The organism is Vogesella perlucida, from assembly GCF_979366545.1.
The window spans coordinates 1-46,487 of sequence record NZ_CEETRO010000015.1 but is presented as its reverse complement, the minus strand read 5'-3'; the positions used below and the strand labels follow the sequence as shown (position 1 = coordinate 46,487).

The window sequence follows — 46,487 nt, the reverse complement described above, 5'->3', positions numbered from 1 at the left end:
TGCGATGACACAGACTGCTAGCAGTGTGGAGGGGGCGGGGCAGGTCATACAGGATTTGGCCGAGAAGTCGCAAAATATCCGGCGCATTATTACCGCCATACGCGAGATTGCTGATCAGACCAACCTGCTTGCATTAAATGCTGCTATCGAGGCTGCACGAGCAGGGGAGATGGGACGTGGTTTTGCCGTGGTGGCTGATGAGGTGCGCAAGCTAGCGGAGCGCACTGGGAAGGAGACCGTGGAAATTGCCAGTCTGATAGAGACAATGACAGCCGGTACGAATGATGCATCCAGCCGAATGCAGCAAGCACATAGTCAGATGAGTGAAGGGCTACAGCTGGTGCAGGCCAGTCTGGACGAGTTGGGGCGTATTCACCAAGAGGCTGATCTTAGCGCAAGTAAGAGCCAGGACACTGCAGCCGCCATGCAGCAGCAGTCGGCTGCCAGCAATGAGGTAGCTGTTAATGTCAGCCGTATTGCATCACTGGCAGAGGACAATGCCGCTATTGTGGATGAGGCAGCCCAACTGGCCAGTCAGCTCAAGCAGACTGCCACTACCCTGGTTGGTTACGTTGACCGCTTTAAGCATACATCCAGCTAGTTCCTAGCTATTAAATGAGCAAAAGCGCACTGTCCGTAGTGCGCTTTTGCTTTTATATAGCATCGTGCTGTTTGCCGGTTGTGTCTGTCTTGTCGTTGGAGATGGTGTGTGGTCGTTGTCTCTGGCGTGTGCTGATGATTTTTCATGACAAAGAGATTGGGTGTGGCGGATAGTGGCTTGATGCTCTCAGATCAAGCAAGCTTGTACCAAGACACTAGGTATCTCATTTATGCAGGCAGCTGCGCTGGTTAGATCTGGTCTGTCTAGCTTTAACTACTCAGGGAGTGCCGGATACGCCGATTTAGGTCTAAAGATCTAGCTGGTCTACGCACTCTAGGTCAGAGGTGTTGAATGTACTTCCTGATATTCTTTCCGGGCTCAAGGGGTACGCAGCGGCGAGTCAGTGTTGCTGTCGTAATGTAGATCAATCCGGAGTTAGCAGAACGATACGTCGCGAAGATATTTAGTCTGGCTGTTGCGTAGTGCTGCTGATTCTGAAATAGCAGATTAGGTCATTTAGCGTGCAGATGTGTGATATGGCTACACCACTTCTTGTGTTGGCGGGTTGGTCCGGAAGTGGCAAGACCACGCTGCTGGAGCAGTTGTTACCCTGCTTGACCGCAACCGGTTTGCGCGTGTCCGTGGTTAAGCACAGCCACCATGCGGTGGATTTCGACACCCCAGGCAAGGATAGCTACCGCCACCGAGCAGCCGGTGCGGCACAGGTAATGCTGCTGGGTGAACGCGGCCTAGCCGTCTATGAAAACCTGTCAGCGCCCTTAGACTTGGCAGCACAACTGGCACGGCTGCACCCGGTAGACCTGGTGATTTTGGAAGGGCAGAAGTGGCTAGCGGTGCCTAAGCTGGAGGTACACCGCTCGGCGCTGGGTAAGCCCTTGCTGCAACCGGACGATCCAGACATTCTGGCGGTAGCTAGCGACGCTACCTTGCCGGCACTGGCAGTGCCACAACTCGACCTCAACGATATCGATGCCATTGCCGCCTTTGTGCTGCGCTGGTGGGAGCAACAAGCATGAGTAGCATCCGCATCCTGTACTTTGGTCGCCTCAAAGACGCCGTCGGTCGTGCCGACGAAAACCTGGACTGGGCTGGTGGTAGCACCAGCCAGTTGCTGGCGCAACTGCGCAGTCGTGGTGAGGCGTGGGCCGGCGCGCTGGCTGAGGGCCAGGTGTTCCGCCTGGTCGTCAACCAACAGATCGTGCGCGGTGACGCCGACATCCCCGTCGGTGCCGAAGTCGGCATTCTGCCGCCGGTAACGGGGGGCTGACATGCATTGCGATATCACCATACAGACCGCGCCGTTTGACCTGGGCGCCGAAGAAGCGATGCTGCGTGCGCAAGCTGGCGATGCCGGCGCGCTGGTGGCGTTCCAAGGCATGGTGCGCGGTCACGACGCCGCCATCCCGCTGACGGCACTGTTCCTGGAGCACTACCCGGGTGTGACCGAAGCCGAAATCTGCCGCATCGCCGAGGACGCCGCCGCACGTTGGCCGCTGACGGCGGTGCGGGTCATTCACCGCGTGGGCAGCCTGGCGCCAGGCGAGGGCATCGTGCTGGTGCTGGTGGCGTCCGGCCACCGCGCGGCGGCGTTCGCCGGCGCGGCCTTCCTGATGGACTACCTGAAAACCGAAGCGCCGTTCTGGAAGCGCGAACACTTTGCCGACGGCAGCCAGCGCTGGGTGGACGCCAAGGCCAGCGACGGCGACGCCGCCGCGCGCTGGGCCTGAGCCACGGCTTGGGCGCCACGCCGTCGGTGTAACGCCCGAACGCTTCCCATACCGCGAACCCTGCGCGGGCACCTGGCCGGCAACGCATGCGGCCAACCGTGCCGCAGCCTGGCGGCCTTGGCCCGTGCCAGCGTTGCCCGGTACCCCCGCATCATCACGCCCGGGCCAGCCTGGTACTGCACCGTTTGCGCGCTGATCGCCGCACATCACTAATCCTTCCGGCGTAGGCCACACGCCATTCGCTGCGTTGCCGGCTAGGCCATCGGCAGGGGCGGGCTTCCTCCTCCGGCCAATACCCGTACAAGTTGACGGGGCATAGCATGCCCCTGACTCTTCCGTACAGGTAACGCACCATGTCTTCCCGCGCTTACAAGCAATACGCGGTGCTCGCCAGTAGCACCGTGGCCTTCACCGTCTGTTTCATGATCTGGATGATGTTTGCCGTGCTCGGCATTCCGATCAAGCAGCAGCTGGGCCTGAGTGAAACCCAGTTCGGCATTCTGGCCGCCACGCCGGTATTGTCCGGCTCGCTGATCCGTGTGCCGCTGGGCATCTGGACCGACCGTTTCGGCGGCCGCATCGTGCTGTTCGTGCTGATGCTGGCCTGCGTGGTGCCCATCTACGCCATGCAGTTTGCTACCCAGTACTGGCACTTCCTGGCCATCGGGCTGTTTGTCGGCTTGGCGGGCGGGTCGTTCTCGGTGGGTACCCCGTACGTGGCGCGCTGGTTCCGCAAGGATCAGCAAGGCATGGCGATGGGCGTGTTCGGTGCCGGCAATGCCGGTTCGTCGCTGACCAAGCTGGTGGCGCCCGGCATCATCGCGGCGGCCGGCTGGCAGATGGTGCCTACCGTGTACGCGGCCATCATGCTGGTGACGGCCATCCTGTTCTGGGTGTTCTCGCACCACGACCCGCAGCACCTGGTGTCCAGCAAGGTCAGCCTGGGCCAGCAACTGGCGCTGATGAAAAACCCGGCAGTGCTGCGTTACTGCCAGTACTACTCGGTGGTGTTCGGTGGCTACGTGGCGCTGGCGCTGTGGATGACCAAGTACTACGTGGCCGAGTACGGCTTTGACATCAAGCACGCGGCGTTTCTGGCGGCCTGTTTCTCGCTGCCGGGGGGCGTGCTGCGCGCACTGGGCGGCTGGCTGTCCGACCGTTACGGCGCCTACAAGGTCACCTGGGGGGTGATGTGGGCGTGCTGGGTGGCGTTCTTCATCCTGTCCTACCCGCAAACCCACTTCATCATCCAGACCGTCAACGGCCCGCAGGGCTTCGATATCGGCCTGAATGCCACCTGGTTCACATTGCTGCTGTTTGGCGTGGGGGTGGCGATGGCCATCGGCAAGGCGTCGGTATTCAAGTTCATTGCCGACGAATTCCCCGACAACATCGGCGCCGTGTCCGGCGTGGTGGGCCTGGCCGGCGGCCTGGGCGGCTTCTTGCTGCCCATCCTGTTCGGCCTGCTGGTGGACCTGACCGGCGTGCGTTCCAGCTCCTTCATGCTGTTGTACGGCACTGTCTGCGTCAGCCTGGTGTGGATGCACTTCTCGTTCAAGCCGGTGGCGCTGGCCGCCGCCAAGCGCTAGGGCACCTGTTTTCTCGGTCAACATACCGGGGCGGCAGGGGCCGCCCCGACAAGGGAGCGAATCATGTCTGAACACGTCCTTCATCGCTGGGAGCCGGAAAACCCGGCGTTCTGGCAACAACAAGGCAAGCCGGTGGCGCGCCGCAACCTGTGGCTGTCGATTCCGGCGCTGACACTGGCCTTCATCATCTGGCAGGTGTGGAGCGTGGCGGTGCTGAACATGCCGAATATCGGCTTCAACTACACGCAGAACCAGCTGTTCTGGCTGGCCGCGCTGCCGGCGCTGTCTGGCGCCACGCTGCGCATTTTCTACAGCTTCATGGTGCCGATTTTCGGTGGCCGCAAGTGGACCGCCATCTCCACCGCCAGCCTACTGATCCCGGCCATCGGCATCGGCTTTGCGGTGCAGGACACCTCCACCAGCTACGTCACCATGCTGATCCTGGCGCTGCTGTGCGGTTTTGGCGGCGGCAACTTCAGCTCGTCAATGTCCAATATCAGCTTCTTTTTCCCGAAAGCCGAAAAAGGCACCGCGCTGGGCCTGAACGCCGGCCTGGGCAACCTGGGTGTGTCGGTGGTGCAGTTCGTGGTGCCTATCGTCATCACCATGGGCCTGTTCGGCAGCTTTGGCGGCGAGCCGCAAACCTGGGTAAAAGGTGCGGCCAGCAAGCAGATGTGGCTGCAGAACGCTGGCTTCGTGTGGGTGCCGTTTATTGTGCTGTCCACGCTGGCGGCCTGGTTCGGCATGAATGACCTTGCCTCGGCCAAAGCGTCGTTTGCCGATCAGGCGGTGATCTTCAAGCGCAAGCACAACTGGCTGATGTGCTGGCTGTATATCGGTACTTTTGGTTCCTTTATCGGTTTCTCGGCGGGCTTCCCGTTGCTAGTCAAAGGCCAGTTCCCCGATATCGACCCCACCAAATACGTGTTCTTCGGCCCGCTGGTGGGGGCGTTGGCACGTCCGATTGGCGGCTGGTTGGCCGACAAGATCGGCGGCGCTCGCGTGACTCAGGTGGTATTTTTACTGATGATCGCGGCTGTATTTGCTGTAATCGGTTTCCTACCTCACGCTGGCCAGGGTGGTAATTTCCAGGGTTTCTTTGCGATGTTCCTTTGTCTGTTTGCGCTGACGGGTATTGGTAATGGTTCCACCTTTATGCAAGTGCCAGCCATCTTTCTGACACTACACAAACGTATGGCAGGTCGTAGCGAATCAGCACAAAAGCAGGCAGTGGCCGATGCAACTAAGGAGGCGGCTGCGGTGCTGGGCTTTTCCGGTGCCATCGGGGCCTACGGCGGTTTCTTCATCCCCAAAAGCTACGGCACGTCGATTGCGCTGACCGGTGGCGTGGAGGCCGCGCTGTACGCCTTCATCGCCTTCTACGTGACCTGCGTGCTGGTGAACTGGTGGTTCTACGCCCGCAAAGGCGCGGAGATTCCGTGCTGAGCTGAAACGTCTTCTCCAAGCGGTGCGACGCACTGCTTCGTCTTTGGCGCCCTTTGGGGCGCCTTTTTTTATGGGTTGGCCACTACGCCGGACGATGTAGCGTGCGCTGCCGGTGTGGCGCACGACTACGCCTTTGGGAGTAGGGGTGGCTCCTCCCTCTGCCGCGCCGGTTTGCCACCAGTGGGGAATGGGATGCGCGCTGGCCGGCGCCTAAGCTTGGCAGCGTGAATCGGGGTATCCGCATACCGCTTGCGGCCAACCTAAGCAGGCCGCAGCGGCGGCAAACACACGGAGGCAAAATGAGCCACTTTCTCGACAGACTAAATTTTCTTGGCAAGGTAAGGTCCACCTTTGCTGATGGCCACGGCGCAGTAGTAAACGAAGATCGTAAGTGGGAAGACGGTTACCGGCAGCGCTGGCAGCACGACAAAATTGTGCGCTCCACCCATGGCGTAAACTGTACCGGCTCTTGCAGCTGGAAGGTTTACGTGAAGAACGGGCTGATTACCTGGGAAACCCAGCAGACAGACTACCCGCGCACGCGGCCGGATCTACCTAACCACGAGCCGCGCGGCTGTCCGCGTGGTGCGTCGTACAGCTGGTATGTTTACTCGGCACAGCGTGTGAAGTACCCCATGGTACGTGGCCGTCTGATGAGGATGTGGCGAGAGGCCAGGCAGAAGATGGGTGCTATTGATGCCTGGCAGCTCATTAGCCAGAATCCTGAAACTGCCAATCAATATAAGAGTAAACGTGGCCAGGGTGGCTTTGTTCGTGCTAGCTGGGACGAAGTAAACGAAATAATTGCGGCAGCAAACGCGTTCACCATCAAAAACTATGGTCCTGACCGCGTTGTAGGCTTTTCACCCATTCCAGCGATGTCGATGGTGAGCTATGCCGCGGGCAGCCGTTACCTAAGCCTGATCGGGGGGGTGCCGCTATCGTTTTATGACTGGTACTGCGACTTGCCGCCAGCCAGCCCGCAAATTTGGGGCGAACAGACTGACGTAGCCGAATCGGCAGATTGGTATAACAGTAACTACCTGATGGTGTGGGGCTCCAACATTCCGATGACGCGTACCCCGGATGCCCACTTTTATACCGAAGTGCGCTACAAGGGCACCAAAACGGTGGCCGTCTCGTCCGACTTTGGCGAAATGGCTAAGTTTGGCGATATTTGGCTCGCACCGAAGCAGGGTACCGACGCGGCATTGGCCATGGCTATGGGCCACGTTATCTTCAAAGAATTTCACCTCGATAAGCCATCCGACTACTTTACCGGCTACATACGCCAGTACACCGACATGCCGATGCTGGTGACGCTGAAAGCTCAGGATGGTCGCTATGTGCCGGACTACTTCCTGCGTGCATCCAACCTGGTGGACAACCTGGGCCAGGACAACAACCCCGAATGGAAAACCCTGGTGCTGGACGAGCTTAGCGGCGAGCTGGTAGCGCCCAATGGTTCGGTGGGCTTCCGTTGGGGCCAAAGCGGCAAGTGGAATCTGGAAGAAAAAGACGGTGCCGGCAATGGCCGCGACATCAAGGCCCGCCTGTCTCTGATCGACCAGCGTGACGCCGTGGTGGGTGTGGGCTTCCCATACTTCGGCAGCGAGCATGACGAGCTGTTGGAGCGTAACGTCCCGGTAAAACGGGTTCGTCTGGCCGACGGTAGCGACGCGCTGGTGGCCACTGTGTTCGACTTGATGGCGGCCAACTACGGTATCGACCGTGGTCTGGGCGGCGGCAACGTGGCGCGCGACTATATGGACGACGTGCCCTACACCCCGGCTTGGCAGCAAAAGCATACCGGCGTAAAACCAGAGATGGTGATCCAGGTGGCTCGGGAATTTGCTCGTAATGCCGACGAGACACATGGCCGCTCGATGGTAATCGTCGGCGCCGCGCTGAACCATTGGTATCACATGGATATGACCTACCGCGGCATCATCAACATGCTGATGATGTGTGGTTGTATCGGTCAGAGTGGTGGTGGCTGGTGCCACTATGTGGGCCAGGAGAAGTTGCGCCCGCAGACAGGATGGGCACCGCTGGCTTTTGCCTCTGACTGGGTACGCCCATCGCGCCAGATGAATGGCACTAGCTTCTTCTATGCCCATACCAGCCAGTGGCGTCACGAGAAACTGGGTGTTGGTGAAATCTTGGCTCCTACTGCCGATGGCAAAATGGGCAATATGGCGCTGATCGACTACAACGCCAAGGCCGAGCGCATGGGCTGGCTGCCGTCTGCACCACAGCTCACCACCAACCCGCTTGACGTGGTGCGCGACGCTGAAGCCGCAGGGCAAGACCCGGTGGCCTACGCCGTGTCGCAGCTGAAATCTGGCAAGTTGGATATGAGCTGTAACGACCCGGACAACCCGAAAAACTTCCCGCGTAACATGTTCGTGTGGCGTTCCAACATCCTGGGTAGCTCTGGCAAGGGCCACGAGTATTTCCTCAAATACCTGCTGGGTACTCAAAACGCGGTAATGAATGGCGAGGAAGGCTGCATCAAGCCTACCGAAATCAACGTGCGACCGGCAGCCGAAGGTAAACTCGACCTGTTGGTTGTGCTGGACTTCCGCATGTCCACCACTTGCCTGTATGGCGACATCGTGCTACCGACGGCTACGTGGTATGAGAAGGATGACCTGAACACTTCCGACATGCATCCCTTCATCCACCCGCTGTCCGAGGCCGTGCAGCCGTTGTGGCAAGCTCGCAGCGACTGGGAGATCTACAAGGGTTTTGCCAAGGCGCTCACTAACGTTGGTGGTGACTACCTGGGTACCCGTAAGGATCTGGTACTGACCCCGCTAATGCACGATACGCCAGAAGAGCTAGGCCAGCCGTTCGACCCGCGCGACTGGAAAAAAGGCGAGTGCGAACCAGTGCCTGGCAAAACCATGCCCAAAATGACGGTGGTTGAGCGCGACTATCGCAAGATTTATGACAAGTTTACCGCTATTGGCCCCTTGCTGGAAAAAGTGGGTAACGGCGGCAAGGGTATCGGTTGGAAAACTGCGCACGAAGTAGATGTATTGCGCGGCCTCAACAAGACGGTGCAGGGCGGGGTGGCCGACGGCCAGCCGCGTCTGGATAGCGCTATCGACGCTGCCGAGATGATCCTGACACTGGCTCCGGAAACCAATGGCCACGTGGCGGTAAAAGCCTGGGATGCGCTGTCCAAGGTAACCGGCCGTGATCACACTCACCTGGCCTTGCCGCGCGAGCACGACAGCATCCGCTTCCGTGACGTACAGGCCCAGCCGCGCAAGATCATCAGTTCGCCAACCTGGTCCGGTCTGGAAAGCGAGGAGGTGAGCTACAACGCTGGCTACACCAACGTACATGAACTGATCCCATGGCGCACGCTCACCGGCCGCCAGCAGTTTTATCAGGATCACCAGTGGATGCGCGCCTTCGGCGAAGGCCTGTGCGTGTACCGCCCGCACGTGGACCTGAAAACCACGGCTGCCATCTTGGGCAAGAAGCCCAATGGCAACAGCGAAATCGTACTGAACTGGATTACGCCGCACCAGAAGTGGGGTATCCACAGTACTTACTCCGACAACCTGCGCATGCTCACCCTAAGCCGTGGCGGCCCACACGTGTGGATCTCCGAGATTGACGCCAAGAAGGCCGGCATCGTGGACAACGACTGGATCGAGGTATTCAACGTAAACGGCACGCTCACTGCCCGCGCCGTGGTATCGCAGCGCGTGCCAGAAGGCATGAGCCTGATGTACCACGCCCAGGAAAAGATCGTGAACGTGCCTGGTGCCGAAATCAGCGGTAAGCGCGGTGGCATCCACAACTCGGTGACACGAACAGTGACCAAGCCCACGCACATGATCGGCGGCTACGCACAGCTGGCCTGGGGCTTTAACTACTACGGCACCGTGGGCGCAAACCGCGACGAGTTCGTGGTGATACGCAAGATGAAGAACGTGGACTGGATGGATCGTCCACTGGCCGAGTAAGCCGTCTCAGACTGGATACGTGACGCTAGCAGGCCGCAGCCTGCTAGCGTCACAAGACAAGGAGTTTTTCACATGAAAATCCGTGCCCAAATCGGTATGGTGCTCAACCTCGACAAGTGCATCGGTTGCCATACCTGTTCGGTAACCTGCAAAAACGTGTGGACCAGCCGCGACGGTATCGAGTACGCCTGGTTCAACAACGTGGAAACCAAGCCCGGCATCGGCTATCCCAAGGACTGGGAAAACCAGGATAAGTGGCAGGGCGGCTGGGTACGCAAAGCTAATGGCAAGCTGGAGCCGCGTCAGGGCGGCCGGCTGAAGATTCTGGCCAATATTTTTGCTAACCCCAACTTACCGGCCATCGACGAGTATTACGAGCCGTTTACCTACGACTACGAGCACCTGCAGAACGCGCCGGAAATGATCACGCCGCCTACCGCCCGTCCGGTATCGGTGCTGACTGGCAAGAAGATGGACAAGATCGAATGGGGCCCGAACTGGGAAGACGACCTGGGTGGCGAATTCAGCAAGCGCAGCAAGGACGCCTTGTTCGAGGGCATCCAGAAGGAAATGTACTCGGCCTTCGAGAACACTTTCATGATGTACCTGCCGCGCCTGTGCGAGCACTGCCTGAACCCGGCCTGCGTGGCCAGCTGCCCGTCTGGCTCCATCTACAAACGTGAAGACGATGGTATTGTACTGATCGACCAGGACAAGTGCCGTGGTTGGCGCATGTGTGTGTCTGGCTGCCCGTACAAGAAAATTTACTACAACTGGACCACCGGCAAGGCCGAGAAGTGCATCTTCTGCTACCCGCGCATTGAGGCCGGCCAGCCTACTGTGTGTTCGGAAACCTGCGTTGGCCGCATTCGCTACCTGGGTGTGCTGCTGTACGACGCAGACAAGATCGAAGCCGCCGCCAGTGTGGAAGACCCGAAGAGCCTGTACGAGGCGCAACTGGGTGTGTTCCTGGACCCGCACTCCAGCACTGTGCAGGAAGAGGCTCGCAAGCAGGGCATTCCGGAAGCCTGGCTCACCGCAGCGCAAAAGTCACCGGTGTACAAGATGGCCATGGAATGGAAAGTGGCATTTCCACTGCATCCGGAATACCGCACGCTGCCGATGGTGTGGTATATCCCGCCGCTATCTCCCATCCAGAGTGCTATGGAAAACGGTTTGATCGGCGAAAACGGCATCATCCCAGACGTGAAAGACCTGCGTATCCCGATTCGTTATCTGGCCAATTTGCTGACTGCCGGCAAGGAAGAGCCGGTGGTGAGAGCGCTGGAGACCATGGTCGCCATGCGCCGCTACATGCGCGCCAAGAGTATCCATAAGCAAGTGGATGAGACCACGTTGAAAGGCACGCACCTAAAACCTCTTCAAGTCGAAGAAATGTACCAGGTGATGGCCATCGCCAACTACGAAGACCGCTTCGTTATCCCGTCCAGCCATAAGGAAATGGTGGAAAACACCTTTGATGACAAGGCCAGCTGCGGCTTCACCTTTGGTAATGGCTGCTCTGGCGGATCATCTGAATCTAGCTTATTTGGCAAGAAGAAGGCCACGCCTATTGTGTTCCACGATATGCGGCGCGATCGCAAAGCCAACACCGGGAGTAAGTCATGACACCAAGCATTGTTTACCGTGCACTGAGCACATTGCTGGTGTACCCGGAGGCTGAATTACAAGCAGCTATTCCAGAATTGGCCAACACACTTGCCGTGGAGCCGGATGTATTACGTGGTGTCCAGCCGTTACTGACAAGGTTATCAGAAGGGGACTTGATAGAGTTGCAGCAAGACTATGTACAGCTATTCGACCGCAACCCCAGTCATTCGCTGCACCTGTTCGAGCACATTCATGGCGAAGATCGTGCCCGTGGCCAAGCCATGGTGGACTTAATTGATGAGTATCGTCGGCATGGCTTTGAGCCAGTAGCTGCTGAGCTGCCTGATTATGTGCCGCTATTCCTTGAGTTCATTTCGCTGTGCGAGGCTGACGAAGCTGCTCGTTTACTGGGTGATGCCGTACATGTGCTGGCCCACGTGTCCAAGAAACTGGCAGATAGCGGCTCGGCTTACGCCGGGGTGCTGGATGCGCTGGTGTGGTTGTCGCCAGTGGCCCCCGAGCCGTTGACGGTACCGCCGGTCCGCGACATGGACGAGGCTCTGGAAACCTTTGGCCCCGGAGTCGACGGTGTGGAGCCTCTACTGAAGCCAGCTATGCCGTCTGTGGCCACAGTCAACTTTTATCCTAAGGGCCACGCTGCTACCCGTTAACCACGCATGTGGCCAGTCGTTAAGGTTGGCCACAGCAAGGAGAAAACAATGGACTATCTGCATCAATTCGTTTTCGGGATCTACCCGTATATCGCGCTGGCGATCTTCCTGCTGGGTAGCTTGGTGCGCTTCGAACGCGAACAGTACAGCTGGAAAAGCGAATCCAGCCAGCTACTGCACCGTGGCAGCTTGCGCCTGGGCAACATCCTGTTCCACGTCGGCATCATTGGTCTGTTCTTCGGCCATGCAGTGGGCCTGCTGACCCCAGTAGCGGTATGGGATGCACTGAGTGTGACTCACAGTTTCAAGCAAGCTTTTGCCATGACTGCTGGCGGCATTATGGGTACGTTGTGCCTGATTGGTGTGCTTATTCTACTGGCACGCCGTTTGGGTAACGATCGCCTGGCTGCCAACACCACCTGGCGCGACAAGTTGGTACTGCTGTGGATTCTGGCCACGCTGCTACTGGGCCTGTCCACCATCGCCGTCTCCGCCCAGCACATGGACGGTCACGAAATGGTGCTGTTGATGACCTGGGCGCAACACGTGGTGACCTTCCGTGGTGATGCGGCCAGTTTCATCGCTGACGCCTCGCCAGTGTTCAAGGCCCATCTGTTCATGGGAATGAGCTTGTTCGTGATTTTCCCGTTTACCCGTCTCGTGCACGTTTGGAGCGGCTTTGGTGCCGTTGGCTACCTGGGTCGCAGCTGGCAGCTGGTGCGTCCTCGCCGCTAAACCAGCACCGGCTTTTGCTGGTTGCTGCGCTAACGACGCCGGCTTGTGCCGGCGTCGTTTTTAATGACTTCACAAGAAAGACAAGTATGCAAAGCGTGGATGCCACCCGCGATGCGCTGTTGGCTTGCGCCCGTGCGCCGGCCCAGAGCGAAACCCTACCCCTTTTGGATATTGCTCATCGAGTGCTAGCCCGGCCTTTAGTGGCACGTTTGGATGTGCCCCCGCACGATAATAGTGCTATGGATGGCTACGCCGTGCGAAGCAGCGAACTAAAACCAGGCGTGGCTTTCGAGGTTAGCCAGCGTCTGCCCGCCGGCAGTCTGCCTTCACCATTATTGCCAGCTAGTGTGGCACGCATTTTTACTGGCGCAATGCTGCCCGAAGGTGCCGATGCCGTGGTGATGCAGGAGCACACCAGCACGCTACCCGATGGACGTGTGATGTTTGACGACGTGGTGAGGTCCGGGCTGAATATCCGCCGCCGTGGCGAGGATATCACCGACGGCAGCAGCGTACTGGCCGGTGGTCTACGCCTTAAACCGGCTCATCTGGGTTTGGCCGCATCTGTGGGCGTGGCCTCATTGCTGGTCTACACGCAGTTGCGTGTGGCTGTGTTTTTTACTGGTGACGAACTGCAAGAACCGGGGAGACCTGCTTTGCCTGGGCACATCTATAACGCTAATCGCTACTGGCTGGTGCCTGCCCTGCGGGCGTTGGGTTGTGAGGTGCTGGATTTGGGTATTGTGCCGGATCGACTGGCCGACACGCGGCAACTGTTGCGCGATGCTGGCCAGGTTGCCGATGTGGTAATGACCTGTGGCGGTGTATCGGTTGGCGAGGAAGATCACGTCAAGGCGGCGGTTTGCGCCGAAGGCGAGCTACAGCAGTGGCGAGTCGCGATCAAGCCGGGCAAGCCGCTGGCATTTGGGCGCGTAGGGCAGGCTGACTTTATCGGTTTGCCCGGTAATCCAGTGGCTGCCTGGGTGGGCTTTATCGTGCTTGTGAGAGACTTTCTGCGTGCCCGTCAAGGCGAGGTGCTACCTCGCTGGCAGCCGCAGGGTTGGTTGCCAGCCAGCTTTCACTGGCCAAGGCCAGACCCGCGGCGGGAGGAGTTCTTGCGGGTACGCGTGGTACCAGATGGCACCAGCCACGTGTTGCATGCCTACCCACAACAGGGCTCGGCAGTGCTGTCGTCCTGCGTATGGTCAGACGGGCTAGCGCGGCTGCAGCCTGGGCAAGTGGTAGAGCCAGGTACCTTACTGCCAGTATACGGCTGGGGTGCAGGCGTATGAGCAATCTTACTCATTTCGATGCTAGCGGCCAAGCCCATATGGTGGATGTTGGCCATAAGGCAGAAACCCGCCGCACGGCGGTGGCCTGCGGTCATATCGACATGCATGCCGACACATACGCTGTACTGCAGGCCGGCAACAGTAAGAAGGGCGATGTGCTGGGCATCGCCCGCCTAGCGGCTATTCAGGGCAGCAAGCGTACTGCTGACCTTGTTCCCCTTTGTCATCCGCTGGCGTTGACTCATGTTGCTGTAACCTTTCGCTATAACGATACGGCGTGCCGTCTGAGTTTGGTGGTGACGGCTGAGACTGTTGGCCGCACCGGTGTGGAAATGGAAGCGCTGACCGCGGTGATGGCCGGCTTGCTCACGGTGTACGACATGCTGAAAGCTATCGATCGAGGTATGCGGATCGGTGGCATACGACTGTTGGAAAAGCAAGGGGGACACAGCGGGCACTGGCAAGCCGAGACCGCCTTGCCGAGCTGAAATCCTTATCCTGTCTCAAGGAAGTATGACTCTGCTCCCCGTAACATGCTAAGCAAGTTCAACCCTGTGGATAGCAAATATGCAAGACCTAACCGTACATTTATTCGACGCACGTGGCGTCGCCAAGCGTTTTCGTCATGCCGCCATATTTGGTGCGCTGGAGCAACTGAATCGCGGTGAAATTATGCGCTTCGTCAACGATCACGAGCCTGTGCCACTGCTGCAGCAAATTCGTCAGCGCTACCAGGATCAGGTGCAGATCGTGGCTGTTTCGCAGCAGCCTGGTGAAGTGGTATTCGATTTCTCGGTCTTCCCGGCCGGTTCGGACCAGGATGACGCCACGCCGCCGCCAGTCGGTAGTTGTGGTGGTGGGGGTGGTGGCTGCGGTTGTAGCGGGGGCTAAAACATGCGGCCAACCCTGAATGTGCAGCCTGCTGCCTCTGGGCGCATCAGGCTCAGCCCGCAAGCGGTGCCATCAGCACCGCCGCTGAGTTTACGTACCCGTCTTGATAGCGTACCTCACCGAGCGTTCTTTCTGGCGGGCGTGCTGGCTGTACTCAGCCAAGGCCTCTGGTGGGCGCTGACCTGGCTACTGGCACCTCAACAGGCCTACGCGGCTGTTCCGGTGCACGGGCTGTTGACACCACTGGCTGTGTTTCCTCTGTTCATGCAGGGTTTTGTGTTTACCGCTGGTCCGCGTTGGCTGAGCGTAGCCGATGGCACGCCCAAGCGGGGAAATCTGTTGCAGGCGCTGCTAGCCCTCGTGGGTATCTGGCTAGCGCTGCTCGGCTTCATGCTGGGCGGTGTCTGGCCGTTGCCAGGGCTGCTGCTGATTGTGGCCCAATGGGCTGGTAGCTGCTGGCGCTGGGCGGCAATCTGCCATCGCAGCCAAATAACTGATCGACTTCATGGAGTTGCCATACTGCTGGCTATGCTTGGCGGGTTAGGTGCTATGCTGTTCGCTTGCTGCTGGGTGATCAGCGGCAACGACATCTGGTGGGCAGCAGCTCGGCAGGGCTTGTTTTGGTGCTTTTTACTGCCGGTATTCCTGACGGTTTCGCATCGCATGCTACCGTTTTTCACACAGGCGGTCTTACCCACTCATCAATCGTGGCGGCCTGCGCATTTGTTGCACTGCTGGCTGGCCTGCTGCGTATTGCTGGCGGTGGCTAACTTGGCCGGATGGCATAAGTTGGAGGCGGTGCTTGCTATGCTAATGGCTGGGAGCCTGGCCTACACTAGTGCTCGCTGGGGCCTGCGCGTCAGCTTGCAGAACCGCCTGCTGGCCATGTTGCATTTCAGTTTCGTTTGGTTGGTACCTGCGCTGTTGCTGCAAGCCGCTTCTGCACTAGGTCAGCCGGTGGGGTCTGCGCCAGTGCATGCATTGGGGCTGGGTTTTGCGGGTACCATGCTGATGGCGTTTGTCACGCGAGTCAGTCTTGGCCACAGTGGACGCCCACTACAGGCTGACCGCGGCTTTGTGGTTCTTTACGTACTGTTGTACCTGATCGCTCTATGGCGTGTCTTTCTGGCGATAGTTGGTAACCACGCCGGTTGGCTTGCATTTGCGTCACTTGCTTGGTGGGCGGTGTTGTTTGTCTGGGCGGTACGTGTGATTCCCATGTACCTTCAGCCGCGGTTGGATGGTAAGGCTGACTGAGTCCTGTGTACTCTTATCACAAAAAAGCCACGCGTTAAGCGCGTGGCTTTTTTAATACTTAAGAGACACTACAAACAGACAAGAATACTGTAATTCTTGCCAAGGTATCCGGACTAGAGCTTCTCCAGGCCGTGCTCTACTGCGTACACAGCAGCTTGTACCCTGCTGCTGATGCCCAGCTTGCGCAGAATGTTCTGCACGTGCACTTTCACTGTGCTCTCGGCTAGGTCTAGAGCGCGAGCAATTTCTTTGTTGCTTCCACCGCGAGCAAGGTGGCTAAGTGTTTCGCGCTCACGCGGTGTCAGGCTGTCCAGCTCACTTTGTGGTGCGACAGGTATTGGTGTACGTAGTCGAGCTACTAGCTTGGCTGTCATTTCCGGTGATAACACACTATCGCCATCCACTGCACGACGGATGCTGTCCAGAAGGAAGTCAGCATTAATATTCTTCAGCAGGTAGCCCCGAGCGCCAGTTTTCATACACTCGGCTAGGTCTTCTCCGTCTTCGGATACGGTCAGCATCAGCACAGCTAACTCGGGTTGGCTAACGAGCATCTGTGCCAGTGCATCGCGGCCGTTCATGACCGGCATGTCCAAATCCAGTAGAACGATGTCAGGTTTGAGTTGCTCTGCTTTTTTGACACCTTCCAGGCCATCTGCGGCTTCGCCGATTACTTCCAAGTCAGCTTGGCGTTGAAGCAAGGCTTTGAGGCCGCTACGGAAAAGGGTGTGATCATCGACTAGCAGTATACGAAGGAGGGGGGTCATGCGGCTTGTCTTTCTGTGCGGGGCAGGGTAATTGTCACCATGGTGCCGTTGCCTGCCCGGGGGGTGAACTGAATGCTGGCATGGATGCGAGCCGCGCGTTCCTGCATGATGGAGAGTCCGACATGACGGTCTTTACGGGCTTCCATCAATTTGTCATCGAAGCCACAGCCATCATCAGCAATTTCCATGACGAAGTCGTCTTCGTTGCTTATACGTATATCTACGCGCTGCGCTTGTGCGTGCTTGCGTACGTTCGATAGTGCTTCTTGCAGAATGAAGATCATCTGTAGTTGCTGATCTGGCGTGAGTGGGAGACCGTTACCACTGATGTTGAATTGTGTCAGCACGCGAGCCTGAGTTTCAAAGCGCTGCAACAGGCTGTCTACAGCAGCTAGAAAGTCTTGCTTGCTAATGCGAGTACGGAAATTCAGTAGTAGCTCGCGCACGTCTTCGTAGCACTCTTGAACACCTGCTTGGATGAATGCTAGATTTTCACGTGCTTCAGGGCTGAGATAGGCAGGCAAGGCACTTTCCAGCATTTGTACCTGCAAGTTCAGAAATGATAGTGACTGCGCGATGCTGTCATGCAAGCCTTGCGCCATTAGATTGCGCTCTTCTGATACGGCAAACTGGCGGTCGCGTGCGGCCAGACGTTGGTTTTCTATGGCTACACCTAAGTGATTTCCTAGGGTCTCTATTAGAAACTGTTCATGCTGCGGTAGCTGTGTGGCGTGGCGGAAATAGAGGGTAAAGATACCAACGTTCTGCTGCTTGGCACGAATGTGGAAAATAGCTACGCTTGAGAAACCAGCTTGTTGGCAATGCTTCTCTTCATCGCTAGGTAGCTTGCGAAAGAGCCGTACGATGGCTTGTGGCTGAGCTACGGCATCGCCGCAGTAGCAGCCGTTAATTTGCTGGCAGTCATTCTCTTGCTGCAAAGGTACAGGTAAACCCAACTGTGCTAGGGGTTCCAATCGGCCTCGCTTACTGTCTACGAGTCGGATGCTGCCTGCATCAGCCCTGGTGAGTTTCATGAGTTGCTCGATAAAACCACGGCCCATATCTGCCAATTCGTGAGCTTCATGCAAGTAAGCGGTAATACCGTAAAGTGCAGTTAGTTGACGGTTCTTTTCGTCTAGGGAGCGGGTTTTGTCGCGTACTTTATCTTCCAGTGTGGTGTATAGCTCTTGCAAGCGGCTGGCCATCTGGTTGAATCCGTGCGAAATATCAGCCAGCTCATCGTTCCCTACTACGGGCACACGTGTAGCCAGCTGTCCGTCACGTAGCTGTACTATCCCTTCGCCCAAGGTATTTAACGGACGGATAATAAGCAGAAATAGAAGGTACATCATCGTGATGGCGCCGATGATTGCCATCGCCATCAGGGCCATTTGAAACAACCGAAGTAATGTGGTGTTTTTGGCGTTATCTTCTTCCACTAGGCGTACTAGGCGGTCTATTTGTTCTACAAATCCGCTGATATCTAGTATCGGCATGGTGGGACCTGTGACCTGGCCGCGCTTTGCTTGCTCCAGCATGGGGAGAATCTGGTATTGCCATTGTTTCAAGATCAATACGGCTTGCTGGCGCACTGCAGCATTGTCCGGTAGGAATAATGGTCGAGCAGGATCTCCGCGCTGTAGCCGTGTCATGGTGTCTGCAAACTGCTTTTCCTCATGGGTGATGCTGGCTGAGCTGGCACCTTCGCTGACCATCAGCGCTACACGATAACTACGCATGCGCAGGCTGCCCGCATCATTAATGGCAGCAGCACCTCCTTCAAGTTTCCAGGACAGAATAAGGGTATAGCCAATAGATGTCATGGCCAGTAGTAGCCAGACAATGGTGAGTCCCAGCAGCTTGCCGGATAGACTGCGCATGGCTTCGGGGGCGGAAAAGTGCATAGTGGGAGCGCGCGATTTGGGATGGTTTCACCTTAATGCGCTTTGATCGCTTCGGCAATCCGCCAAAAGGAGGAGGCGTTAGCAGTCTGCCCGTTCAAGCGGGCAAACTAGTGGAACGAAACGGTGGCTTTCAGCGTCCAGACCCCAAAGTGCACCTTCATGCATATCGAAGTACCAACCATTCAGCATAAGTTGTCCCGTCTTGACGCGGTCAGCCAACCACGGGTAGCCCAGCAAGTTGTTCAGTGATACCAGGATGGCTGCCTGCTCGCATTGACGAGTTTGCACGGTGGCATTATCCCCTGCATGGTGGCGGTAAGTTAGTTCTCGTGCTGGTTCCGCTATAGCCAGCCAGCGTGTGAGGGCGCTATCGCGTGGTGTACTGCGTTTGAGCAAGGCCTGGATCCCACCACAACCTGAGTGTCCCATGACAATGATGCGGCCAACCTTCAGGCTAAGTACTGCGAATTCCAACGCAGCCGCCACGCTGGCGTGTTCATTGTGCGGGCTGTATGGCGGTACCAAGTTAGCGACATTGCGTATGACGAACATTTCACCGGGTTGGCTGCCCATGAGTGCAGGAGGGTGAACTCGTGAGTCACAGCAAGCAATCACTAGCGTTGCAGGGTGCTGGCCCTGGCATAGGCCGGCGTAGACGGGGTTGTCTGGAGAGAAGTACTCTTGCTGAAAGCGGCGAAAGCCCTGCAGCAGCGGATCATCGAGTGCCATGCTTAGCCTCCGGTCATCGACATGAAGCGTACTATGCGGGTAGGTGCTTCGTTGAAAGTGTGTTGTTGTGGTTTGAGCTCGATCGCAGTGCGGATGGCATTGTCAAGTTCACTATCACTGCAGCCCTCTCTTAGCAATGGACGTAGTTCAAAACGTTCCTCTTGTCCCAGGCACATGTACAAGGTGCCGTCTACCGATAGCCGAACACGGTTGCAGCTAGCACAGAAGTGCTGTGACATTGGGGTAATCAAGCCCAAGGTAAAGCCACCATCTGCGCTTTCCCAGTAGCGAGCGGGCCCCCCTCCTAGCGTTTTGCAGCTGGGCCGTAGGCCAAAGCGTTGTTGTAGGCGATCCAGTATCGGCTGCAGAACCACTCCGCGAGTTTGCTGGCCGGTGTGCCCCATTGGCATGGCCTCAATCAAGCGCAGGATTAAACCATGGGCCATGCAGTAAGCCACCATCGGTTCGATATCATCTTCATTGATACCGGCCAGCGGCACCATATTGATCTTGATGCTGGTAAAGCCTACTTCGCGTGCCGCTTGTAGGCCATCAAGTACTTGTTGCAAGCAGTGACTGCCGGTAATGCCATGGACACAATCTTCGCGCAGAGAATCAAGACTGACATTCAGCCGTTGTACGCCAGCAGCGTGCAATGCTTCTGCTTGCTGTACCAGTTGGGTGCCATTAGTGGTGAGAGACAAGTCATCCACACCTGGTAGCGAGGCTAGCTGTGCAGCAAGATTCGGCAGGTTGCGGCGTAATAGGGGTTCGCCGCCGGTGAGACGGTAGCGGCGTGTGCCCAGGCGTGTAAAGGCAGCGACTACCCGGCTGATTTCATCAAAACTTAGCCAGTTAGCTGGCTCTTCGAAACCTTTGAAGCCTTTAGGTATGCAATAGGTACAGCGCAGATCACAGCGATCGGTTACTGAAATGCGCAGGTAGTCCACGCTGCGGCCAAAACGGTCGGTCAGCATGACGAATCCTTTCTGTAGGTGTTACAGGAAACGAAGCGGCTGGCCCGCACGGTTAAACGCAAGGTAGCGCGCAATATCACCGCCAGTTTGTATAGTCTGGATCATGCGTTTGAGGGGTGCATCTGCTGTGGCGCTACCGCTGTCATCGATCGCAGCGACAAACACTACCTCCCAGCGGTGATCCAGAGCATCGGCATCACGCTGCAGCGTTGCAAAGTCGGTTAGCTCGGCAGGGATTTTATCGACGCAAAGCACGGGTTGCAAAATGCCACCTTCACCGGCCGCAAAGCGTTCAGCTTCAGCTGGTTGATGGTCGTCATGCAGACGGCGCTGGCAAAAGGCGAATAATAGACGCTGCGGTGCAGCTTGCTGACTTGCAGCCTGTAGCAGGCCACTGAAATCGTGAATAGCGGACATGGCGGTATTCCTAGGGTAGTTGACCGCAGTGTAGGCCGACGATGAGGCCTTGCCGATACGCTATCAGCAGGGGGGGGCTACGCCGAAAGAGGTAGCGGGTAAGTAAAGCCTTGATACGGATCATTCCGCCCGTATTGGATGGCGGCGATACTACCGCCATCGTTTATTCGGAGTGTTTTGCCATGCTATTTGCTAGGCTTTATTCCTGCGCTCTTTTATGGATTGGGTGATGCATGATGCCACGTGACTTGCGCGGTTTAGCACCACCTGGGCCACTGGAAATTATTTTAGCAGAGGTCGATGAGGCGAAGCCTGGAAAGCAATTGGCTTATGTGCTTCCTCATTTTCCAGGGCCACTGGCATCTCTGCTGGCGGAGCAGGGGGTACAGCTGCAGAGTCAAATGCTGCCTGACTTTAGTGGTGTCGTATTGACCCTGCAATTGCCCGGATGAGTGTTTAAGGGTTGAGGATACGCCTTAGTCATTTATCTCAGGATGTTTAGCTGGACTGACTAGTGCTAACTCCTGGTAAAGAGGGTGATAGCAAGGGGTAGAGTCTTACCACTTCTCCAATGAGTAATAGCGCCGGAGGTATAATTAGCTGGCGTTGCACGGTATCGGCAAGGCCGGCAAGCGTTGTACAGCACACCCGCTGTTGCGGCGTCGTGGCGTTTTCTATCACTGCTACAGGCGTGCCAGGCAGCCGACCATGCTCCATCAGGTTGCCAGCGATAGCAGCCGCCTCACCTAGCCCCATGTACACCACGATGGTCTCTCTGCAGTCGGTTCTTTGTGTCCAGTTCAGTGCTAATTCACCTTCACGGCGGTGGCCTGTGACCAATATTACTCCTTGCGCGCAGTCGCGATGGGTAAGTGGAATGCCGCAGCTTGCAGCTGCACCCAGCGCTGCACTGATACCTGGCACGACTTCACAGCGTATGCCTTCTGCTGCTAGTGCGGTCAGTTCTTCACCGCCCCTGCCGAAGAGCAGTGGATCTCCCCCCTTCAGTCTGACCACTCGCCGGCCTTGGCGCGCGTAATCCACCATTAGCTGGTGTATGGCAGCCTGTGGCAGTGTGTGTCGGTTGGCACGCTTGCCAACGCAAACCAGCTCGGCCTGGCGGTTGGCCAGCGCCAGGATGTCGGGGCTGACCAGCAAGTCGTACAGCACCACGTCGGCCTCGGCCAGGCGGCGCAGTGCTTTGAGGGTCAGCAGGTCCGGGTCGCCGGGGCCTGCGCCCACCAGGCTGACTTCGCCGGCCTGTAGCGGGGTAGCGTGGGAAAACGGTTGCGCGGTGTTCATGGCGGCTCCTCTGGTGTTGAGGTCATCAGTGTAGGAAGGGCAGCGCCTGGAAATCGTTGATTCGAATCAATGCTATCCGGATACCCCGAAACGTACAGTCCGCCCTGAATGCCGGGGTTCCGGTACACATTATGGGAGGCTGCGATGAGCACCAGTTTTACCAAGTCAACCGCACGAAACATTTTCTACGGAGGGGCGGTGTTTTTCTTCCTGTTGTTTGTCGCACTGACGTTCGACACCGTGCAGGCCCTGCCCAAGCGCGATAACCGCGCCAACCTCACCGAACAGGTGGCGCGCGGCAAGAACCTGTGGGAGGTGAACAACTGTATCGGCTGCCACACCTTGCTGGGCGAGGGCGCCTACTTTGCGCCGGAGCTGGGCAACGTCTACCAGCGTCGCGGGCCGGAGTTCATCAAGGCCTGGATCAAGGCGCAGCCCACTGGCGCACCAGGCCGTCGCCAGATGCCCAATTTCCATCTGACCGATGCCCAGATCGACGACCTGGTGGCATTCCTGAAGTACAGCAGCCAGATCAACACCAATAACTGGCCGCCGAACATCGAAGGCTAGACCAGTCCGCCGTACCAGCGGGTGCGGCCAACGTATCCAGCCCTTTACCTTAACGGGAGAAACACATGACATCCCTTGCTTCGGCAGCAGGTCGGCAAACCACGCCGTCTGCGGCCAACGTCCAGCTCAAGTACCGCTCGCAGGCGGTGGCCAAGCCATATTTCACGGCCGCCATCGGCCTGTTTGTCGGCCAGATCATTTTTGGCCTGGTGATGGGCCTGCAGTACGTGATCGGCGACTTTCTGTTTCCGGCCATTCCGTTCAATGTTGCGCGCATGGTGCACACCAACCTGCTGATCGTGTGGCTGCTGTTCGGCTTCATGGGCGCCGGTTATTACCTGATTCCAGAAGAGTCGGAACGCGAGCTGCACAGCCCCAAACTGGCCATCGCCACGTTCTGGGTATTCCTGGTAGCGGGGGCGCTGACCATCGTCGGCTACCTGGCGGTGCCCTATGCCACGCTGGCGCAGATGACGGGCAACGATCTGCTGCCCACCATGGGGCGGGAATTCCTGGAGCAGCCCACCATTACCAAGATCGGCATCGTGCTGGTGGCGCTGTCCTTCCTGTTCAACCTCAGCATGACGGTACTGAAAGGCCGCAAGACCAGTATCAGCATGGTGATGATGCTGGGGCTGTGGGGGCTGGCGATTTTCTTCCTGTTCTCGTTCTACAACCCGCATAACCTGGTGCTGGACAAGTACTTCTGGTGGTGGGTGGTGCACTTGTGGGTGGAAGGCGTGTGGGAACTGATCATGGGTGCCATGCTGGCCTTCGTACTGGTGAAAGTGACTGGCGTGGACCGTGAAGTGATCGAAAAATGGCTGTACGTGATCATTGCCATGACGCTGATTACCGGTATCATCGGTACCGGCCACCACTATTTCTGGATCGGTACGCCGGCTTACTGGCAGGTGTGGGGGTCGGCCTTCTCGGCACTGGAGCCGATTCCGTTCTTTATGATGACCCTGTTCGCCTTCAATATGGTGAACAAGCGTCGCCGCGAGCACCCCAACAAGGCCGCCGTGCTGTGGGCGCTGGGTACCGGCGTGATGTCCTTCCTGGGGGCGGGCGTGTGGGGCTTCTTGCACACGCTGGCGCCGGTGAACTACCTGACCCACGGCACGCAGATTACGGCCAGTCACGGTCACATGGCTTTCTACGGTGCCTACGCCATGGTGGTAATGACCATGATCTCCTACGCCATGCCGCTGATGCGCGGGCGCGAGGCCAACAGCAATCGCGCCCAGGTGGTGGAAATGTGGTCGTTCTGGCTGATGACCATCGCCATGGTGTTCATCACGCTGTTCCTCACCGCCGCCGGCATCCTGCAAGTGTGGATGCAGCGCATGGGCGATACCCCGCTGTCGTTCATGGCCACTCAGGACAAACTGGCGTTCTTCTACTGGCTGCGTGAAGGGGCCGGCGTCGTGTTCTTCATCGGCCTGCTGCTGTACATCATCAGTTTCTTCGTCGGCAAGGACGAAGCCCGCTAAGCCGGGCACCGGGCTGCCGGCACGCCATCTGCGGCGCTGGAAGTGCCGGGCTTGAACCTGAAGGGGCGCAGATCTGCGCCCTTTTTGGCCGCTTACCGCTGTCTGCGGCGCCACCGTCTTGCGTTTTTTCTCCCTGCAACCCCTGTCTGCCCGCGTGCGTTCTGGCATGCGCCGGGCAGCGTGTTTTTTGCGGAGGTGATATGTCCCACGCCATGCCGCGCCGGGTACCCGGCGACCTGGCCATGTGGTTTTTCATTCTGGCGGAGCTGGCCGTGTTCGGCCTGCTGTTTGCCGCCTGCGCTTACGCCCGCTGGCAGCAGCCACTACTGTTTGCCCGCCAGCAGGCCGGGCTACCGCTGGGGTGGGCGCTGGCCAATACCGCCTTGCTGCTCAGCGGCAGCGCCGCCGTGTTCAATGCCTGCCGTGCTTACGCAGCCGGGCGGGGGCGGGCCGGGCGACGCTGGCTGCTGGCCTGCCTGCTGTGCGGCAGCGGCTTCGTGCTGCTGAAAGGCCACGAGCTGGGGGCGCTGTTTGCTGCCGGCATCAACTTGTCCAGTAACAGCTTCTGGATGTTCTACCTGTCGCTGGCGGGCTTTCATTACCTGCACGTGCTGCTGGGCATGGTGATCGTCACGGCGGTGTGGTGGCGTGCCGGGCAGGGTGCCTACGCGGCCAACCATGACGGCGTGGAAACCGCTGCCGCCTACTGGCACATGGTAGACCTGGTGTGGTTGGTGCTGTTCGCCCTGCTGTACACCGCCCGCTAGGGGCGGGCAGCGTTTTCTTATTGCGCATCAAGGCAGCGCCGGCGGGGCGCAGGTAGGCTGCCGCCATGACATCCCCCCACCTTCACCGCATTTACTGGCGCCTGTGGCTGGCCTTGCTGCTGCTCACCGCCGTGCTGGCACGGCTGGCCGACACGCTGGCCCCCGGCCCGCTGTTGCTGACACTGGCGCTAGGTGGCGCCTGGCTGAAGGGCATGCTTGTGGCCGAGCACTACATGGGCCTGCGCCGCGCGCCGCTCTGGCTACGTGCAGCCGTGCACGGCTGGCTACTGCTGGTGTGTGGCGGGATCCTGCTGACTTTCCTGCCGGAGTTGCCATGAACGCGCCCCACCGAGCCGCCGCTGCGGCACCGCTGCCTTTCTACCAACCGCTGGCCGACGAATGCGAGGTGTTCGAGGCGGCCTGGCGCCAGCAACTGCCCTTGCTGATCAAGGGCCCCACCGGCTGCGGCAAAACCCGCTTTGTGGCGCACATGGCCGCCCGGCTGGGCCTGCCGCTGTTTACCGTGTCCTGCCACGATGACTTGTCGGCTGCCGACCTGGTAGGCCGCCACCTGATCGCTGCCGGCGATACCCAGTGGTGCGACGGCCCGCTCACCCGTGCCGTGCGCGCTGGCGGCATCTGCTATCTGGACGAAGTGGTAGAAGCGCGCAAGGACACCACCGTGGTGCTGCACCCGCTCACCGACGATCGCCGCATCCTGCCCATCGAGCGCACTGGCGAACAGTTGGCCGCACCGCCCGGCTTCATGCTGGTGGTGTCGTACAACCCCGGCTACCAGCACGTGCTGAAAACGCTGAAGCCCTCCACCCGGCAGCGCTTCGTGGCGCTGGCGTTCGACTTTCCGCCGCCGGCGGTAGAGCTGACCGTACTGCGCGAAGAGGGCGGCGCCGACGAGGCGCTGGCGCGCCGGCTGGTGGCGCTGGCCGCCCAGTTGCGCCGCTTGGGCGGCTATCACCTGGACGAAGCGGTCAGTACCCGCCTGCTGGTGTACGCCGCCAAGCTGATCGCTAGCGGCATGGCCGCCCGTACTGCCTGCCGGGTAGCGCTGGTGGAGCCGTTATCGGACGAGCCGGATACGTTGGCCGCGCTGATGGCGGTAGTGGATACACAGTTCGGAGCCTGACATGGAAGACCTCGTCGGCAGCTGGTGGGACCGGCTGGTGCGCCGTGCCGCCTACCCCGGCTACCCGCAAGCGGCGGTATTGCTGGATGACGTGGCGCCGCAAGCGTTGCTGTTTTTTCGTGCCATGGGCGGCGACCCCGGCCTGGCCATCCGCAGCGCAGTAGGCACGGCACACGGCGCCCGCCGCCGCTGGTTGGCACGTGTTGCCGGTATCGACACCCACGTCGAGCTGGCCTGGCGCGACGGACAGGCGCTGTACCTGCCCGAGCGCATCGACCTGTACCCGGACGCCGCGCTCAACCGCGGCCTGTATTTCTGGCTGATGGCCTTGGCCGCGCAGCCTCCAGCGCAGGGCGACTGGCTGCAAAGCAATAGCGAGGGCACGGCGCGCTGCCTGACCACCATGCCGGGGCTGGCGACCTTGTACCAGCGGCTGGTAGCGGCCTTGCTGCCGCTACGCAACTGGCCGGCAAACGGTACCGGCCAGGCCGCCGAGCAGGCCATCCGCCACGCGCTGTTGCAACCGGGTACAGCGACAGCTCTGCCTGCTGGCAGCCCGCCACCGCAGCCGGTGCCGCTGTGGCTGCACCCGTCACCCCCGTCTGCTGCCGCAGCTAACCAGGACGACGGCCAGCAGCCGGAGCAGGGCCATGGCGACAGCCGGGACAGCAAAGCCCGGCGCCGCTACCGTGCCCGCCGCGATAACCCGGACGATCGCAAGAACGGCATGTTGCTGCAGTTTCGCGCCGAAAGCATCTTTACCTGGGACGACTACGTGCGCGTCAACCGTCACCAGGACGAGGACGAGCCTGACGACGGTGCCGCCGCCGAAGACATGGATCGCCTCACCGTCAGCCGCGACGGCAAGACCCGCGCCAGCCGGCTGAAGTTTGACCTCGACCTGCCGGCTGCCGCTTACGACGACACGCCGCTGGGCGACGGTTTGCTGCTGCCGGAATGGGACTACCGCCGCGAGCGGTTGGTGGCCGACCATTGCCGCTTACAGCCGATGCTGCCACGTGACGCCAGCCCGGCACCTTTGCCGGACAAACTGCAGGCGGCCGCCCGGCGTTTGCGGCGGCAATTCCAGGCCTTGTCACCCGAGCGCAGCCGCAAAAGCGGTGAAGCCAGCGGGCCGGACCTGGACCTGGACCGCATCATCCGCTTCTTGGCCGAACAACGCAGCGGTGTGGCCGTGGCCGAACCACCGTTGTACCAGGCATGGCCGCCCGCCGGGCGCAGCATGGCCTGCCTGCTGCTGGCCGACCTGTCGCTGTCTACCGAAAGCTGGCTGGGCGAGGCCGGGCAGGTGATTCACGTCATCCGCGACAGCCTGCTGCTATTTGCCGAAGCACTGGCGGCCTGCGGTGACGCCTTTGGCCTGTACGGTTTTTCGTCACTGCGGCGCAGCGAGGTACGCTACCTGCTGCTGAAAGATTTCGGTGAACCCTACGACGATGCCGCACGCGGGCGCATTCTGGCCATTCGCCCCGGTTACTACACCCGGATGGGCGCCGCTATCCGCCAGTCCACCTCCATCCTATTGCAGCAGCCTGCCCAGCGCCGCTTGTTGCTGATCGTGTCCGACGGCAAACCCAACGACCTAGACCACTACGAAGGCCGTTACGGCGTGGAAGACACCCGCCAGGCGGTGCTGGAAGCACGCCGCGCCGGGCTGATTCCGTTTTGTGTCACCGTCGACCGCGAGGCCGGCGACTACCTGCCGCACCTGTTCGGCAAGCGCGGTTACAGCGTGGTACACGACGCCCACCGCCTGCCGCAGGTGCTGACTAGCCTGTACGCCAGCCTGACTGCCTGAAACCCGTGTACCGGAGTGTGCCATGCGCCGCAAATTCCCCATTCACCCCGCCCATCCCGAGCGCCTGTGTTGGGGCTGCGACAAGTATTGTGCGGCCAGCGACCTGCAATGCGGCAATGGCTGCGGCCGCACCCAGCATCCGGCCGAGCTGCTGGGCGACGACTGGTACCTGCAGGGGGACTGGGGCTTCAGCACCGAGGAGCTGGCGCGTTTTACCGGGCTGGAAAGCGTTGATTCGAATCAATGATGATGTGCTGAGACGGGGCGGATGATGGACGCATGAATTCCCTCATAGCGTGGTGGAGAGCATCATGACAAGCTTCAGGATCCGTACCGTGGCCCAAGGCGTTTTATTGGCAACCCTGCCCTTTGCAGCTGCACTGGCCTATGCCGATGCGGCCAACAAACCTGTCAGTCCGGCTGAGGCAGCCTATCAGGCTGGCGGTTCGCCGCTCGCAGGCGAGGACATGCATCAGAATATCAACCCCAAAGCACCGCCTATGACTAAGGCTGAGTTTGCACGGGCTCGTCAGATTTATTTCGAGCGTTGTGCCGGCTGTCACGGTGTGCTGCGCAAGGGAGCTACTGGTAAACCGCTTACTCCAGATATTACTCTGGGTAAGGGTACCGATTATCTGAAGATCTTCATCGCCTACGGTAGCCCGGCCGGCATGCCCAATTGGCAGACCTCCGGCGAGATGAGCGAGCAGGATGTGGACCTGATGGCGCGCTACATCCAGCAGGAGCCGCCAACACCGCCCGAGTTTTCGCTGGCCGACATCGAGAAGTCGCGCAAGGTCTACCTGCCGGTAGACAAGCGCCCGACGCGCAAGATGAACAACTACAACCTGGACAACCTGTTCTCGGTAACGCTGCGCGACAGCGGCGAGGTGGCGCTGATCGACGGCGACAGCAAACAGATCATCAACATCGTCAAGACCGGCTACGCGGTGCACATCTCGCGGCTGTCCAAGTCCGGCCGCTACCTGTACGTGATCGGCCGCGACGCTCGCCTCAACCTGATCGACCTGTGGCTGCCCAAACCGGACAACGTGGCCGAGGTGAAAGTGGGGCTGGAAGCGCGCTCGGTGGAAACCTCCAAGTACAAGGGTTTCGAAGACAAGATCGCCGTGGCCGGCACCTACTGGCCGCCGCAGTTCGTGATCATGGATGGCGACACGCTGCAGCCGCGCAAGATCGTGTCCACCCGTGGCATGACCGTGGATAACGAGTACCACCCCGAACCGCGCGTGGCGTCCATCGTGGCCAGCCACTACCGCCCCGAGTTCGTGATCAACGCCAAGGAAACCGGCAAGATCATGATGGTGGACTACAGCGACCTGACCAACCTCAAAACCACCACCATCGATTCGGCCAAGTTCCTGCACGACGGCGGTTTTGATAGCAGTGGCCGTTATTTCCTGGTGGCGGCCAATGCCTCCAACAAGATTGCGGTAGTGGATACCAAGACTGACAAGTTGGCCGCACTGGTGGACGTGGGCAAGATTCCGCACCCGGGGCGCGGCGCCAACTTCGTGCATCCCAAGTATGGCCCGGTATGGAGCACCTCGCACCTGGGTAGCGACGAGGTGACGCTGATCGGTACCGACCCCGCCAAGCACCCGCAGTACGCGTGGAAGGCGGTTGCCACCTTCAAAGGGCAGGGCGGCGGCTCGCTGTTCATCAAGACGCACCCGAAATCCAGCAACCTGTGGGTGGATACCCCGCTTAACCCGGACGCCAAGGTCAGCCAGAGCGTGGCGGTGTACGACATACGCCAGCTGGACAAGCCGCCGCAAGTCATCGACATCGCCGCGTGTGCCGGCCTGGATGATGACGGTGCCAAGCGCGTGGTGCAGCCGGAGTACAACAAGGCCGGTGACGAAGTGTGGTTCTCGGTGTGGAGCGCCAAGAACAAGCAGTCGGCCATCGTGGTAGTCAACGACAAGACCCGCCAGTGCAAGGCCGTCATCAAGGACAAACGCCTGATTACCCCGACCGGCAAGTTCAACGTGTTCAACACCCAGCACGACGTTTACTGATCCAACCATCACGGCGGGCTGCGGCCCGCCCAGGGAGCCAATATGAAAACCCCGCTGCTTACCGCCATGCTGCTGTCTGCCGGCCTGCTGCTGGCCACCACCGCCCAGGCCTCGCCGGAACTGGCCAAGAAGTACAACTGCCTTGCCTGCCACAGCATGGACAAAAAGGTGGTCGGCCCGTCGTTCAAGGACATCGCCAGCAAGTACAAAGGCCAGAACGCCCAGGCCAAGCTGGAAGAAAAAGTGAAAAAAGGCGGTGCCGGCAGTTTTGGTCCGGTGCCGATGTCGCCCAACCCGCAAGTACCGGATGCCGACCTGAAGGTGCTGGTGAAGTGGGTGCTGTCGCAGTAAGCCGCCCGTGCCGCCAGCCCGTACCGGTATGGCGGCGTTGCGGCCAACCTTGCGCGGGCCGGCCCGGCCCGCGTTAGCCGGAGTACCGTCATGACGAAGCCACTGTACAGCAGGGGTAGCCTGATCGGCCTCATGCTGATGCTGCTGGCCTGTGCGCTGCTATTTGCCAGCGAGGCAGTGCCGGCGTCTCATCTGCCGAAGCCGGATGCGGCCCGGCGCCAGGTACTGCTGCATCTGCTGCGCGAAGACTGCGGCGCCTGCCACGGCCTGACGCGACAGGGTGGGCTGGGCAGCCCGCTCACCGCCGTCGCGTTGGCCGGCAAGCCGGCCGATAGCCTGGTGGCCACCATTCTCGATGGCCGCCCCGGTACCGCCATGCCGCCGTGGCGGCCCTTCATCAGCGAGCAGGAAGCCCGCTGGCTGGTAGAACTCTTGCAACAGGACCTCCCGCGATGACACTTCGAACCCTGCTGAGCGCCGTGTTGGCCGCAGCTGCGCTGGCCGGCTGCGCCACCCCCACGCTACGCGGCAGCGGCGATCTGGGGGTGGTAATCGAACGTGCCGCCGGCAGCCTGCAGGTGGTGCAGCAACAGCCGCCGGCCAGCCTGGCACGCGTCAGAGGCCTGGGCGACCTGTCGCACGCTTCGCTGGTGTATAGCCGTGATGCCCGCTATGTCTACGTGTTTGCCCGCGACGGCGGCTTGTCCAAAGTGGACCTGCTCACCGGTACCTTGCAGGCCCGCGTGCTGCAGGCCGGCAACAGCATTGGCGGGGCCATTTCCAGCGATGGCCGCATCGTGGCGGCACAGAACTACAGCCCCGGCGGGGTGAAGCTGTTCGATGCCGACACGCTGACGCTGCTGGCCGACATCCCGGCGCAGGACGCCGCCGGGCAGTCGTCGCGTGTGGTGGGCCTGGCCGACTTGCCGGGTAACCGCTTTGCCTTTGCGCTGTTTGACGCCGGCGAAATCTGGCTACTAGACGCGGCCAACCCGTGCCAGCCGGCCATCACCCGTTACCGCGGCATCGGGCGGCAGCCTTACGACGGTCTGGCCAGTAGCGATGGCCGCTACTACATCGCCGGCCTGTTCGGCGAAGACGGCCTGGCCTTGCTGGACACCTGGCACCTCGATGCCGGCGTGCGCCGCATCCTGCCGGCGTACGGCCAGGGCGAGACCCGGCTGCCGGTGTACAAGATGCCGCACCTGCGCGGCTGGAGCCTGGCCGGCGATTATGCGTTCTTTCCCGCCATCGGCCAGTCACAGGTGCTGGTGGCCGATAGCCGCAGCTGGCAGTCGGTGGCCAAGGTGCCGGTATACGGCCAGCCGGTGTTCGTGATGGCCGAACCGGGCGGGCGCCGCGTGTGGGTGAACTTTGCCTTTCCACACAATGACACCGTGCAGGTGATCGACGTGCCCAGCATGCAGGTGGTGCACACGCTGAAGCCGGGGCGCGCCATCCTGCACATGGAGTTCACCGCCCGTGGCGACGCGGTATGGTTGTCCAGCCGCGACGACGACAAGGTCGTGGTTATTGATACCCGCACGCTGGCGGTACGCACCGAACTGCCTGCGGCCAACCCGTCCGGCATTTTCTTCAGCTGGCGTGCCGGCCGCATGGGGATGTGACATGCTGCAGCCACACGACCCGTTATTGCAGTTGCTGGACCGCTACCAGCGCGACTTCCCCTTGCTGGCATCGCCGTTCGGCTTTCTGGCCGCCGAATGCGGGCTGAGCGAGGCGCAATTGCTGCTGCGCCTGCGCTTGGTACAGGAGCAAGGCCTGCTGGCCAGGCTGGGGGCCGTGTTTGCGCCCAATACCGTGGGTGCCAGCACGCTGGCGGCGCTGGCTGTGCCCCCGGCGCAGCTGGACGCCGTTGCTGCGCTGGTCAGCGCCCAGCCGGAGGTCAACCACAATTACGCACGCGATCACCATTACAACCTGTGGTTCGTGCTGGCCGCTGATAGCCGCCCGGCGCTGGACGCCGCGCTGGCACGCATCGCCAGCGTGACCGGCCTGACGCCGCTGGACCTGCCGCTGCAGCGCGAGTACCACATCGACCTGGGTTTTGCGCTGGGCCGGCACGGCCCGCCGCGGCGTGCGCGCTTGCCGGCAGCGCAGCGCTTGCTGCAGCTGGCGGGCAGCGAGCAGCGCCTGCTGGCTGCGCTGGGACCGGGTTTGCCGCTGCAGCCGCAGCCGTTTCTGGCCCTGGCCGCTGCCAGTGGGCTGTCCGAACTGCATGTGCGCCAGCGCCTGCAGCAGTGGCTGGACGATGGCGTGATCCGCCGTTTCGGCTTTGTGCTGCGCCACCGCGAACTGGGCTACCGTGCCAACGCCATGTGTGTGTGGCAAGTGCCTGCCGCGCAACGCGACGCCATCGGCACGCAACTGGCCGCCGATGCCGCCGTCACCCTGTGCTACGCCCGACCGCCGCAGGGGGCGCACTGGCCGTACAACCTGTTCTGCATGGTGCACGCCCGCAGTAGCGATGAGGCGGCGGCGCACTACCGGCGGCTGAGCGCCGATTACGGTTTGCACGCCATGCCGTCGGCCATGCTGCTGTCTACCCGTCGTTATATCCAGCGCGGTGCGCGCTACCAGCAAGGGCTACTGACCCCATGACTTCTCCATTGGTACTGGACACGCTGGACGCGGCCATCATCGCCGGCCTGCAGGGCGGCTTCCCGTTGCAGGATACCCCCTACGAGGTAGCCGGCCAGCGCTGGGGCCTTAGCGGCAGCCAGCTGCAACAACGGCTGGCTGCCTTGTTGCAGCGCGGTGTGCTGACCCGCTTCGGCCCCCTGTACCAGATAGAACGCATGGGCGGCTGCTTCTTGCTGGCGGCACTGGCGGTACCCGAAGCGCGCTACGACGCGGTAGCGGCGCAGGTCAACGCGCTGCCAGCAGTGGCGCACAATTACCGGCGCGAGCACACCCTGAACATGTGGTTTGTGCTGGCCACCACCAGCCAGGCAGGGCTGGCCGAGGCAATGGCCCGCATCCAGACGGATACCGGCCTGCCGGTGTATGGCTTTCCCAAGCTGCGCGAGTACTACGTGGGCATGCAGTTGCTGCCCGGTGGCGACAGCGCGGTGGGGCGGCAGACGGTCACCGTCACCGACAGGCCCCCGCCAGTGCTGGACGACGCTGACTGGCGGCTGATCCGCGCCACCCAGGCCGGCTTGCCGCTGCTGGATGCGCCGTGGGCCGCGCTGGAGGACACCTGCCAGCTGGCGCCGGGCGAGGCCTGCAGGCGGCTGGCGGCCTTGCTGGCGGGCGGGGTGATCCGCCGCATCGGCGTGGTACCCAACCACTACGCGCTGGGCTATGGCGCCAACGGCATGGCGGTGTTCGATGTGGACGACGCGGCAGTGGACGCGCTGGGTACGCTGCTGGGGGCGCAGCCGGAAGTCAGCCATTGTTACCGCCGCGCGCGGCAGCTGCCGTCCTGGCGTTACAACCTGTTTGCCATGTGCCACGGCGCCAGCCACGCGCAGGTGACGGCTACGGTAAACCGGCTGCGCGGCCTGCTGGGCGAAGCTTGTGGCGACCATCAGGTGCTGTTTTCCAGCCGTATCCTCAAGAAAACCGGCTTGCGGGTGTAAGGGGCAGCCCAGCTGCGCACCGGTGCGGAAAGGCTTGATAGCCATCAAGGAGCCGGCTCCGCGCCAGGAAGAGCATGAGGCCATTGTCATCCGCGGAGCCTGCCATGCTGCGCCTCAGCCATTACCTGCATACCTTGCTGCATCCCGCCCCCTTGCCGCCGGCGCGCCGCCCGGCCGGCCCGGTGGTGATCTGGAACCTGCTGCGTCGTTGCAACCTTACCTGCCAGCACTGCTACGCCACCAGCGCCGACCGCGACTTTGCCGGCGAGCTGTCGCTGGACGAGCTGTACGCGGTGATGGAAGACCTGAAAGCCTGCGGCGTGTCGGTGCTGATCCTGAGCGGTGGCGAGCCGCTGCTGCACCCGGCTATTCACCAGCTGGGGCAGCGCGCCAAGGCGATGGGCTTCTACGTGGGCCTGTCCAGCAATGGCACGCTGGTAGACGCGGCCAATGTTGGCCGCATTGCCGAAACGGGCTACGACTACGTTGGCGTCAGCCTGGATGGCATTGGCGCCACCCACGACCACTTCCGGCGGCTGGTAGGGGCTTACGACCGCTCACTAGCGGCTATCCGCCTGCTGCGAGATGCTGGCATGAAGGTGGGTGTGCGCTACACCATGACCGAAGGCAATGCCCACGACCTGCCGGCGTTGCTGCAGCTGGTGGCCGACGAAGGCATCGACAAGTTCTACTTTTCGCACCTCAATTACGCCGGCCGTGGCAACAAGCACCGCGACGGCGACGCGCGCCACCAGCGTACCCGCTGGGCGCTGGACTTGCTGATCGACGCCGCGCTGGGCCACGTGCGCGCTGGGCGGCAAAAGGATTTCGTTACCGGCAACAACGACGCCGATGCCGTCTACCTGCTGCAGTGGGCGCGCCGGCACTATCCGCTACAAGCGGATGCATTGGCGGCCCGCCTGCAGCAGTGGGGCGGTAACGCCAGCGGCGTAGGGGTGGCCAATATCGATAACCTGGGCAATGTGCACCCGGACACCATGTGGTGGAAAGTGTCGCTGGGCAATGTGCGGCAGCGGCCGTTTTCGGCCATCTGGGCCGACGCGGCCAACCCCTTGCTGGCCGGGCTGCGGCAACGGCCGCGGCCGGTGGCGGGGCGCTGCGGGGCGTGCCGGCACCTGGCCATCTGCAACGGCAATACCCGCATCCGCGCCTGGGAGCTGAGCGGCGATTTCTGGCAGGCCGACCCCGGCTGCTACCTGCACGATGCCGAAATCGGCGTGCCCGATGGCGCCTATCCGCTGCCGGCGCTGTCGCCGTGGCAACGGCCACAAACGCTGCTGCGCGAGGTGCAATCATGAGCGCCCGCCACCTTGCCGCCGCGCTGGCCTGGCTGCTGGCTGCGCCACTGTGGGCGGCCACCCCCGTCACCCCCGTCACTGGCGCGCGCGCCGCAGCCCTGTACGACCAGCATTGCCTGGCCTGCCACGGTACCGGCCGGCTGGGCGGTATGGGCCCGGCGCTGCTGCCACAAAGCCTGGAGCGGCTGAAACCGGGTGAGATTCTGGCCACGCTGCGCCAGGGGCGGGCGGCCACGCAAATGCCGGCCTTTGCCGGTCGTCTCGACGATACCGAGCTGAACGAGCTGGCCGCCTGGCTGGGCACCCCTCCGGCCCAGCCGCCACAATGGACGGCTACCGATATGGCCGTGTCCCGCGTGCAGTACGTGGCTGAGGCCAGTCTGCCAGCCAGTGCGCAGCTGCCTACCGGGGTAGACCCGCATAACCTGTTTGTGGTGGTGGAGGCGGGCGATCACCATGTGTCTGTGGTGGAGGGCGACCACTTCACGAGGCTGGCGCGCTTCCAGAGCCGCTTTGCCCTGCACGGCGGGCCGAAGTTTTCGCCCGATGGCCGTTTTGTCTACTTTGCCAGCCGCGACGGCTGGGTCAGCCAGTACGACCTGTACAGCCAGCGCATGGTGGCCGAGATCCGCGTCGGCCTGAACACCCGCAACGTGGCGGTATCGGCCGACGGGCGCTGGGTACTGGCCGGCAATACGCTGCCGGAAACGCTGGTGCTGCTGGACGCACACGGCCTGATGCCGCGCCAGACCTGGCCGGTACGCGACCGCCATGGCCGATTGTCGCGGGTGTCGGCGGTTTACGATGCCGCACCGCGGCAGAGCTTTATCGTGGCGCTGAAAGACAGCGACGAGCTGTGGGAGATCAGCTACAACCCGCAGGCGGCGCCGGTCTACCCCGGTATGGTGCACGACTACCGCATGGGCGAGGGCGTGGCGCTGTCGGGTTTCCTGCAGCCGCGTGTTACCGCGCTGGACATGATACTGGACGACTTCTTTTTCGACCCGGCTTACCGCCACGTGATGGCGGCGTCGCGCGAGGGCCGCGCCGAGGTCATCCAGCTGGACACAGGCGTGAAAGTGGCCGACCTAGCGCTGGATGGCATGCCGCACCTGGGCTCGGGCATTACTTTCGAGCGCGACGGCCAGCGCCTGATGGCCACGCCCAACCTGAAAGGCGGCAAGGTAACGGTGATCGACATGGACCGCTGGCAGTTGGTGAGTCAGATTGCCACGCCGGGGCCGGGGTTCTTCCTGCGTAGCCACGAAAATTCGCCCTACGCCTGGGTGGACGCCATGATGTCGCCGCGCAAGGACACACTGGGCATCATCGACAAGGGCACCTTGCAGCTGGTGAAAACTCTAAGCGTGCGCCCGGGCAAGACCAACGCCCACGTCGAGTTCACCCGCGATGGTCGCTACGTACTGCTGAGCATCATGGAGAACCCAGGCGAACTGGTTGTGCTTGATGCGACCACCTTTGCAGAGGTAGTTAGCCTGCCCATGAGTAAGCCAATCGGTAAATACAATGTGTACAACAAAATCAATCGCTCTGAAGGTACCAGCCACTAGGACTAGGTCATCTGGCCAGTGCCTTAGTCATGGTCGCCTGCGCTAGGCTGCCACTTTTGTCTTGTGGGGGCTTGGCATGAGTCAGATTGATATAGGCGCTTTTTTACAGCACCAGCCATTGTTTCAGCAGCTGTCACCAGCGCAGCGTGCAGCTTTGGTTCCTGGTACGCATGAGGTACGTGGTCAGAAAGGACAGGTCATTTTCCAAAAGGGTGACCCTTGCGATGGCATGTATGTGGTGGTGTTCGGTAAAGTCAAGCTGGCATTGACCGCACAAAATGGCAGTGAAAAGGTGATGGAAATATTGCATCCTGGGCAGAGTTTTGCTGAGGCAGTGATGTTTCTCAACCGGCCTTGCCCGGTTATGGCACAGTTTCTGGAAGATGGGCTCCTACTGCACGTCAGTGCAGAAGTAATCTTTGGTGCTATTGCCAGTGACCCAGGTTTTGCTCAGCGTATGCTAGCCGGTCTATCGCTGCGTTTGCACAGCATGGTGCGTGATGTAGAGCGCTATTCGGTGGAAAACTCATTGCAAAGAGTGATCAGTTACCTTTTACAAGAGGGTCAGCCAGCATGTAATGGTAGGGTGGTGCACTTGCCTGTAAACAAGAACCTGATTGCGTCACGTCTAAATTTGACCCCGGAAACTTTCTCGCGGGTCCTGCATCAACTGGTTGAGTCGGTATTGGTAGAGGTTCGTGGACGTGACATTGTCCTTATGGATGTAGAAGGTATGCAGCAGCTGGTGTCTTGATGGCTGCTGCATCCAGGCTAGCTGTTTCGTAATGAAAAGTGCTCAAAGCGTGTTTTAGTCTCGGACAGTAAGGCTAGGTCTGGCCAGCCAGGGGGAGCGGCCCCTACTGGTGGTATTTGATCCGGTGCTGGGCGCAGCAGTTGCCAGGCGTAGTGGCGTACACCGTGTGTGGAGAGCCAAGCCGCCATCTGCTGCAGCGTTTGTCGGCTATGCCAGTGTGGATGAATGCTACTACGGCACTCAAATGTCACATTGCTGGACAGTAGTAGTGACAGGCTGTTCTGCACATGCTCGCCGCTGCCGGTCACGCCGGTCAGCGCCGCGTAATGTGACGGTAGCGTTTTGATATCTAATCCTACCCAGTCTAGCAGAGGCAAGGCCTTGGCCAATCTGTGTGGATAGCTGCCGCTAGTATGTAGGCCTGTTGCAAATCCCATCGCGCGAACTTGTTGCAAGAGCAGTGGCAGGGAGGGTTCCTGTAGTGGCTCTCCGCCTGAAAATACTACGCCATCTAGTAAACCGCACCGATTTGCCAACCAGGAAATAAAACGAGGCCAGTCCGTTTGCCCATTTTTCCTACGCAGCAAATGAGGATTGTGGCAATAACCACAGCGCCATGGGCATCCGGCCAGAAATACTACCGCACATAGCCGTCCCGGCCAGTCGCAGGCCGAAAACGGCTGCCAGCCACCCAGCCGCGCGCTAGTGGCGTCCTGGTTCGTCAAAGTGACGGCGTTCATAGAATTCGCCTTGTTTACCGGTGTTGAACGATGCCACTGGGCGGTGGTAGCCCATTACTCGGGTCCAGATTTCACAGCGAGTGCGCTCGCTGTCGTCCAGTAGCGGGCGTGTATCGGTGGTAGGTTGAGTCATGCGATAGCTCCTTCAGTGTTGGCCGCAGCGGTGGTCTTGCGCGCCAGAAGTTCGGCATCGCAGCGCGGGCAGAACTCGTGGCGGCCAGACAGATAGCCGTGTTGCGGGCAGATGGAAAATGTGGGAGTGATAGTGATGTAGGGCAAACGGAAGTTTTCCAGCGCCCGGCGCACCAGCTGGCGGCAGGCGTCGGCGCTGGACACCGCCTCGGTCATGTACAGGTGCAGCACGGTGCCGCCGGTATAGCGCGATTGCAGTGCCTCCTGGTGCGCCAGCGCGGCGAACGGGTCGTCGGTGTGGCCGACCGGCAGCTGGCTGGAGTTGGTGTAGTACGGCTTGTTGGCGCTGCCAGCCTGCAGGATGCCGGGGTAGCGCTTGCGGTCTTCGCGGGCAAAGCGGTAGGTGGTGCCCTCGGCCGGCGTGGCTTCCAGGTTGTACAGATGGCCGGTGTCGTGCTGGATGGCCACGATGCGCTGGCGGATATGATCCAGGTAGCGGCAAGCAAAGGCGTGCCCGCTGTTGCTGCTGATGTCGTCTTGCCCGGCGCTGAAGTTGCGGATCATCTCGTTGATGCCGTTTACCCCCAGCGTGGAAAAGTGGTTTCGCAGGCTGCCCAGGTAATGCTTGGTGTACGGATACAGCCCGGCATCGATGTGCTGTTGCACCACGCCGCGGCGCGCTTCCAGCACCTCGCTGCCCAGCGCCAGCAGGCGGTCGGTGGCGGCAAGCAGCGCGGCTTCGTCGCCGGCGTGCAGGTAACCTAGTCGTGCGCAGTTGACGGTAACCACGCCAACTGAGCCGGTTTGTTCGGCACTGCCGAACAGGCCGTTGCCGCGCTTGGCCAGTTCGCGCAGATCCAGTTGCAGGCGGCAGCACATGCTGCGCACCATGTGCGGCTGCAGGTCGGAGTTGACGAAGTTCTGGAAGTAGGGCAGGCCGTACTTGGCGGTCATGGCAAACAGCAACTCGGTGTTGGCGCCGTACCAGTCGAAATCGCGGGTGATGTTGTAGGTGGGGATGGGGAAGGTAAACGCGCGGCCACGGGCATCGCCCGCCAACATCACCTCGATGAAAGCGCGGTTGATCATTGCCATCTCGTCGGCACAGTCGCCGTAGCGGAACGGCATTTCTTCGCCACCGATCACCGGAATCTGCTCGCGCAGGTCGTCGGGGCACACCCAGTCGAACGTGAGGTTAGTGAACGGTGTTTGCGTCCCCCAGCGGCTGGGTACGTTCAGGTTGTATACCAGCTCCTGCAGGCATTGCCGCACTTGGAGGTAGTCAAGCTCATCCCTGCGTATGAACGGTGCTAGATAGGTATCGAACGAGCTGAATGCCTGGGCGCCGGCCCACTCGTTCTGCAGCGTGCCCAGAAAGTTCACGATCTGGCCGCAGGCACTGGAAAGGTGACGTGGTGGGGCCGACTCTACTTTGCCACCGACGCCGGAAAACCCCAGCTGCAGTAGCGTACGTAGCGACCAGCCGGCGCAGTAGCCGGACAGCATGTCCAGGTCGTGGATATGCAGGTCCCCGTGGCGGTGGGCCTGCGCTGCGTCGGCGCTGAACACGGCGTTCAGCCAGTATTCGGCGCTGAGCTTGCCTGCCATGTTAAGGATCATACCGCCCAGGCTGTAGCCTTGGTTGGCGTTGGCCTGAACCCGCCAGTCGGCACGGCTCAGGTATTCCCGCACGGTGCTCACAGCGTCCACGTGGCCGGCGGTGAGGGGTTTTGAATGCATTTCGCATGGCTCCTGATGTAATTAAGTGCAATATATAGTTAAATTTTTCTTTTGAATTACTAGATGTTGTTTTCTTGATCGTTATCAAGCGTGCTAGCGCCGCAGGGCGGGCTCCCCGAAAGTCTTGATATGGGGCAAGGCTGCGCCGCCATCGCGCCGCGTAAGGTCGCCCCGTCTTGAACGGAGGGTTACACCATGCAGCTACCAGAGCTGGTCTGTCCGGCCGGCAACCTGCCCGCCCTGAAGGCCGCCGTGGATCACGGCGCCGACTGCGTTTATCTGGGCTTGAACAACGACACCAACGCCCGCCATTTCGCCGGGCTCAACTTTGATGCCGCCAGCGCCCGCGAAGGCCTGCGCTACGCTCGCCAGCGCGGGGTGAAGGTGCTGCTGGCCATCAATACCTTTGCCCAGGCCGGCGAAGAAGCCCGCTGGCGCGCGGCGGTTGACGAGGCGGCAGCACTGGCGGTGGACGCGGTGATCCTGGCCGATTTCGGCTTGCTCGATTACGCCAGCCAGCGCCACCCGCAGCTGCGCCTGCATCTGTCGGTGCAAGGCTCGGCCAGCAATTACGAAGCCATCAACCTGGCGCAGCGTATGTTTGGCGTGCAGCGGGCGGTGTTGCCGCGCGTACTCAGCCTGGAGCAGGTGGCGCAGGTGATAGCTGGCACTACGGTGGAAATCGAGGTGTTCGGTTTTGGCAGCCTGTGCGTGATGGCGGAAGGGCGTTGCCATCTGTCCAGCTACGCCACCGGCGAATCGCCCAATACCCACGGTGTATGTTCGCCAGCCCGTCACGTGCGCTGGTTGCCACACGCCAACGGTACCGAGGCACGTCTGAACGGGGTGCTGATCGACGATTTTGCCCACGACGAGCCGCGTGGCTACCCCACGCTGTGCAAGGGGCGCTTTCACGTGGGCGACAGCCTGGGCTACGCGCTGGAAGAGCCTACCAGCCTCAACGTGCTGCCTTTGTTGCCAAGGCTAATCGACATGGGCGTAGCGGCCATCAAGGTAGAAGGGCGGCAACGCAGCCCAGCCTACGTGGCGCAGGTAACGCGCACGCTGCGCCAGGCGCTGGACGAGGCACGCCGGTCTGGCTGGCAGCCGCCAGCCGCGCTGATGCAGCAACTGGGCCGGGTTTCCGAAGGACAACAAGTGACACTGGGGGCGTACAGCAGACCATGGAAGTAAGCCGACATACCGCATTACCACTACAGCTGGCCATCGGCCCCTTGCTGTATTTCTGGCCGCGCGACGAAGTGATGCGCTTTTATGCTGACGCGGCAGAGTGGCCTGTGGACCGCATTTATCTGGGTGAGGTGGTGTGCTCGCGCCGCCAGCAATTGAAGGTAGACGACTGGCTGGGTCTGGCGGCGGATCTGCAGGCTGCTGGTAAAGAAGCCGTGCTGTCCAGTCAGGGTTTGCTTGAGAGTGAATCTGACCTCAAGCGCCTGCGCCGGCTGATCGATGGGGCTGGTGTACTGGTAGAGGCCAACGATACCGGCGCTGTCGGCATGCTGCAGCAGCGTGGCCTGCCATTTGTGGCTGGCCCACACCTCAACATCTATAACGCCGCTACCTTGGCACTGTACCAGCGCTGGGGAGCACAGCGCTGGGTGCCGCCGCTAGAAATGCCGGCACAGCGAGTGCAGGCTATTACTCATGCCTTGCCGCAGCTCGATACCGAAGTGTTTGCATGGGGGCGGATGCCGCTGGCGTTTTCATCGCGCTGTTTTACCGCGCGGCATGAAGGACTCCATAAAGACAGCTGCGAGTTTCGTTGTTTGGCGCATCCGGACGGGATGTCATTGCTCACCCGCGAGCAGCAGGGCTTCCTGCAAATTAATGGTACCCAGACACAGTCGGCCGCCTGCCACAGTCTGCTTGATGAGCTGGATGCCTTGCCTGCGTCGGGTGTGAATGCTATTCGCCTCAGCCCGCATAGCCAGCACTTTGCTGAGGTGGTCCAATGGGCAGCCGCCTGTTTGCGTGGCGAACCGGCTGGCATGCCGCTAGCTGGTCTGGCACCCGCACCGCTGGTCAATGGCTTCTGGCATCGACAGCCCGGTATGCAATTTCACGGAGTGCGCCATGACTGCTATTGATCCCCGTTTCGGTAAGTTGGCCGCACGCTTGTTGCGCGCTTGTCCTGATGCAGTTGCAAGCCAGTTGCTGGCACAGGCATTGAACCTCATGGGTTGGCGCGGTCTGATTCCATTGGATGACCCTATGCTGCAACAGCGCACGTTCCTTGTTGGTGTACGTGATGCAGGCCTAGTGCTATCACTAAGGCACGATGGCAGTACCTTTCGTGCCTGCCCGCGGCTTGCAGCCCCTGACTTTTTCTTGCACGCTGACTTGGCCGATCACTTGGCCCTGCTATGGCGGCAGGAAGATCCGGATACGCTATTTTTCCAGCGCCGTATCGACATCGGCGGCGATACCGAGCTGGGTTTGTGGGTGAAAAATGTGTTAGACAGCATTGATTGGCGATCACAGCTAAAGTTGTATTAATGCGATCAAGCGATACATGCGTTCAAGACAATTCAACGGGCTAGGCCTGCTGCACATGACGGGCTGGGACTTGATGCCACACATCAAACAGACTTAGGCCCAAGCCCTTGGCATCCAGTTGTTTCAGGACTCTGAGCTGGTTACTGGTGCGCAGCTAGTAGTGGATTGCCGTTCACATTCAGACTAAAGCATAGCAGGAAGGAGGTGTGCGCTTTCCTCGTCGGTTTAGCAGGATGATACGGTCGGCACCGCCGAATTTCTGACCGTCAACAGTCATCCAGAGCGAACCCTGTAACCGGATAGTCTTGTCGTTAGCGTTCATACTTTGCCTCTGTTTATTGCTAACTTTTTGACATAATCAGGTATTGGTCCTGGCGCTTGCATGTTGGGACCTAATTGGTTTTCTGATGGAAAGATGCTGTTACTTGGCGGTCCAGATATCCGTCGCGCAGCTCGACGACATGGTCACCAAAGGTTTGTACGTCCAGCGGGTCATGGGTAATCAGCACCATGGGTATTTGTAATAGCTGCTGTAAATCGCTCAGTTCCCGACGCATGGTATTGCGCAGTGATGGATCGAGTGCTGCGAATGGTTCATCCAGTAACAGTGCCTGCGGTTCGGCAACGATTGTCCGAGCCAGGGCGACACGCTGCCGCTGCCCTCCGGACAGATCATCCGGCAGCTGGTGTGCCATGGCGGCTAAGCCGAAGGTGCGTACCCAGTATTCCACCTTATCGTGTCGATCTCGTGCTCGCGGGTTAAGCCAACCATGACTCAAGCCGAAAGCAATGTTCTGACGCACATTGAGGTGAGGAAATAGCGCATAGTCCTGGAATAGATAACCGACACGCCGCGCTTGCGGAGCCAAGTTCAAACTGGCCGAGTGGTCAAAAAACGTTTGGCCATTGATACGGATATGACCGCGCTCCGGGGTAAGCAGTCCAGCAATCGCCTTCAGAGTCAGGCTCTTCCCGGCGCCGGATGGGCCGTAGATCACATTGCGCTGGCTGCCAGACTGTAATTGCACGTTCAGCGTAAAACTACGCGTGCCTGCGTGCAAGGTCTTGTAGATATCGATATCAAGCTGCATTGCCTGCCTTACTCAATGCCGAACAATGCGCCCAGGCGCAAGATAGCCGGCAGTCAACAGTACCGCTATGCAAACGGCGGAGATGATGTACACAAGGATGTTGGCCAGATCGTCCTGCCCGGCCTGCACCGCCTCGTATACCGCGACGGACAGGGTCTGGGTCTTGCCGGGAATACTGCCAGCCACCATGAGCGTGGCGCCGAACTCGCCCAGCGCCCTGGCGAAGGCGAGTAGCAGCCCGGCCAGGATGCCGCGCCACGCTAGTGGCAGAGTCACCCGGAAAAAGACGGCGACATTGCTGATCCCCAATACCTTGGCGGCTTGCTCCAGCTGACCATCCACAGACTCGAATGCCGCTCGCGCCGGCTTGAATACCAAGGGAAAGATAACTGTGGAGGCCGCGATGACCGCGCCTTGCCAAGTAAAGATCAGGTTAATGCCGAACACATCGAACAACCATGCGCCAAAAGGGCTGCGACGACCGAGCAGAACCAGCAGGTAATAGCCCAATACGGTGGGTGGCAGCACCATGGGCAGGGTTAGCAGCGTGTCTAGCACATTACGCCCCGGAAACTTACCCCTGGCCAACACAAATCCTGCTGTCACACCCAGTACTGTTGTGGCAGTAGTGGCCAGCCCAGCCACTTTCAACGACAAGGCCAAGGCAACCCAGACCGATTCCATGATTGTGCTACTCCCGGGTCAGGGTTTCAGAAAGCCGTACTTGCCAAGAATGGTTTGGCCGGCGGGAGACAGGACGTATTCGATGAAGCTCTTGGCTTCCTTTGCATTGCTACTGCTGGTGCTCGCAGCAATCGGGTAACTGATTGCTGAATTGAGCGGCACGGTAAACGCTACTTTCACCTTGTCCGGCATCACCGCTGCGTCTGTTGCGTACACGAAGCCAGCCTCAACCTCGCCTCGTGCTACATAGTCCAAGGATTGGCGAACATTCTGTGTATTGATAGCCTTGGCCCGGATCACTGACCACAGGTTGGCAGTTTCTAGTGCAGCTTGGGTATAGCGGCCAACTGGCACACTGGCAGGTTTTCCAATAGCGACTTTGTCTATTCGCGATTGGGACAGGTCTCTGAGACGCTTGATCGCCAGTTTGCTGTCGAATGGCACAATAAGCACTAAGGCGTTACGTACAAAGTTATGCCGGCTGTTTGCAACGATCAGGCCCTGCTTGAAGGCCTGATCCATTGTTTCCTGATCAGCGGAGGCAAAGACATCCACTGGTGCTCCTTTGGCTATCTGCTGCAGCAGGGCTCCCGAAGCGCCGACGTTCAATAGGATCTTGGTGCCCGGGTGTTGCCCCTCAAATGACTGCGCCAGATCTTTGAAGGCATTGGTCAGACTAGCTGCAGCTGAAACAGTCACATTGCCTGCAGCAGCAAGGTTGCTGAGTATGAGCAGTATGGCACTCGCAATTGAATTCAGAGTGGGCTTCATGACGTCTCCATTCATGATCATTTTTTCGCAATATAGCCAGGTACATAACGGTGCTCAATACTCCTTACGGCCTAGTCTGCGCTTCGGCAGCTGGGGTTATGAGGTAAGAATGTGACGGCTTAGATATAGACCTCGATCCTAAATTTTTTCACCCACATATCACCTCCATGTCAGCAGGGTGATGATGCCCTGGATTCGCCCCTCAAACCCCAGCCTAGCCTGGGGTTTTTCTATGGAGTCTGTGATATGTCTCATCTTGTCGAAACCATGGCTTACGTCGGTGCTACCCCTTGGCATGGCCTGGGTAACCAGCTCACCGAACAGCAGCCGATTGATGTCTGGCTGCACGAAGCAGGTATGAACTGGACCATCGAGCAAAGCGATGTGCTGTTCAATGTCTCGCCGGACGGCATGCATATCCGCATGCACCGCGATGCGAAGGTACTGTATCGCTCCGATACCTTGGCACCGTTGTCTGTCGTTTCCCCGCGTTACAAAGTAGTTCAGCCACATGAAGTCCTGCACTTCTATAACGACCTGGTGCATGCCGGGGGCTTTGAGCTGGAAACCGCTGGCGTGTTGAAGGGTGGCAAGAAGCTATGGGCATTGGCCAAGACTGGCCAGGAAACCTTGGTCCGTAGTGGTGACCGTGTGAAAGCCTACCTGTTACTGGCAACCAGTTGCGACGGCACACTGTGCACCACGGCGCAATTCACGTCTGTCCGAGTGGTATGCAATAACACGCTGCAGATTGCTGTGGGGGATAACACGGGCGCGGTAAAGGTACCGCACTCGACCGTGTTCGACCCTCTGGCGGTCAAGGATGCCCTAGGCCTGGGGCTGAGTGATTGGGATGTGTTCATGCGCAACATCAAAGCGTTGAGTCAACGGCCCATCTCGCCCGAAGAAGCGCGGCAGTACTTTGCCGATGTACTGGATGAACCAATGCCGGTAGAAGACGCCACACCTTCCAAAGCGATGCAGCAGCTCCATGCTTTATATAGTGGGGCAGGGATGGGCTCGATGCTAACGGGTACCCGTGGCACCGCCTGGGGGCTGGTGAATGCCGTGACCGAATACGTGGACCATCACCGTCGCGCACGTAGCAGCGACTACCGTTTGGACTCGGCCTGGTTTGGCCAGGGTGCTACGCTGAAACAACGCGCAATGCATAAGTCATTGATTTTGTTGGATTGAATCGCGTCTGCGCTTAACGCTGTCCCTTTCTATCGTTATCTGCCCTGCAGTGCTCGCCACTGCGGGTGCTGCTGTGGCCAAGGAGTGCTTTATGACTGCTCTGGCTCATTTCCCAAAAACCCTGCGTATCCAGCAACTGAACGACGCCCTGCGTACCCAGTTTGTCGGTGGCCAGGTGCTGCTCACTGCCGGCTTTCAAACCCTGCCCGATGAGCAGCAAGCCGCCTTGTTGCTCGCCATCCGCGATTTCAACG

At 60.1% G+C, this 46,487-nt stretch carries 47 protein-coding genes; 35 read left to right on the top strand and 12 right to left on the bottom strand.

All coding sequences use genetic code 11. The annotated features are described in order from the left end of the window. The 14 genes from ACZ9XP_RS17085 to ACZ9XP_RS17020 form a co-directional block, all read left to right on the top strand. A partial coding sequence (locus ACZ9XP_RS17085) for a methyl-accepting chemotaxis protein (protein WP_465188854.1) occupies positions 1-601 on the top strand: 601 nt, incomplete at its 5' end. A gap of 536 nt (positions 602-1,137) precedes the next feature. Then, positions 1,138-1,638, top strand: coding sequence for a molybdopterin-guanine dinucleotide biosynthesis protein B (gene mobB, locus ACZ9XP_RS17080; protein WP_038296597.1), 501 nt, complete (start codon positions 1,138-1,140; stop codon positions 1,636-1,638). Next, on the top strand, positions 1,635-1,889 hold the full coding sequence (locus ACZ9XP_RS17075; RefSeq protein WP_017507094.1) for a MoaD/ThiS family protein: 255 nt from the start codon (positions 1,635-1,637) through the stop codon (positions 1,887-1,889). The genes mobB and ACZ9XP_RS17075 overlap by 4 nt, the downstream gene beginning before the upstream one ends. 1 nt (position 1,890) lies before the next feature. Further along, complete coding sequence (locus tag ACZ9XP_RS17070) at positions 1,891-2,349, top strand: molybdenum cofactor biosynthesis protein MoaE (protein ID WP_147683143.1); 459 nt, start codon at positions 1,891-1,893, stop codon at positions 2,347-2,349. A gap of 353 nt (positions 2,350-2,702) precedes the next feature. After that, a complete protein-coding gene (locus ACZ9XP_RS17065) occupies positions 2,703-3,938 on the top strand; it encodes an MFS transporter (protein ID WP_147683145.1) in 1,236 nt (411 codons plus the stop codon). Between the two features lie 63 nt (positions 3,939-4,001). Next, a complete protein-coding gene (locus ACZ9XP_RS17060; protein ID WP_147683147.1) occupies positions 4,002-5,384 on the top strand; it encodes a NarK family nitrate/nitrite MFS transporter in 1,383 nt (460 codons plus the stop codon). A 299-nt stretch (positions 5,385-5,683) separates the two neighbouring features. Beyond that, positions 5,684-9,370, top strand: a complete 3,687-nt coding sequence (locus ACZ9XP_RS17055; protein WP_147683149.1) for a nitrate reductase subunit alpha — start codon at positions 5,684-5,686, stop codon at positions 9,368-9,370. A 72-nt stretch (positions 9,371-9,442) separates the two neighbouring features. Next, positions 9,443-10,999 (top strand): nitrate reductase subunit beta, encoded by a 1,557-nt coding sequence (gene narH / locus ACZ9XP_RS17050; protein ID WP_017507099.1) that lies wholly within the window; start codon positions 9,443-9,445, stop codon positions 10,997-10,999. After that, positions 10,996-11,652 (top strand): nitrate reductase molybdenum cofactor assembly chaperone, encoded by a 657-nt coding sequence (gene narJ, locus ACZ9XP_RS17045; RefSeq protein WP_147683151.1) that lies wholly within the window; start codon positions 10,996-10,998, stop codon positions 11,650-11,652. Before narH ends, narJ begins: the two co-directional genes overlap by 4 nt. Positions 11,653-11,700: 48 nt before the next feature. Beyond that, complete coding sequence (narI, locus tag ACZ9XP_RS17040; RefSeq protein WP_147683153.1) at positions 11,701-12,387, top strand: respiratory nitrate reductase subunit gamma; 687 nt, start codon at positions 11,701-11,703, stop codon at positions 12,385-12,387. 86 nt (positions 12,388-12,473) lie between these two features. Beyond that, entirely contained in the window at positions 12,474-13,679 is a 1,206-nt protein-coding gene (locus ACZ9XP_RS17035) for a molybdopterin molybdotransferase MoeA (RefSeq protein ID WP_147683238.1), read from the top strand. Then, the gene (moaC, locus tag ACZ9XP_RS17030; RefSeq protein ID WP_017507103.1) at positions 13,676-14,167 is read left to right on the top strand and encodes a cyclic pyranopterin monophosphate synthase MoaC; all 492 of its coding nucleotides are present in this window, start codon (positions 13,676-13,678) and stop codon (positions 14,165-14,167) included. Before ACZ9XP_RS17035 ends, moaC begins: the two co-directional genes overlap by 4 nt. Before the next feature lie 79 nt (positions 14,168-14,246). Beyond that, on the top strand, positions 14,247-14,570 hold the full coding sequence (locus ACZ9XP_RS17025; protein ID WP_017507104.1) for a DUF2249 domain-containing protein: 324 nt from the start codon (positions 14,247-14,249) through the stop codon (positions 14,568-14,570). A gap of 3 nt (positions 14,571-14,573) precedes the next feature. Continuing rightward, positions 14,574-15,827 carry an NnrS family protein gene (locus tag ACZ9XP_RS17020; RefSeq protein ID WP_147683156.1) on the top strand — a complete coding sequence of 418 codons (1,254 nt, stop codon included), beginning with the start codon at positions 14,574-14,576 and terminating at the stop codon, positions 15,825-15,827. Between the two features lie 113 nt (positions 15,828-15,940). On the opposite strand, the gene ACZ9XP_RS17015 is transcribed toward ACZ9XP_RS17020, so the two are convergent. The 5 genes from ACZ9XP_RS17015 to ACZ9XP_RS16995 form a co-directional block, all read right to left on the bottom strand. Then, complete coding sequence (locus tag ACZ9XP_RS17015; protein WP_017507106.1) at positions 15,941-16,594, bottom strand: response regulator; 654 nt, start codon at positions 16,592-16,594, stop codon at positions 15,941-15,943. Beyond that, on the bottom strand, positions 16,591-18,474 hold the full coding sequence (locus ACZ9XP_RS17010; protein ID WP_465188853.1) for a type IV pili methyl-accepting chemotaxis transducer N-terminal domain-containing protein: 1,884 nt from the start codon (positions 18,472-18,474) through the stop codon (positions 16,591-16,593). Before ACZ9XP_RS17010 ends, ACZ9XP_RS17015 begins: the two co-directional genes overlap by 4 nt. A 102-nt stretch (positions 18,475-18,576) precedes the next feature. Next, positions 18,577-19,227 carry a carbonic anhydrase gene (locus tag ACZ9XP_RS17005; RefSeq protein ID WP_147683160.1) on the bottom strand — a complete coding sequence of 217 codons (651 nt, stop codon included), beginning with the start codon at positions 19,225-19,227 and terminating at the stop codon, positions 18,577-18,579. 2 nt (positions 19,228-19,229) lie between these two features. Further along, complete coding sequence (moaA, locus tag ACZ9XP_RS17000) at positions 19,230-20,204, bottom strand: GTP 3',8-cyclase MoaA (RefSeq protein ID WP_026107644.1); 975 nt, start codon at positions 20,202-20,204, stop codon at positions 19,230-19,232. Positions 20,205-20,225: 21 nt separating this feature from the next. Next, entirely contained in the window at positions 20,226-20,621 is a 396-nt protein-coding gene (locus tag ACZ9XP_RS16995; protein WP_147683162.1) for a ribonucleotide reductase subunit alpha, read from the bottom strand. Between the two features lie 233 nt (positions 20,622-20,854). Here ACZ9XP_RS16995 and ACZ9XP_RS16990 point away from each other — a divergent pair, with 233 nt between their 5' ends. Beyond that, complete coding sequence (locus ACZ9XP_RS16990) at positions 20,855-21,073, top strand: DUF2249 domain-containing protein (RefSeq protein WP_147683164.1); 219 nt, start codon at positions 20,855-20,857, stop codon at positions 21,071-21,073. A 46-nt stretch (positions 21,074-21,119) separates the two neighbouring features. On the opposite strand, the gene cobA is transcribed toward ACZ9XP_RS16990, so the two are convergent. Then, positions 21,120-21,923, bottom strand: coding sequence for a uroporphyrinogen-III C-methyltransferase (gene cobA, locus ACZ9XP_RS16985; protein ID WP_017507112.1), 804 nt, complete (start codon positions 21,921-21,923; stop codon positions 21,120-21,122). Between the two features lie 144 nt (positions 21,924-22,067). Between cobA and ACZ9XP_RS16980 the strand changes: the two genes are divergently transcribed. The 16 genes from ACZ9XP_RS16980 (at position 22,068) to ACZ9XP_RS16905 (ending at position 37,361) form a co-directional block, all read left to right on the top strand. Next, on the top strand, positions 22,068-22,493 hold the full coding sequence (locus tag ACZ9XP_RS16980; protein ID WP_017507113.1) for a c-type cytochrome: 426 nt from the start codon (positions 22,068-22,070) through the stop codon (positions 22,491-22,493). A 65-nt stretch (positions 22,494-22,558) separates the two neighbouring features. Beyond that, on the top strand, positions 22,559-23,989 hold the full coding sequence (locus tag ACZ9XP_RS16975; RefSeq protein ID WP_147683166.1) for a cbb3-type cytochrome c oxidase subunit I: 1,431 nt from the start codon (positions 22,559-22,561) through the stop codon (positions 23,987-23,989). A gap of 200 nt (positions 23,990-24,189) precedes the next feature. After that, positions 24,190-24,756: a cytochrome c oxidase subunit 3 gene (locus tag ACZ9XP_RS16970; protein WP_147683168.1), complete on the top strand. Its 567-nt coding sequence runs from the start codon at positions 24,190-24,192 to the stop codon at positions 24,754-24,756. Positions 24,757-24,821: 65 nt separating this feature from the next. Then, on the top strand, positions 24,822-25,094 hold the full coding sequence (locus tag ACZ9XP_RS16965; RefSeq protein WP_147683170.1) for a cytochrome C oxidase subunit IV family protein: 273 nt from the start codon (positions 24,822-24,824) through the stop codon (positions 25,092-25,094). Further along, on the top strand, positions 25,091-25,900 hold the full coding sequence (locus tag ACZ9XP_RS16960; protein WP_147683173.1) for a CbbQ/NirQ/NorQ/GpvN family protein: 810 nt from the start codon (positions 25,091-25,093) through the stop codon (positions 25,898-25,900). The genes ACZ9XP_RS16965 and ACZ9XP_RS16960 overlap by 4 nt, the downstream gene beginning before the upstream one ends. Before the next feature lies 1 nt (position 25,901). Next, entirely contained in the window at positions 25,902-27,719 is a 1,818-nt protein-coding gene (locus ACZ9XP_RS16955; protein ID WP_147683175.1) for a nitric oxide reductase activation protein NorD, read from the top strand. Positions 27,720-27,741: 22 nt separating this feature from the next. Beyond that, on the top strand, positions 27,742-27,966 hold the full coding sequence (locus tag ACZ9XP_RS16950; protein ID WP_017507119.1) for a DUF3079 domain-containing protein: 225 nt from the start codon (positions 27,742-27,744) through the stop codon (positions 27,964-27,966). Between the two features lie 64 nt (positions 27,967-28,030). Then, positions 28,031-29,761, top strand: coding sequence for a cytochrome D1 domain-containing protein (locus ACZ9XP_RS16945; RefSeq protein ID WP_147683177.1), 1,731 nt, complete (start codon positions 28,031-28,033; stop codon positions 29,759-29,761). A 42-nt stretch (positions 29,762-29,803) separates the two neighbouring features. Continuing rightward, positions 29,804-30,112, top strand: coding sequence for a c-type cytochrome (locus ACZ9XP_RS16940; protein ID WP_147683179.1), 309 nt, complete (start codon positions 29,804-29,806; stop codon positions 30,110-30,112). Positions 30,113-30,202: 90 nt separating this feature from the next. Further along, positions 30,203-30,568 carry a c-type cytochrome gene (locus ACZ9XP_RS16935; RefSeq protein ID WP_465188852.1) on the top strand — a complete coding sequence of 122 codons (366 nt, stop codon included), beginning with the start codon at positions 30,203-30,205 and terminating at the stop codon, positions 30,566-30,568. Next, positions 30,565-31,740: a cytochrome D1 domain-containing protein gene (locus ACZ9XP_RS16930; RefSeq protein WP_147683183.1), complete on the top strand. Its 1,176-nt coding sequence runs from the start codon at positions 30,565-30,567 to the stop codon at positions 31,738-31,740. Before ACZ9XP_RS16935 ends, ACZ9XP_RS16930 begins: the two co-directional genes overlap by 4 nt. A gap of 1 nt (position 31,741) precedes the next feature. Then, positions 31,742-32,734, top strand: coding sequence for a siroheme decarboxylase subunit beta (ahbB, locus tag ACZ9XP_RS16925; RefSeq protein ID WP_017507124.1), 993 nt, complete (start codon positions 31,742-31,744; stop codon positions 32,732-32,734). Continuing rightward, positions 32,731-33,717, top strand: a complete 987-nt coding sequence (gene ahbB, locus ACZ9XP_RS16920) for a siroheme decarboxylase subunit beta (protein ID WP_147683185.1) — start codon at positions 32,731-32,733, stop codon at positions 33,715-33,717. The genes ahbB (ACZ9XP_RS16925) and ahbB (ACZ9XP_RS16920) overlap by 4 nt, the downstream gene beginning before the upstream one ends. A 104-nt stretch (positions 33,718-33,821) precedes the next feature. Then, complete coding sequence (gene nirJ, locus ACZ9XP_RS16915; RefSeq protein ID WP_465188851.1) at positions 33,822-35,036, top strand: heme d1 biosynthesis radical SAM protein NirJ; 1,215 nt, start codon at positions 33,822-33,824, stop codon at positions 35,034-35,036. Then, positions 35,033-36,607: a nitrite reductase gene (locus tag ACZ9XP_RS16910; protein WP_147683189.1), complete on the top strand. Its 1,575-nt coding sequence runs from the start codon at positions 35,033-35,035 to the stop codon at positions 36,605-36,607. The genes nirJ and ACZ9XP_RS16910 overlap by 4 nt, the downstream gene beginning before the upstream one ends. A 76-nt stretch (positions 36,608-36,683) precedes the next feature. Continuing rightward, the gene (locus ACZ9XP_RS16905; protein WP_017507128.1) at positions 36,684-37,361 is read left to right on the top strand and encodes a Crp/Fnr family transcriptional regulator; all 678 of its coding nucleotides are present in this window, start codon (positions 36,684-36,686) and stop codon (positions 37,359-37,361) included. Between the two features lie 17 nt (positions 37,362-37,378). Here ACZ9XP_RS16905 and ACZ9XP_RS16900 read toward each other — a convergent pair whose 3' ends face one another. From ACZ9XP_RS16900 to ACZ9XP_RS16890, 3 genes are read right to left on the bottom strand one after another with little or no spacing between them, the layout of a single operon-like run. Further along, positions 37,379-38,101 carry an anaerobic ribonucleoside-triphosphate reductase activating protein gene (locus tag ACZ9XP_RS16900; protein WP_227302563.1) on the bottom strand — a complete coding sequence of 241 codons (723 nt, stop codon included), beginning with the start codon at positions 38,099-38,101 and terminating at the stop codon, positions 37,379-37,381. Next, on the bottom strand, positions 38,064-38,234 hold the full coding sequence (gene nrdD, locus ACZ9XP_RS16895) for an anaerobic ribonucleoside-triphosphate reductase (protein ID WP_147683191.1): 171 nt from the start codon (positions 38,232-38,234) through the stop codon (positions 38,064-38,066). Before nrdD ends, ACZ9XP_RS16900 begins: the two co-directional genes overlap by 38 nt. Further along, positions 38,231-39,973 carry a ribonucleoside triphosphate reductase gene (locus ACZ9XP_RS16890; protein ID WP_017507129.1) on the bottom strand — a complete coding sequence of 581 codons (1,743 nt, stop codon included), beginning with the start codon at positions 39,971-39,973 and terminating at the stop codon, positions 38,231-38,233. The genes nrdD and ACZ9XP_RS16890 overlap by 4 nt, the downstream gene beginning before the upstream one ends. Before the next feature lie 195 nt (positions 39,974-40,168). Here ACZ9XP_RS16890 and ubiU point away from each other — a divergent pair, with 195 nt between their 5' ends. The 3 genes from ubiU to ubiT are packed head-to-tail and all read left to right on the top strand — an operon-like array spanning position 40,169 to position 42,490. After that, the gene (gene ubiU / locus ACZ9XP_RS16885; protein WP_017507130.1) at positions 40,169-41,167 is read left to right on the top strand and encodes a ubiquinone anaerobic biosynthesis protein UbiU; all 999 of its coding nucleotides are present in this window, start codon (positions 40,169-40,171) and stop codon (positions 41,165-41,167) included. Continuing rightward, complete coding sequence (locus ACZ9XP_RS16880; protein WP_147683193.1) at positions 41,158-42,081, top strand: U32 family peptidase; 924 nt, start codon at positions 41,158-41,160, stop codon at positions 42,079-42,081. The genes ubiU and ACZ9XP_RS16880 overlap by 10 nt, the downstream gene beginning before the upstream one ends. Beyond that, positions 42,068-42,490: a ubiquinone anaerobic biosynthesis accessory factor UbiT gene (gene ubiT, locus ACZ9XP_RS16875; protein ID WP_170253541.1), complete on the top strand. Its 423-nt coding sequence runs from the start codon at positions 42,068-42,070 to the stop codon at positions 42,488-42,490. Before ACZ9XP_RS16880 ends, ubiT begins: the two co-directional genes overlap by 14 nt. 392 nt (positions 42,491-42,882) lie before the next feature. Here ubiT and ACZ9XP_RS16870 read toward each other — a convergent pair whose 3' ends face one another. From ACZ9XP_RS16870 to modA, 3 genes are read right to left on the bottom strand one after another with little or no spacing between them, the layout of a single operon-like run. Next, on the bottom strand, positions 42,883-43,581 hold the full coding sequence (locus ACZ9XP_RS16870) for an ATP-binding cassette domain-containing protein (protein ID WP_147683198.1): 699 nt from the start codon (positions 43,579-43,581) through the stop codon (positions 42,883-42,885). Between the two features lie 12 nt (positions 43,582-43,593). Next, positions 43,594-44,265, bottom strand: a complete 672-nt coding sequence (gene modB / locus ACZ9XP_RS16865; protein ID WP_017507135.1) for a molybdate ABC transporter permease subunit — start codon at positions 44,263-44,265, stop codon at positions 43,594-43,596. Positions 44,266-44,283: 18 nt separating this feature from the next. Further along, on the bottom strand, positions 44,284-45,036 hold the full coding sequence (modA, locus tag ACZ9XP_RS16860) for a molybdate ABC transporter substrate-binding protein (protein ID WP_465188850.1): 753 nt from the start codon (positions 45,034-45,036) through the stop codon (positions 44,284-44,286). Positions 45,037-45,282: 246 nt separating this feature from the next. Between modA and ACZ9XP_RS16855 the strand changes: the two genes are divergently transcribed. Continuing rightward, positions 45,283-46,233, top strand: a complete 951-nt coding sequence (locus ACZ9XP_RS16855; protein WP_465188849.1) for a DUF932 domain-containing protein — start codon at positions 45,283-45,285, stop codon at positions 46,231-46,233. The last annotated feature ends 254 nt before the right edge of the window (positions 46,234-46,487 follow it).

Excerpts from the sequence above, each read along its gene's own strand:
- ubiU (WP_017507130.1), top strand. The coding sequence starts at position 40,169 with ATGCAGCTACCAGAGCTGGTCTGTCCGGCCGGCAACCTGCCCGCCCTG.
- modB (WP_017507135.1), bottom strand. The coding sequence starts at position 44,265 with ATGGAATCGGTCTGGGTTGCCTTGGCCTTGTCGTTGAAAGTGGCTGGG.
- ACZ9XP_RS17035 (WP_147683238.1), top strand. The coding sequence starts at position 12,474 with ATGCAAAGCGTGGATGCCACCCGCGATGCGCTGTTGGCTTGCGCCCGT.
- ACZ9XP_RS16880 (WP_147683193.1), top strand. The coding sequence starts at position 41,158 with ATGGAAGTAAGCCGACATACCGCATTACCACTACAGCTGGCCATCGGC.
- ACZ9XP_RS16955 (WP_147683175.1), top strand. The coding sequence starts at position 25,902 with ATGGAAGACCTCGTCGGCAGCTGGTGGGACCGGCTGGTGCGCCGTGCC.
- ACZ9XP_RS17025 (WP_017507104.1), top strand. The coding sequence starts at position 14,247 with ATGCAAGACCTAACCGTACATTTATTCGACGCACGTGGCGTCGCCAAG.
- moaA (WP_026107644.1), bottom strand. The coding sequence starts at position 20,204 with ATGCTGACCGACCGTTTTGGCCGCAGCGTGGACTACCTGCGCATTTCA.
- ACZ9XP_RS16890 (WP_017507129.1), bottom strand. The coding sequence starts at position 39,973 with ATGCATTCAAAACCCCTCACCGCCGGCCACGTGGACGCTGTGAGCACC.
- ACZ9XP_RS16905 (WP_017507128.1), top strand. The coding sequence starts at position 36,684 with ATGAGTCAGATTGATATAGGCGCTTTTTTACAGCACCAGCCATTGTTT.
- ACZ9XP_RS17075 (WP_017507094.1), top strand. The coding sequence starts at position 1,635 with ATGAGTAGCATCCGCATCCTGTACTTTGGTCGCCTCAAAGACGCCGTC.
- ACZ9XP_RS17060 (WP_147683147.1), top strand. The coding sequence starts at position 4,002 with ATGTCTGAACACGTCCTTCATCGCTGGGAGCCGGAAAACCCGGCGTTC.
- ahbB (WP_017507124.1), top strand. The coding sequence starts at position 31,742 with ATGCTGCAGCCACACGACCCGTTATTGCAGTTGCTGGACCGCTACCAG.
- ACZ9XP_RS16870 (WP_147683198.1), bottom strand. The coding sequence starts at position 43,581 with ATGCAGCTTGATATCGATATCTACAAGACCTTGCACGCAGGCACGCGT.
- ACZ9XP_RS17020 (WP_147683156.1), top strand. The coding sequence starts at position 14,574 with ATGCGGCCAACCCTGAATGTGCAGCCTGCTGCCTCTGGGCGCATCAGG.
- ACZ9XP_RS17065 (WP_147683145.1), top strand. The coding sequence starts at position 2,703 with ATGTCTTCCCGCGCTTACAAGCAATACGCGGTGCTCGCCAGTAGCACC.
- ACZ9XP_RS16980 (WP_017507113.1), top strand. The coding sequence starts at position 22,068 with ATGAGCACCAGTTTTACCAAGTCAACCGCACGAAACATTTTCTACGGA.
- ubiT (WP_170253541.1), top strand. The coding sequence starts at position 42,068 with ATGACTGCTATTGATCCCCGTTTCGGTAAGTTGGCCGCACGCTTGTTG.
- mobB (WP_038296597.1), top strand. The coding sequence starts at position 1,138 with ATGGCTACACCACTTCTTGTGTTGGCGGGTTGGTCCGGAAGTGGCAAG.
- modA (WP_465188850.1), bottom strand. The coding sequence starts at position 45,036 with ATGAAGCCCACTCTGAATTCAATTGCGAGTGCCATACTGCTCATACTC.
- ACZ9XP_RS17015 (WP_017507106.1), bottom strand. The coding sequence starts at position 16,594 with ATGACCCCCCTCCTTCGTATACTGCTAGTCGATGATCACACCCTTTTC.
- ACZ9XP_RS16990 (WP_147683164.1), top strand. The coding sequence starts at position 20,855 with ATGATGCCACGTGACTTGCGCGGTTTAGCACCACCTGGGCCACTGGAA.
- ACZ9XP_RS16975 (WP_147683166.1), top strand. The coding sequence starts at position 22,559 with ATGACATCCCTTGCTTCGGCAGCAGGTCGGCAAACCACGCCGTCTGCG.
- ACZ9XP_RS16940 (WP_147683179.1), top strand. The coding sequence starts at position 29,804 with ATGAAAACCCCGCTGCTTACCGCCATGCTGCTGTCTGCCGGCCTGCTG.
- nirJ (WP_465188851.1), top strand. The coding sequence starts at position 33,822 with ATGCTGCGCCTCAGCCATTACCTGCATACCTTGCTGCATCCCGCCCCC.
- ACZ9XP_RS17070 (WP_147683143.1), top strand. The coding sequence starts at position 1,891 with ATGCATTGCGATATCACCATACAGACCGCGCCGTTTGACCTGGGCGCC.
- ACZ9XP_RS16910 (WP_147683189.1), top strand. The coding sequence starts at position 35,033 with ATGAGCGCCCGCCACCTTGCCGCCGCGCTGGCCTGGCTGCTGGCTGCG.
- ahbB (WP_147683185.1), top strand. The coding sequence starts at position 32,731 with ATGACTTCTCCATTGGTACTGGACACGCTGGACGCGGCCATCATCGCC.
- narI (WP_147683153.1), top strand. The coding sequence starts at position 11,701 with ATGGACTATCTGCATCAATTCGTTTTCGGGATCTACCCGTATATCGCG.
- narJ (WP_147683151.1), top strand. The coding sequence starts at position 10,996 with ATGACACCAAGCATTGTTTACCGTGCACTGAGCACATTGCTGGTGTAC.
- ACZ9XP_RS16855 (WP_465188849.1), top strand. The coding sequence starts at position 45,283 with ATGTCTCATCTTGTCGAAACCATGGCTTACGTCGGTGCTACCCCTTGG.
- ACZ9XP_RS17055 (WP_147683149.1), top strand. The coding sequence starts at position 5,684 with ATGAGCCACTTTCTCGACAGACTAAATTTTCTTGGCAAGGTAAGGTCC.
- nrdD (WP_147683191.1), bottom strand. The coding sequence starts at position 38,234 with ATGACTCAACCTACCACCGATACACGCCCGCTACTGGACGACAGCGAG.
- ACZ9XP_RS17010 (WP_465188853.1), bottom strand. The coding sequence starts at position 18,474 with ATGCGCAGTCTATCCGGCAAGCTGCTGGGACTCACCATTGTCTGGCTA.
- moaC (WP_017507103.1), top strand. The coding sequence starts at position 13,676 with ATGAGCAATCTTACTCATTTCGATGCTAGCGGCCAAGCCCATATGGTG.
- ACZ9XP_RS16900 (WP_227302563.1), bottom strand. The coding sequence starts at position 38,101 with ATGAACGCCGTCACTTTGACGAACCAGGACGCCACTAGCGCGCGGCTG.
- ACZ9XP_RS16995 (WP_147683162.1), bottom strand. The coding sequence starts at position 20,621 with ATGTCCGCTATTCACGATTTCAGTGGCCTGCTACAGGCTGCAAGTCAG.
- ACZ9XP_RS16930 (WP_147683183.1), top strand. The coding sequence starts at position 30,565 with ATGACACTTCGAACCCTGCTGAGCGCCGTGTTGGCCGCAGCTGCGCTG.
- ACZ9XP_RS16970 (WP_147683168.1), top strand. The coding sequence starts at position 24,190 with ATGTCCCACGCCATGCCGCGCCGGGTACCCGGCGACCTGGCCATGTGG.
- ACZ9XP_RS17005 (WP_147683160.1), bottom strand. The coding sequence starts at position 19,227 with ATGGCACTCGATGATCCGCTGCTGCAGGGCTTTCGCCGCTTTCAGCAA.
- cobA (WP_017507112.1), bottom strand. The coding sequence starts at position 21,923 with ATGAACACCGCGCAACCGTTTTCCCACGCTACCCCGCTACAGGCCGGC.
- ACZ9XP_RS16965 (WP_147683170.1), top strand. The coding sequence starts at position 24,822 with ATGACATCCCCCCACCTTCACCGCATTTACTGGCGCCTGTGGCTGGCC.
- ACZ9XP_RS16960 (WP_147683173.1), top strand. The coding sequence starts at position 25,091 with ATGAACGCGCCCCACCGAGCCGCCGCTGCGGCACCGCTGCCTTTCTAC.
- ACZ9XP_RS16950 (WP_017507119.1), top strand. The coding sequence starts at position 27,742 with ATGCGCCGCAAATTCCCCATTCACCCCGCCCATCCCGAGCGCCTGTGT.
- ACZ9XP_RS16935 (WP_465188852.1), top strand. The coding sequence starts at position 30,203 with ATGACGAAGCCACTGTACAGCAGGGGTAGCCTGATCGGCCTCATGCTG.
- narH (WP_017507099.1), top strand. The coding sequence starts at position 9,443 with ATGAAAATCCGTGCCCAAATCGGTATGGTGCTCAACCTCGACAAGTGC.
- ACZ9XP_RS16945 (WP_147683177.1), top strand. The coding sequence starts at position 28,031 with ATGACAAGCTTCAGGATCCGTACCGTGGCCCAAGGCGTTTTATTGGCA.